Genomic DNA, 53,787 nt, shown 5'->3' with positions numbered 1-53,787 from the left:
GCGGCAGATGCTGCAGTAGCAGCGCATGAAGGGCTGCGGCGTGTGGCTCTCGACGGCGAAGCGGACGGCGCCACAGCGGCAGCCGCCTTCCAGGGTCATCGGCATCGCGGCATCTCCCGGCTCGGAACGGTCGGTCCTATCGGCAAGATGGGTGCCCCGGCCGCCGCCCGCCAGCGGCCGCGCGGCTACTCCGGCAGCCGGCGGTCGGTGCGTCCGGCCAGGCGGCCCTCGATGGCGTCCCAGATCAGGCCCGAGAGGTTGGCGGCGTCGAAGCGGTCGATCTCCTGGATGCCGGTCGGCGAGGTGACGTTGATCTCGGTCAGGTAGTCGCCGATCACGTCGATGCCGACGAAGATCAGGCCGCGCTGGCGCAGCGCCGGGCCGATCGCCGCGCAGATCTCGCGGTCGCGCGCGGTCAGCACGTCCCGCACCGCCTTGCCGCCGACGTGCATGTTGCTGCGCGCCTCGCCCTCGGCCGGGATGCGGTTGATCGCGCCGACCGCCTCGCCGTCGACCAGGATGATGCGCTTGTCGCCCTGGCGCACCGCCGGCAGGTATTTCTGCACGATGACCGGCTCGCGGAACATCTGGCTGAACAGCTCGAGCAGCGCGTTGAGGTTCTCGTCGTCCGGCTTGATGCGGAACACGCCGGCACCGCCGTTGCCGTAGAGCGGCTTGACGATCAGGTCGCCGTGCTTCCTGCGGAACTCCCGGATCTCCTCGCGGTGGCTGGTGATCAGGGTCGGCGGCATCAGGTCCGGGAAGTGCGTGACGAACAGCTTCTCGGGCGCGTTGCGGACGTTTGCCGGGTCGTTGACCACCAGGGTCGCCGGATGGACGTGCTCCAGCAGGTGGGTCGCCGTGATGTAGGCCATGTCGAAGGGCGGGTCCTGGCGCATCAGCACGACGTCGACCGTCGCCAGGTCGAGGACCTCGGGCGTGCCGAAGCTGTAGTGGTCGCCTTTGACGCGCCGGACCTCGAGCGGCCGGGCGTGGGCATAGAGCCGGCCGTCGCGGAAGGCCAGCTCGCGCGGCAGGTAGTGATAGAGGCCGTGGCCGCGCCGCGTCGCCTCGAGCGCCAGGGCGAAGGTCGAGTCGGCGTCGATGTCGATGGCCTCGATCGGGTCCATCTGGATCGCAACGGCAAGGCTCATGGCGCAGTCACCCGGCTGGTCGGTCGGAAGGCGGAAAGAGCGGTAGCACCGCCGCGCGCGGAAGCAAAGAGCGGGTACGCGGCAGGGCCTGTGCCGCTCCGGCGCAGGTGCCTAGTTGAGCCTGGCCCGCAGCCGGGCCAGCAGGGTCGCGACCTCGCCGCGCCGCGGATCGCCGGCCGCCAGCTCCAGGAAGTTGTCGAAGGCGAAGATCGCCGCCCGCAGATTGTCGAGCCGCATGTGCAGCAGCCCGGCCTCGCGCCACAGCGGCCCCTCGGCGGGGTCGAGCAGCAGCATCGACTCGACCGCCTCGAGGGCGCGTACCAGGGCGCCCTCGCGCAGCCGGCGCACCTTGATGTTGTTCTGCAGGCGCAGCAGGATCTCGCGGTTGCCGCAGGCCGCGTAGTGCTCCGGCGCCAGCTCCGCGGCCTCGCCGCGCACCGCCTTGAGCAGCTGGCGAAGGGCCTGCGGGCCCAGGGGGTCGCCGCTGCGGAAGGGGTCGAGGATCAGGCGCCGGCTGCCGCACTGCAGGCGGATCAGGAAGTGGCCCGGGAAGTTGACGCCCTCGGCCTCCCAGCCCTGGGCGCGGGCGGCATGCAGCCAGAGGATCGCGAGCGCCACGGGCAGGCCGCGGCGCCGGTCGATGACCCGCATCAGGTTGGCGTTCTGCAGGTCGTCGTAGGTCTCCTCGTCGCCGGCGTACTCGTAGCGCCCGACCAGCACCGCGCGCAGCGCTGCCGCGCGCGCCTCCAGGTCGCCGGCGCCCGCCGCCTCGCCGCCCAGGTCGGCGGTGTCGCGGGCGAGCAGCGACAGGTGATGGCTGTAGCGCTCGATCGGCTGCTGCGGCGCCTCGAGGGCGGCGAGTAGCAGGGCGGTGCCGGCCAGGTCGATCTCCCGGTCGTCCTGGCCGCCGACCCGGCGCAGGCGGCGCTCCAGCTCGTCGCGCCCGCTGGCCGGCGACCAGCTCACTTCGCCGGCTCCAGGACGTGGACGTAGGAGACGAAGCCCTGCACGTAGGCGATCTGCTTGACGTAGCGCTCGATCGTGTCGAGCTCCTGTTGCGTGCGCGCGACGCCGAGCAGGTAGACGACGCCGTTGACCACCTCGATCGAGTAGTTGACGGCCGAGACCTCGCGGTCGAACACTAGGTCGGCCTTGAGCTCGGTCGCGATCCAGCGGTCCCGGGCCGCGTCGATCAGCGAGCTGTCGTCGCGCACCCGCAGCTCGTCGATCACCTCCTTGACGCCTTCGGGCTGCCAGGCGAGGCGCACGGCCTCGACCTCGTCGGCCGGGGTCGGCACGTCGCCGGTCAGCAGCACGCGGCCCTCCTCGACCGCGAAGTTGACGTCGGCGAAGAGCTCCAGGTTCTTCTTGAAGAAGCGGTCGTTGAGGCCGGCGCGGATCGCCGCGTCGTCGACGGCGGCCGCGAAGCCCTTCTCGCTGGAGGCGGCGAGGCCGCCGGTCGCGGCGGCGCCGACGGCTGCCCCGGTCGGCGAGCAGGCGCCGGGCAGCAGGCAGCAGAGCAGGGCGAGACCGGCGAGCGGCAGGCGGGAAACGGGCATCGGCAGAGGATCGCTGTCGGACCGCGTTAGGCTGAGGCCGCAGCCTAGGCCGGTCAAGTTAACGGACCGTTCCGTGCCGCTCACGGGCGCCACGCGGCGGCGACGTGGCGCGGCAGTCGGCGCGGGCTCAGCAGCAGCGCGTCGAACCGCAGGCGGCAGGCCGCGAGCGCCGGGTGGCGCTGCAGGAAGGCCGCGGCGGCGCGCTCGATGCGCAGGCGCTGGCGCCGGCCGATCGCCTCGGCCGCCGCCGCCTGCCGGTCGCGGTGCTTGACCTCGACGAAGATGACCAGCCGGCCGCGCCGGGCGATCAGGTCGATCTCGCCCTGCGGCACCCGGAAGTCCCTGGCCAGGATGCGGTAGCCCTCGAGACGCAGCCACCAGGCCGCCCAGCGCTCGGCGCCGCGGCCGCGCGCATAGGCCGCCCGCCGCTCGGGCCGCGCCGCAGCGCCGCCGGCACCCCGCGGCCTCACCGCCCCTCGCCCGTCTCGTCCGAGTGCGCCGCCGACAGCGCGAGGGCGCGCTCGTAGACCTGGCGCCTCGGCAGGCCGGTCGCCGCGGCCACGGCGGCGACCGCATCGCGCAGGCTCGCGCCGGCCAGGGCCTCGCGCAGCCGGGCATCGAGCTCGTCCTCGGCCGGCGGCGCCGGTGCCGCCGGCGGGCCGATGACCAGGGTCACCTCGCCCTTCGGCGGACCGGCCTCGGCATAGTGCGCGGCGAGGCGTCCCAGGCTGTCGCGCCGGACCTCCTCGAAGCGCTTGGTCAGCTCGCGGGTGACCGCGGCCGGCCGCTCCGCGCCCAGCACGGCGGCCATGTCGGCGAGGCTGGCCGCCAGGCGCTTGGCCGATTCGAAGAAGATCAGCGTCGCGGGAACCGCCGCCAGCTCGGCGAGGTTGTCCCGGCGGGCCTTGGTCTTGGTGGGCAGGAAGCCGGCGAAGAGGAAGCGGTCGCTCGGCAGGCCGGCCACGGCCAGGGCGGCGAGCGGCGCCGAGGGGCCCGGCACCACGGTCGGCTCCAGCCCGGCGTCGAGCGCCGCGCGGACCAGCTTGTAGCCGGGATCGGAGACCAGCGGGCTGCCGGCGTCGGTGATCAGCGCCACGGTCTTGCCGGCTTTCATCGCTTCGATCAGTTTCGGTCTGACCCGCTCTGCGTTATGGTCGTGATAGGAAAGCAGAGGCCGATCGATCCCATGAGCGACCAGCAGCTTCCGGGTGACCCGAGTGTCCTCGCAGGCGACCAGGTCGGCGCCGCGCAGGACGGCAAGGGCGCGCCGTCCGACGTCGGCCAGATTGCCGATCGGGCCCGCGACGAGATAAAGGCGATGGCCGAGCGGGCTCGGCAGCGTCTCGACGCTCAGATTGCCGCCTCCTGTGGCGCGCTTGAACGGGCCCTGTTCAAGGGAAAAGGATCCTGATGACCCCTGATATGCGTAGGTCTGCGCCCTTCGTCGGCGGCCTCGTGCTTCTCGCCCTCGCCGCCTGTCAGAGCCCGCAGCCTACGAACGAGGCCAAGCCGGTGCAAGCGCCCGCCGCCGCGCCGACGGCGCCCGCGCCGATGCCGCGCGCCGGCCTGGTGGCACCGGACGGCAAGATCCACCTGGCCCTGCTGGTGCCGATCTCCGGCCCCGGCGAGAAAGTCGGCCGGGCCTTGCTGAACGCCAGCCAGATGGCGCTGTTCGACCTCGGCGGCACCGACCTCGCCCTCGACGTCTACGACACCCAGGGCACGCCCCAGGGCGCCTACGCGGCGCTCCAGGCGGCCAAGGCGGCGCAGTCGGCGCTGGTGCTCGGGCCGCTGTTCTCCGGCTCGGCGCAGTCGATCAAGGCCGACGCGGCCGCCTACGGCGTGCCGGTGCTCAGCTTCTCCAGCGACGAGACGGTCGCCGGCAACGGTCTCTACACCCTGGGCATCAGCCCGGCGATGCAGGTCGACCGGGTCGTCGACTTCACCGCGCGCCTCGGCGTCCACGCCTATGCGGCCCTGGTGCCGCGCTCGCCCTACGGCGACGCCGCGCTGGCGGCCTTCCAGGCCGCGGTGACGCGCAACGGCGGCAGCGTCACCAAGACCGTCGGCTACACGCCCGGCAGCACCGACCTGTCGCCCGAGGTGCGCGACCTCGCGACGGCCGCGGCCAAGGACGGCGGCCTCGCCCAGCAGCGGCGCCAGTATCTGGCGAGCGCCCAGCAGGGCGGCCAGCAGGGCGCCGAGGCGAGCGCGGCGCTGAGCGGCGGCGGCACCGGCGGCTTCGGCGCGCTGCTACTGCCGGCCGGCGGCAGCGAGCTGATCAACCTCGCCTCGCTGCTGCCCTACTACGACGTCGATCCCGAGAACGTCCAGTTCCTGGGCATGCAGAACTGGAACGACCCGGCTCTTACCAAGGAGCCGGCGCTGGTCGGTGGCTGGTTCGCCGCCCCCGATCCGCGGGCCTGGCAGGTGTTCAGCGGCCGCTACGCCTCGCTCTACGGCCAGAACCCGCCGCGCCTCGCCTCGCTCGGCTACGACGCCATGGCGGTCGCCGCGGTGGTCTCGGCCGACGCCCGCAGCGCCGGCGAGCCGGCGATCAGCCGGCAGCGCCTGGAGAACCCGGTCGGCTTCGCGGGGGTCGACGGCATCTTCCGCTTCGAGGCCGACGGCACGCTGCAGCGCGGCCTCGCGATCCTGGAGCTGGAGAAGGACGGCATCGTGGTGCGCGACCCGGCGCCCCAGTCGTTCCAGGCCGGCCAGGTCTCCCAGCTGAACTACTGAGCGGGCCACGACTGCGCGGATCGGCTCAGGCCGGCGCTTTCGCGGCCTCTGCCGCGGGGCGCTGGCCGGCCGCCAGATGGCGCAGCACGGCGTCCAGCCGGCGCCGGCCCTCGGCGGTCGCGCGCAGCCCCGCCGCATCGAGCGCCAGGTAGCCGGCCTCCTGCAGCTGCTCCAGGGTCCGGCCGGAGAACAGCGCCTCGGGCTCCGCCCCGGCCTCGCGCCGGAAGGCGGCGCGGGCGATGCCCTCGCGGGTCCTGAGGCCCATGACCAGCAGCTCGTCGAGCCGCTGCACGGGATCGAGCGGCTGGCGGGTGCGGGTCGCGTGGCCCTCGGCCTCGACCGCGGCCAGCCAGGCCTCGGGCGCCCGGTGCTGGCGGGTCGCCAGCTTCCGGCCATCGAGGGTCAGGCGGCCGTGCGCGCCGGGGCCGACCCCCAGATAGTCGTCGTAGCGCCAGTAGAGCTGGTTGTGCCGGCACTCGGCGCCGGGCCGCGCGTGGTTGGAGATCTCGTAGGCCGGCAGGCCGACGGCCTCCAGGCGCTGCTGGGTCTCGTCGAACAGGTCGGCGGCCGCCTCCTCGTCGAGCGGCTGCAGCTCGCCGCGCCGCCAGGCGCCGTGGAACGGCGTGTTCTCCTCGATCGTCAGCTGATAGAGCGACAGGTGCTCCGGGCCCTCGTCGAGCGCGCGGCCGAGCTCGTCCCGCCAGGCCTCGGCGCTCTGTCCGGGGCGCGCGTAGATCAGGTCGAAGGAGAAGCGCGGGAAGCTGCGCCGCGCCAGGGCCACGGCGGCCAGCGCCTCGGCCGCCGAGTGGCGCCGGCCGAGGAAGCGCAGCGCCGTCTCGTCGAGCGACTGGACGCCCAGGGAGACCCGGTTGACCCCGGCCTCGGCCAGCGCGGCGAAGCGGCCGGCCTCGACCGAGGTCGGGTTGGCCTCGAGGGTGATCTCCAGGTCCGGCCCGTGGGGCCAGAGCGCACGGGCGCGGTCGATCAGGGCCGCGACGGTCCCGGGATCCATCAGCGAGGGCGTGCCGCCGCCGAAGAAGATCGAGGCCAGGCGCCGCGGACCGGCTCCCGATTCGCAGGCCGCCGCCCAGTGCTCCAGCTCGCGCAGCAGCGCCGCGCGCCAGCGCGCCTGCTCGATGGTCTCGCGGACGTGGCTGTTGAAGTCGCAGTAGGGGCACTTGGACAGGCAGAACGGCCAGTGGACGTAGAGGCCGAGTCCGGATTGGCCCTCGCCCCGGCCCTCGGGACCGCGGCCCGGGGGCGGCTCAGCCATCGCTCAGGCGGTGCCTCAGCTGCGCGAAGGCGCGCGCGCGGTGGCTCATGGCGTGCTTCCGCTCCGGCGCCATCTCGCCGAAGGTCTCGCTCTCGCCTTCGGGCAGGAAGATCGGGTCGTAGCCGAAGCCGAGCGCGCCGCGCGGCGGGAAGACCAGCGTGCCGTGGACCCGCCCCTCGAAGACCTCGCAGCTGCCGTCGGGCCAGCCGAGCGCCAGGGCGCAGACGAAGTAGGCCGAGCGGTCCTCCGCCCCGGCCAGCTCCCGGCGGATCCGCTCCATGGCCAGGCCGAAGTCCTTGTCCGGGCCGGCCCAGCGCGCCGAGTAGATCCCCGGCGCGCCGCCGAGCGCCGGCACGACCAGGCCCGAGTCGTCGGCCAGGGCCGGCAGCCCGGCGCCGATCGCCGCCGCCATCGCCTTGAGCTCGGCGTTGGCCGCGAAGGTCAGCCCGGTCTCCTCCGGCTCCGGCAGGCCCAGGCTGTCGGCGCTGACCACCTGAAGGCCGACGGGCGCCAGCAGCTCGCCGATTTCCCAGACCTTGCCCGGGTTGTGGCTGGCGATGACGATGCGCTCTTCGGGGAACCTCTGCTGCATGAAGCTCGATATAGGAAAATCAGCCGCTTACGCCTAGGGCCTCGCGCTGCTTGCGGACCAGCTCTGCGATTCCGTCGGCCGCGAGCGCCATCAGCCCGTCGAGCTGGGCTCGGCTGAAGGGATCGGTCTCGGCGGTCGCCTGGATCTCGACGATGCCGCCGGAGGCGGTCATCACGAAGTTCGCGTCGGCCTCGGCCTCGCGGTCCTCGGCGTAGTCGAGGTCGAGCAGCGCGGTGCCGCGGTAGAGCCCGCAGGACACCGCCGCGACCGGCTCCGAGAGAGGCACCCGGCTGATCGCGCCGAGCCGGCGCATGTGGTCGAAGGCCTGGTAGAGCGCGACGTAGGCGCCGGTGATCGAGGCCGTGCGGGTGCCGCCGTCCGCCTGCACGACGTCGCAGTCGACGCGGATCTGCCGTTCGCCGAAGCCGCGCAGGTCGGTGACGGCCCTGAGCGAGCGGCCGATCAGCCGCTGGATCTCCAGGGTCCGCCCGGACTGCTTGCCGCGCGAGGCTTCGCGGTCGGTGCGCGTATCGGTCGAGCGCGGCAGCATGCCGTATTCGGCGGTCACCCAGCCCTTGCCGGAATTGCGCAGCCAGCCGGGCACGCCCTCGTCGATCGAGGCCGTGCAGAGCACGTGGGTGTCGCCGAAGCGGGCCAGGCAGGAGCCCTCGGCCCACTTGCTGACTCCGATTTCCAGGGTGATCGGCCGCAGCTGATCTGGGTTTCGGCCGCTCGGACGCATCGCGCTCTCCATTGCCCTGAAAATGAGCGGCGAAGCTACAGCCTTGACCGGCTTGTTGAAAGCCTGCCGAGCGTGGATTATTTGCGGACTAGCTTCGCGACCAGTCGACCCACTGGCAAGAACAGGCCATGAACGAGCTGTCTCCGACACGCTCCCGTCCCGGCGGCATCGCCGCGCTCAACGCGAGATCGCGCGAGATCCTGCGGCTGATCGTCGACGCCTACGTCGAGACCGGCGCGCCGGTCGGCTCGCGCACCCTGTCGCGCAAGATGGGCCTGGAGCTGTCGCCGGCGACGATCCGCAACGTCATGGCGGACCTCGAGGACCTGGGCCTGCTGATGGCCCCGCACACCTCGGCCGGCCGCCTGCCGACAGACCAGGGCCTGCGGCTCTACGTCCACGGCCTGCTCGAAGGCGGCAACCTGTCCCAGGACGAGCGCAGCCGCATCGACGGCCAGTGCGCCGCCTCGGGCCGCAGCCTGTCCCAGGTGCTCGAGCAGGCCAGCACCCTGCTCGCCGACCTGTCGCGCTGTGCCGGGCTGGTCGTCGCGCCGAAGCAGGACGAGGCGCTGAAGCACATCGAGTTCGTCAACCTCGGCCCGGGGCGTGCCCTGGTCGTGATGGTCACCGAGTCCGGCCAGGTCGAGAACCGCATCATCGACGTGCCGGTCGGCCTGCCGCCCTCCTCCCTGGTCGAGGCCTCCAACTTCCTGTCCTCGCGCCTGCGCGGCCGCTCGCTCAGCGAGGCGCAGAGCGAGATCGACCGGGACCTCAAGGCGCATCGCCAGGAGCTCGACGAGCTGACCCGCCGGCTGATCGAGGCCGGCCTCGCCGACTGGACCGACGGCGTCCAGGGCGGCGCGCTGATCGTGCGCGGCCAGGCGCAGCTGCTGACCGACATCCAGGCGATCGAGGACCTGGAGCGGGTCCGCCACCTCTTTGCCGCGCTCGAGGGCAAGGAGGCGCTGCTGCGCCTCTTGAGCTTGACCGAGACGGCTGCCGGCGTGCAGATCTTCATCGGCGCCGACAACGAGCTGTTCGGCCTGGCCGGCTGCTCGCTGATCATCGCGCCCTACGGCAACAGCCGTCAGCAGGTCGTCGGCGCCATCGGCGTCGTCGGCCCGACGCGGATCGACTACGCCCGCATCATCCCGATGGTCGACTACACGGCCAAGGTGATCGGCCGCCTGCTCGGCTGATCCCGCCCTGCCCTAGCGTTCTGGAGAAGCGACGGAAGCATGACCGACGACAAGAAGCCGCGCGAGCACAGCGAAGCCGCCCCGGGAGCCGACGCCCAGGCGTCAGAGGCCGCCCAGGCTGCCGAGGCCGCGGCGTCCGGCCAGCCGGGCGCCGACCCTTCCGGCGACCCGGCGACCGATCAGGCTGGCGGCGCCGCGCGCCTCGCCGAGCTCGAGGCCGAGAAGGCCGCGCTCCGCGAGCAGCTGCTGCGCACCCTGGCCGATTCCGAGAACACCCGCCGTCGGCTGCAGCGCGAGCTCGACGACAAGCTGAAGTACGCGACGGCACCGCTCGCCAAGGACCTGCTGAGCGTCGCCGACAACCTGGGCCGCGCGCTCGGCGCGGTGCCGGCCGAGGCGCGCGGCCTGGAGGCCGTGCAGGGCCTGATCTCCGGCGTCGAGATGACCGAGAAGGCGCTGCTCGAAGCCTTCGCCAAGCACGGCATCGAGCGCATCGACCCGGTCGGCCAGAAGCTCGATCCGCACCGCCACGAGGCGATGATGGAGATCCAGGATCCCTCCAAGCCGTCCGGCACGGTCGCCCAGGTGTTCGAGGCCGGCTACGAGCTGAGGGGCCGGCTGCTGCGGCCGGCGCGCGTCGCGGTCGCCAAGGGCGGGCCGGCCGCCAACGGCGGGGAGCCCGCCGAGCCCGGCTCGACGGTCGATACCAAGGCCTGATCGCCGCCGGCTTTCGTTCCGGCCGCGCACCGGAAGCCGGCCGGCCGTGGCGCGGTCAGCCCGTCCGGCGGTCGTCGTCCCGCTGGGCCAGCCGGCGGCGGCCCCACCAGCGGAAGAAGAGGTAGAGCAGGCCGCCGGCCACGCCCAGGCCGGCCCCGAGGTCGACCAGGGCCTGGTCGTGGAAGCGGTAGTGGCCGAGCAGCATCAGCACGGCGCCGGCCACGGCATCGAGCCCGAGCAGCAGCAGGATGGTGCGGTAGATCGGGTCCCTGGGCATGTCGCTCTCCTGCTGAATTCGCCGCCTCGGCGGGGCGGCGGGCCGCGGTCTGGCGCCTTGTACGCCTGCCCGCGATCCCTATATACCCGGCTTGTCGGGAAGGTTATCCCCGTGGCCTCCGGTCGCGTCCCGGAGGTCTTCCTTCAATCCCTCTAGATGGGGACCGCGGCGGCGGCGCCTGATCGGGCCGTCCACAGGTCTGCTGGAGCAAGAGAGGCAAGAAGCATGGCAAAGGTTATCGGTATCGACCTCGGCACCACGAACTCCTGCGTCGCCGTCATGGACGGCAAGGACGCGAAGGTCCTGGAGAACGCCGAGGGTGCGCGCACGACTCCCTCGATGGTCGCCGTCACCGACGACGGGGTCCTGGTCGGCCAGCCGGCGAAGCGCCAGGCGGTGACCAACCCCGAGAACACGCTCTACGCGATCAAGCGCCTGATCGGGCGGCGCTACGAGGACCCGACGGTCGAGAAGGACAAGGGCCTGGTGCCCTACCAGATCGTCAAGGGCTCGAACGGCGACGCCTGGGTCAAGGCGAAGGACAAGGACTACAGCCCGAGCCAGGTTTCGGCCTACATCCTGGGCAAGATGAAGGAGACCGCCGAGAATTATCTCGGTGAGAAGGTCGAGCAGGCGGTCATCACCGTGCCGGCCTACTTCAACGACGCCCAGCGCCAGGCGACCAAGGATGCCGGCAAGATCGCCGGCCTTGAGGTGCTGCGCATCATCAACGAGCCGACCGCGGCGGCGCTTGCCTACGGCCTGGACAAGAAGAAGAGCGGCACCATCGCGGTCTACGACCTCGGCGGCGGCACCTTCGACGTCTCGGTCCTGGAGATCGGCGACGGCGTCTTCGAGGTGAAGTCGACCAACGGCGATACCTTCCTGGGTGGCGAAGACTTCGACATGCGGGTCATCGACTACCTGGCCGACGAGTTCAAGAAGGAGCAGGGCATCGACCTGCGCAAGGACAAGCTCGCGCTGCAGCGCCTCAAGGAGGCCGCCGAGAAGGCGAAGATCGAGCTGTCGTCCTCGAGCCAGACCGAGGTCAACCTGCCCTTCATCACGGCCGACCAGTCCGGCCCGAAGCACCTCAACATCAAGCTGAGCCGGGCCAAGCTCGAGGCGCTGGTCGACGACCTGATCCAGCGCACCGTCGGCCCCTGCAAGGCGGCCCTCAAGGACGCCGGCCTCAAGCCGAACGAGATCGACGAGGTGATCCTGGTCGGCGGCATGACCCGCATGCCCAAGGTCATCGAGACGGTGAAGACCTTCTTCGGCCGCGAGCCGCACCGCGGCGTCAACCCGGACGAGGTCGTCGCGATCGGCGCCGCGATCCAGGCCGGCGTGCTGAAGGGCGAGGTCAAGGACGTCCTGCTGCTCGACGTCACCCCGCTGTCCCTGGGCATCGAGACCCTGGGCGGCGTGATGACCAAGCTGATCGAGCGCAACACGACGATCCCGACCAAGAAGTCGCAGGTCTTCTCGACCGCCGAGGACAACCAGACCGCGGTGACCATCCGGGTCTTCCAGGGCGAGCGCGAGATGGCGGCCGACAACAAGCTGCTCGGCCAGTTCGACCTGGTCGGCATCCCGACCGCGCCGCGCGGCGTGCCGCAGATCGAGGTGACCTTCGACATCGACGCCAACGGCATCGTCAACGTCGGCGCCAAGGACAAGGCGACCGGCAAGGAGCAGGCGATCCGCATCCAGGCCTCGGGCGGCCTGTCCGACGCCGACATCGAGCAGATGGTCAAGGATGCCGAGGAGCACGCAGCCGAGGACAAGAAGAAGCGCGAGCTGGTCGACGCCCGCAACCAGGCCGACGCCCTGATCCACCAGTCGGAGAAGAGCCTGGCGGAGCACGGCGACAAGATCGGCGCCGAGGACAAGTCGGCGATCGAGCAGGCCCTGGCCGACCTCAAGGCGGTCAAGGACGGCGACGACATCGAGGCGATCAAGGCCAAGACCGAGGCCTTGGCCCAGGCCTCGATGAAGCTCGGGGCCGCGATGTACGGCAGCGCCGACGAGGCCGGCGAGGAGCCGGCCGAGGGCGCCGCCGGTGCCCAGGGCTCGGCCGAGGGCTCCGACGAGAAGGTCGTCGACGCCGACTTCGAGGAAGTCGACGACGACAAGAAGGGCAAGAGCGCCTGATCCGGGTGCCACAGCCGGTGAGCGGGGCCGATTCCGATCGGCCCCGCCGCCGTTTGTCTTGTTGCCGGAGCGCCCTGCGCTCCGGTTGAGTCGGCAGCGCCCCCTCCCGGCCCCGCCACCTGACCAGCACCTTCCTGCAGCGGGTTGCCGGGCCGGCGGGCGGAGCGGTGCTGCAAGCGACAGCAAAAGGCGCTAGGTAACGGGGGCCATGGCCAAGCAGGACTACTACCAGACCCTGGGCGTCGAGCGCGGCGCCGGACTCGACGAGATCAAGCGTGCCTATCGCAAGCTCGCGATGGCGCACCATCCCGACCGCAATCCCGGCGATACCGAGTCCGAGCACAAGTTCAAGGAGATCAACGAGGCCTACGACGTCCTGAAGGACGAGAAGAAGCGCGCCCAGTACGACCGCTTCGGCCACGCCGCCTTCGACGGCATGGCCGGCGGGGCGCGGCCGGGCGCCGGCGGCTTCGACTTCACCGGCTTCGCCGACATCTTCGACGAGATGTTCGGCGAGTTCACCGGGCGCGGCGGCCGCCAGGCGGCCCAGCACGGCGCCGACCTGCGCTTCAACATGGAGATCGGCCTCGACGAGGCCTACCACGGCAAGCAGGCGCAGATCCGCGTGCCGACCAGCGTCGCCTGCGAGACCTGCAGCGGCAGCGGCGCCAAGCCGGGCACCAGCCCGAGCGCCTGCTCGACCTGCGGCGGCCGCGGCCGGGTGCGCGCCCAGCAGGGCTTCTTCACCATCGAGCGCACCTGCCCGAGCTGCCACGGCCAGGGCCGGGTCATCGAGGAGCCCTGCGAGAGCTGCGGCGGCGCCGGCCGGGTGCATCGCGAGAAGACCCTGCAGGTCAACATCCCGCCGGGCGTCGAGGACGGCACGCGCATCCGTCTCGCCGGGGAGGGCGAGGCCGGCGTGCGCGGCGCGCCGCCGGGCGACCTCTACATCTTCCTGTCGATCAAGCCGCACCGCTTCTTCCAGCGCGACGGCGCCAACCTCTACTGCCGGGTGCCGATCCCGATGACCACGGCGGCGCTCGGCGGCAACGTCGAGGTGCCGACCCTCGAGGGCAGCGGCGCCAAGGTCACCGTTCCGGCCGGCACCCAGTCGGGCACCCAGTTCCGGCTGCGCGGCAAGGGCATGCCGGTGCTGCGCTCGACCGCCACCGGCGACCTCTACATCCAGGTCTCGGTCGAGGTGCCGGTCAACCTGACCAAGCGGCAGCGCGAGCTGCTCGAGGAGTTCGCCGCCGAGTTCGGCGACGGCGAGGCGAGCCACCACCCGGAGTCCTCCGGCTTCTTCGCCCGGGTCAAGGAGTTCTTCGAGGACCTGACGGACTAGCGTCATGGCGGATCACGCCGGGTCCGTTCCGCGCCGCCCGCTCAGCCTGCCGATGCGGCTCTGGGGCCGGGCCTGCGCCCGCCTGCACCATTTCCACTGGGTCGACGAGAGCCTGGCGCGCAGCGCCCAGAGCTATTTCGGCCATACCGGCCTGCTGCTCGACCTCCACGGCTTCCGGGCCCTGCTGAACCTGCGCGGCGACAACAGCGGCTCGCCCTGGTACGAGGCCGAGAAGGCCGCCTGCCTGGCGCGCGGCGCGCCGCTGATCGACGTCACCCTGAGCTCGCGCCGGCTGCCGCACCGTGCCGCCCTGCTGGCCGTGACCGCCGCCTTCGCGACGGCGCCGCGACCGCTCCTGATGAAGTGCTCCGGCGGCGCCGATCGCACCGGCTTTGCCGCCGGCCTCTACCTGGTCGGCCGCGACGGCCTTGCCGGGCTGCCGGCGGCCCGGCGCCAGCTCTCGGCCTGGCCCTATCTGCACCTGCCGCAGCAGCACCAGAAGTGGATGCGGCCCTTCTTCGACTATCTCGAGGAGGGGCTGCGCGCCGGCGCCGGCGAGCGGACGCTCGATGCCTGGCTGGCCGAGGACTACGACCCCGGGCGCTTCGCCGACTGGCTGACCGCCCGCGGCCTGGCCGGCGGCTGGAAGCCGCCCGCCGACCTGCCCGATCCCGGAGCCTGATCCGATCGCCCTCTAGTCCTGCACCGGCAGGTACTCCGGGCGCCACTTCAGGGTCAGGTTGAAGGAGATCGAGACCCGCTCGACCTTCGCCAGGTTCGGATGCACGAAGTGGTGCAGGAAGGCCGGCCACAGCAGGATCATGCCCGGCTCCGGCCTGACCGTGTGCTCGGCCTCGATCTGCGGGTCGCCGGCGATCGCCGTCATGTTGGCCTGCGGGCGCGGGTCGTAGAAGGAGATGGCGCCCGGCCGCCGGTCCCTGCGACCGGGCAGCGGCTCGCTCTCGGCCTCGGCCGGCACCGCGACGTAGTAGGTGCCGGAGAGATAGGCGTGCGGGTGGTTGTGCAGGTCGTGGTAGTCGCCGAAGCGGTTGACGTTGGCCCAGCCGTGCAGGCTCCAGTCGACCCGGTAGCCCAGGCCGCAGCGCTTCAGGTAGTCGATCGCCGTCCTGTTGATGCAGTCGCGCAGCCAGCCGATCGCCGGATGCTCGCGGGCCAGCAGGTTGCCGGCCCGGTAGTCGGTGGTCAGGTCCGGGTTGCCGGCCTCCTCGGCGGCGACCAGCTCGCGCAGCACCTGGTTGGCCGCCGCCGCGCCCGGCAGGCGGCGCTGCAGCAGCAGCGTCGGCCAGAGCGGGAGGAAGCCCTCGGCATCGGGCCGTCGGGCGGTCATTGTGCCGGTCCCCGCAAGGAGGCGTCGGCCGCGGGGTAGCGCCACCACGAGCGCTCGCTGCCGCCGATCGGAAACATGAAGTAGATCATTCCCACCGTCGTCCAGGCACGCTCGACCACGAGACTGCCATCGACCGCGCGGTGCAGAGCTTTCCGCTCGCCCTCGTAGCCGGCGATCGGGTTTCCTCTGCCGCGGCTCATCCCGCTGTAGTCTTCGAGGACCGCCCCATCGGCGGCGCAGTCGAGCGTCTCCGCTGCTGCCGAGTAGTGGCCCTCGGCAACGGGCCGTCCCTCGCGGTAGGCCGTGACGTGGAGGCTCGGTCCCGGTTCGACCGCGATCTCGACGACATCGACCGCCGGATCCTCCCGCTCGCGGTCGGTCAGCAGCAGGCTCAGCGACGGGGCGGCCGCCCCGTCATCCCGCTCGCCGGCGTCGAGGTATCGGCCCTGGAGCCGCGAGCAGTCTTCGGACGGCCGATCGAGCGCGGTCCAGGCACTCGGGTAGTTCGGTCGGGTGCAGCCGCTCGCCGCGCCGAGCACGAGCAGCGCCGCCACGGCACGGGCGAGCAGCATCGAGTGTCTCATCCGTCTCCTGCTCCGCTGGCCGGCGTCGGACATGCTCCAGGTGATAGCGCCCCAGGGCGCCGGGTGCCAGAGCCGCGACGCTCGACATCTTCCGGCGCCTCGGCTAGCACGGGGGCCGCGCCACTGCCGCTCGGGAGATTTCTATGACCGCCACCAAGATCGCCATCCTGGGCTGCTCCGGCCGGATGGGTCGCCTGCTCGTCGAGACCGGCCGGGCCGATCCGGACTGCCGGGTTGTCGCCGGCGTCGAGGGACCGGGCAGCAAGGCGCTGGGCCAGGATCTCGGCGCGCTCGCGGGCGGCTCGCCGCTCGGCCTCGCGGTCACGGAGGACGCGCGCGCCGCCTTCGCGCTGGCCGACGTCGCGATCGACTTCACCGTGCCGGCGGCGAGCCTGGCCCACGCCGCGCTCGCGGCCGAGAGCGGCACCGCCCTGGTCATCGGCACGACCGGCCTCTCGGCCGGCCAGCTCGAGACGATCGGCGCCGCGGCGGCCCGCGCGCCGATCCTGCGCGCCGCCAACGTGAGCCTCGGCGTCACCCTGCTGCTCGCCCTCGTCGAGCAGGCCGCGGTCCGGCTGCCGGCGGCCGACTACGACATCGAGATCCTGGAGATGCACCACCGCCACAAGGTCGACGCGCCCTCGGGCACGGCGCTGGCGCTCGGCGAGGCGGCCGCCGCCGGCCGCGGGGTCTCGCTCGAGGAGGCCTCGGTCAGGGTGCGCGACGGCCACACCGGGCCGCGCGAGGCCGGCACCATCGGCTTCGCGACGCTGCGCGGCGGCGACGTCGCCGGCGACCACAGCGTGATCTTCGCCGCCGAGGGCGAGCGCCTGGAGCTCGGCCACCGCGCCTCGAACCGCGCGGTCTTCGCCAAGGGCGCGATCCGCGCGGCCAAGTGGCTGGCCGGCCGGCCGAACGGCCTCTATGCGATGAAGGACGTGCTGGGGCTCTAGGCGGCCGGCGCCGGCGGGGCCGGCTGGCGCAGCTTGGCGAGCTCGGCGCGCAGGGTCTTGGCCAGCTCCAGGCGCTCCTGGGCCGAAAGGAAGCCGCCGATGGTCAGGCTGCGGCCGTGGCTGCGCAGGCTGAGCGGGCTGTCCGGCTCCGGCGGGTCGGCGATCTCGATGCGCAGCCAGTAGGGCTGGAAGCGCCAGGTCGTCTCCTCGCCCCAGTGGTCGACCCGGCGCACGGTCAGGCGGTCCGCGGTCAGCTCGAGCCGCTCGAAGCCCTTGGCGCGCCGGTAGTTGATCTTGAAGGCGCCGTAGATCAGCAGGACCTCGGCGCCCATGAAGCCGGGCACCGGCCAGGCGCCGAGCTGGAAGAAGGTCATGCCCGCGGCGAAGGCGACGCAGGCGACGGCGCTCATCAGGATCAGGAAGCCGCGCGGGCTGAGGCTGCGATAGGGCGTCAGCAGCGCCTCGAAGACGACCGGGCGCGCCGCCTCCTCGTCGAGCTCCTGTTCCGTTGCTGCGTGGCTGGCGGATTCGATCATTGCCGGATCATATGGCCCCGCGGCGGCGCTTGATAAGACTCGGAATGCCGCGGCGGCCCCGATGGTTCCCCAGCCCGATTCCCACGGGCTGCCGCCGCCGCTAGAGTGCCGGCGCCGTCCCGCCTCCGGAGCCGCCGCCATGCCGATGACCCGCGCCGAGGTCGCCCTGTTCTTCGACCGGCTCGCCGAGCGCCTGCCCGAGCCGACGGGCGAGCTCGACTACATCAATCCCTACACCCTGCTGGTCGCGGTCGTGCTCTCGGCCCAGGCGACCGACGTCGGCGTCAACAGGGCGACCGGGCCGCTGTTCAAGGTCGCGGACACGCCGCAGAAGATGGTCGCGCTCGGCGAGGCCAGGCTGAAGGACTTCATCAAGACCATCGGCCTGTTCAACACCAAGGCGAAGAACGTCATCGCCCTGTCGGAGATCCTGATCCGCGAGCACGGCGGCGCGGTGCCGGCCGACCGCGAGGCGCTGGTCAAGCTGCCCGGCGTCGGGCGCAAGACCGCCAACGTCGTGCTCAACATCGCCTTCGGCCATCCGACGATCGCCGTCGACACCCACATCTTCCGGGTCGGCAACCGCACCGGCCTCGCGCCCGGCAAGACGGTCGAGGAGGTCGAGGCGAAGCTGGAGAAGGTCGTGCCCAGGGAGCGCAAGCGCCACGCCCACCACTGGCTGATCCTGCACGGCCGCTACGTCTGCAAGGCGCGCAAGCCGGACTGCCCGGCCTGCGTCGTCGCCGACCTCTGCCGCTTCAAGGGCAAGACGGTGGCTGCGTGATTCGTGATCCCTTGGGGAGCGGGCCGGCGCCGGGGCGGCGGAGCCGCCCGTCAACAAACCTCTCTCTCACCCGACCCCCAGCCAGATGAACAGGGCCGAGAGGGTGACGACCGAGGCGACGGTCGAGATCAGGATCACGGCGACCGAGCGCTGGATGTAGATCTCGTACTTCTGGGCCAGCACGAACATCAGGGCGCCGGTCGGCAGCGCCGCCATGATGACCGCCGAGAGCGCCCAGACGCGCGGCATGTCGAGCAGGTCGAAGGCCAGCCAGACGGCGATCGCCGGCATGACCAGCAGCTTCAGGACGGTCACCCAGCCGACCTCGCCGAGCCCGGCCGTGAAGGACTTGCCGACCATGAACAGGCCCATGGCGAAGAGCGCGCAGGGCCCCGCCGCGGCGCCGAGCAGGCCGGTGAAGGCGACGACCGGCTTGGCCAGGCCGAGCCCGGTCGTCGACCAGAGCAGGCCGGCGAAGGCCGAGACGATCAGCGGCGACCGGACCAGGCCGAGCAGGGCGTCCCGCAGGATGCGCCGCCAGCCGATGCCCGGCCGGTCGGCCTCCAGCATCACGATGCCGATGCCGACGATCACCGCGCCGTTGACCACCGTCGCGATGATCCCGGGCAGCGTGCCGGCCTTGCCGAAGGCGATCTGCAGCAGCGGGATGCCCATGTAGCCGGTGTTCGAGAAGATCGCCGACAGCGCGTGCATGGCGAGCACGCCGAAGCGGTTCGGAAAGGCGAAGGCGGCGATCGCCAGCGCCAGGGCGAAGGTCGCCAGCGCACTGCCGCCGTAGGCGATCAGGTAGGGGACGTTGAAGATCTGGTCGGTCGGGACCTGGGCCATCGAACCGAAGAACAGGGCCGGCAGGGCGCACCAGAAGACGAAGCCGTTGAGCGCCTGGCTGCTCGCCGGCCCGAGCAGGCCGAGCCGGCCGGCGCCGTAGCCGGCGGCCATGATCGCGAAGACCGGCAGGACGACGTTGACGATCGATTCCATGGGGCCGGCACTCTGGCGAGCCCTCCGCGGCCTGTCGAGCGCCGCCGCTGCAGGGCTTCCTTGCGGTCCCGCCCGCGGCCGGCGCCCTGCGGGGTTGACCCGCGACCTCCCCGCCCCCTAGTTAGCGGCGCGACAGCAACAGGAGCCCACGCCGGTGAGCCAGCAACTCGATGCCCATTCCGCGCTGATCTACACGATGGTCCTGGCCTCGGCCGCGGATTCCGAGATGACCAGCCCCGAGGTCGGCGTGATGAGCGAGATCATCAAGCTGCTGCCGGTCTTCAAGGGCTACGACCTGTCGAAGCTGAGCAGCACGGCGGCGGCCTGCGCCGAGCTCCTGGCCGACGAGAACGGCCTCGACGAGGCGCTCGACCGGATCGACCGCGGGCTGCCCGAGAAGCTGCGCGAGACCGCCTATGCGCTGGCCGTCGACGTCGTCGCGGCCGACGGCACGGCGAGCCAGGAGGAGCTGCGGCTGCTCGAGATGCTGCGCCACAAGATCGGCGTCGGCCGGCTCGAGGCGGCGGCGATCGAGCGCGGCGCCGGAGCGCGCTACCGCAAGCTCTAGGCGGCCGTTGCCCAGCGGCTGGGCAGGCTTGGCAGCAGTCGCGGAACTCTGCTGCTAACCGTATGAAATCCTTAACTTTTTCTCTTGTAGACTGGCGCTCCTTCTCGTCATGCTGACGGTGTCGAAGCATGAACCGTGGGATAGGAGGCCGTTTCGCCCATGGCGTCGCTCTCTCTGCAGATGCGTGACTGGCGGCTGACCACCGCCGAGATCCTCTACCACCTGCCCGACCACCCGAGCCTGCTGCAGTCCTACACCTGGCAGGACTACGACCTGCCCCCTGCCTTTCCCCAGCTCCGCCAGTTCCTCGATTTCTGGAGCCACAACCTGGAAGGCAAGCTGCACTCGGTGAAGATCGCCCACCTGCCGATCGTCAGTCCGGGGGCCGCACGCAAGGCCGACTGCCTGCTGACGATCCAGTAGCAGCAGCCCCGGCCGCGAAGTCGGCGCCCTGGCGGCGCGGGCCGCCGGGCGCTAAACCCGGCCGATGCTGCGCGACCGCCCCGGCCTGCTCGTCGCCCTGCTGTGCCTCGCCCAGGTCCTGGGCATGGCCGGTAACGCGACCTTTCCGGCCCTGATCCCGACCTTCCGCCTGGACTGGGGCCTCGCCAACGCCGAGGCCGGCTGGCTCGGCGGCCTCTACTACGCCGGCTACGTCGCGGCCGTCCCGCTGCTGGTCGCGATCACCGACGCCCGCGACGCCCGCGGCATCTACGTCGCCTCCAGCCTGCTCGGCAGCCTGGCCCTGGTCGCCTTCGCCTTCCTCGCCCACGACTTCTGGAGCGCGTTGCCGCTGCGCCTGCTCAGCGGCGTCGGCCTCGCCGGCACCTACATGGTCGGTCTGCGGCTGCTGAGCGACCGCCTGCCGGCCGACTGGCAGAGCCGCGGCGTCGGCTGGTACACGGCGCACTTCTCGATCGGGGCCAGCCTGTCGGTGCTGCTCGCCGGCGAGATCGCCCGGCGGCTCGGCTGGCCGGCGGCCTTCTGGATCGCCGGCCTGCTGACCGCCGCTTCGGGTTTCCTGGTGCTGCTGGTCACCCGGCCCCTGGCGACGCGGCCGAGCCGGCCGCGCCAGGGCCATCCGCTCGACCTGCGGCCGGCGCTGCGCAACCGGCCGGCGCTGGGCTACAACCTGGCCTACGCCTGCCACGTCTGGGAGCTGTTCGGCTTCCGCGCCTGGCTGGTCGCCTTCCTGGTCTTCGCCCTGGCCCTGCAGGGACGCGACGGGCTGTTCGGCGCCAGCGCGACCCAGCTCGCGACCCTGCTGCTGCTGCTCGGCATGCCCGCCTCGGTCGCCGGCAGCTACCTGGCCGAGCGCGTCGGCCGGCGCCGGCTGGTCACGCTCGTGCTCTGCGCCTCGGCGGCGCTGGCCGCCGGGCTCGGCTTCGCCGCGGCGGCGCCGGTCGGCCTGCTGCTGGTCCTGCTGGTCGCCTACAGCCTGCTGGTCATGGCCGATTCCGGCGCGCTGACCGGCGGCGCGGTGCTGCTCGCCGAGCCCGAGCGCAAGGGCGCCACCATGGCGGTCCACGCCCTGCTCGGCTTCGCCGCCGCCTTCGTCAGCCCGGTCGTCTTCGGCCAGGTCCTCGACCTCGCCGGCGGCGACCGCAGCAGCACGGCCTGGGGCCTGGCCTTCGCCGTGCTGGGCGCCGGCGCGATCGTCGGCCCGCTGTTCCTGAAGGCGCTGTCCCGACGGGCAGGCTAGATCGCGTCGCGCAGGATGTCGGCGACGAGGCCGGTCGCGGCGGCGACCAGCACGACGTCGCGGCCGACCGCGTAGTAGCGGTAGCCGTCGTGGTGCGGCAGCCTGGCCAGCAGCGGCTCGGGCAGCTGCTTCCTGGCGATGCCCGGCGGCAGCGGCTTGCCGCGCGCCAGGTTCTTGCGGATGCCGGGCGGCAGCGGCTCGGGCCTGACGTAGCCGGCCGGCAGCTCGCCGCCGAAGAAGCTCCGGATCAGCGCGGCCGTCGCGGCGGCGATGATCGCCTCGCCCCCGGCGGCGCCGCGGTCCTGGCCCCGCTCGGCGTCGTGACCCTTGTCCGGCTTGCCGGCCTGCTCGGGCTTGCCCTTGCCGTGCTCCTTGCCGCCGGCGAAGGCGGGCGACGGCACGACGGCCGAGGCCGGCAGCAGGGCGACGGCGAGCGCCGCGGCGAGAGCGACGGCGGTCAGCGATGGTCTGGACATGCTTCGGCCTCCGATGCCGGTGGCGCGCACGTGAGACGCAGAAGGTGGGGGCTGAAGATGGCGAGGCAAGGGCGCGCGTGCCTGCCCGCCCTCAGTTCAGTCGCGCGCCCGCGGGTGCGCGGCCTCGTAGACCTCGAGCAGGCGCCGGCCGTCCACGGCGGTGTAGCGCTGGGTGGTCGAGAGCGAGGCGTGGCCGAGCAGCTCCTGGATCGCCCTCAGGTCGCCGCCGGCGCCGAGCAGATGGGTCGCGAAGGAGTGGCGCAAGGCGTGCGGCGTCGCGCTTTCGGGCAGGCCGAGCCGGTCGCGCAGCAGCTGGACGCGGCGCTGCACCTCGCGCGGCGACAGGGCACCGCCGCGCTTGGCGCGGAACAGCGGCGCCTCGGCCGGCAGCGGCCAGGGGCAGGCGGCCCGGTAGGCGGCGACCGCCTCGGGAATCGCCGCAAGCAGCGGCACCCGGCGCTGCTTGCGGCCCTTGCCGAGCACGGTCAGGGCCTGCTGGCCCGGCCCCGGCGCCTCGCCAGCGCTCAGCCCCAAGGCCTCGGAGATGCGCAGCCCGGCGCCGTAGAGCAGCAGCAGCACCGCGGTGTCGCGCAGCGCGATCCAGGGCTCGTCGGCCAGCTCGCCGACCGTCTCGACCGCGTCGCGCGCGTCCGCGGCGGTCAGTGCCTTGGGCACCGGGCGGTCGAGCTTCGGCGTCCGGACCGTCGCCAGGATCGGGTTCTCCATCAGGCCGCGCCGGGCGCTCCAGCGGAAGAAGCCGCGCACCGTTGAGAGGGCACGGGCCGTCGAGCTCTTGGCCAGGCCCTGACCGGCGCGCCGGGCCAGCCAGGCGCGGAAGTCGGCCGCGCGCAGCGCCGCCAGGTCGGCGAGGCTCGGCGCGCCGCCGAGATGGCCGGCCAGGAAGGCCAGGAAGGCGTCGAAGTCGCCGGTGTAGGCGGCGAGCGTGTGCGGCGAGGCGCGCTTCTCGCTCCTGAGCCAGGCCTGCCAGTCCTCGACGGCCTGCAGCAGGTCGGGGGCCGCCGCCCGGCCGACGATGCCGCCGGCTCCGCTCCCGGCGGCCGCGCCGGCGGCTATTCGGGCAGGTCGAGCCATGCCCTGAGCTGGCTCTCCAGCACCTGGGCCAGGAAGGACAGCAGCTCGGTGCCCTGGGAGGGCTGGAAATGCCCCTCCTGGCGCGAGCCGAGGGCCAGCAGGGTCGGCGGCGTCGCGCTGGAGACCGCGAGGCGCACCAGGGCCTGGGACTGCACCAGGCCGGCCGCCGGGCCGAACAGCGTCGGGTCGCCGGGCAGCTCGGCCTCCAGCCGGATCGTCTTGCCGGGACCGAGCAGGGCCGCGACCGTGCCCTGCGGCACGCGCAGCACGCCGCGCGTGCGGACCTGGGCCGGGACGTCGGCCGAGGGCTCGACGCAGATCGTGACGGCGTCGAGGTCGAGCATCGCCGCGAGGTCGGTCGCGACCGTCTCGATCAGGTGCTCGAAGGAGCGGGCGCGCAGCAGCGCCAGGGCCGCCTGCTGGATCCGGCTCTGGACGGACTGGTTGCTGCGCAGGGTCAGCAGCAGCTCCTCGTGGCTGCGCCTCAGCTCGTCGTTCTCGCGGCGCAGGCGCTCGACCATCGCCTGCTGCAGGTCGACCACGCTGCGGCCGGCGCCGGCCAGGGCCGGACGCGCCGGCGCGTCCAGCACGTCGAGCAGCTCGGGCCGCTCGGCCAGGAACTCGGGGTGCCGGCGCAGGTAGCCCGCGACCTGATCGCCGTCGACCGCCTGGCGGGCCGGCGGTTCGCCGGGCTCGACAGGCTTCTCTTCGGCCGCTGGGTCGCGGCGGTTCTGCGTCACGGATCCCTCCTCTCCTCCCGCGACTCCGCGGATTCGCTTAGACTCTAACCCATGGTCCCCGAGGGTGAAAGCTGGCAGGGCGACGGCGCGCCCCCCGATGCAGCGCCGGCGGAAGCGGAGGCGGTTCGCCTGGCCGTCCTGCTGCCGCTGCCCCTGGCCGGTAGCTACAGCTACCTGGCGCCGGCCGCGGCAGGGCTCGGGCCGGGCGACCTGGTGCTCGTGCCGTTCGGCCGGCGCGAGCTCTGGGGCGTGGTCTGGGACCGCGAGACCGGCCCGGATGGGGCACCCTCGGCCGAGGCGGCGCTCGACACCGCCCGCCTGAAGTGGGTCGGCCGGCGCCTGCCGGCGCCGCCGCTGCCCGAGGTCTCGCGGCGCTTCGTCGACTGGGTCGCGGCCTACACCCTGGCCGCGCCGGGGGCGGTGCTGCGCATGGTCGTCTCGGTCTCCTCCGCCCTGGAGCCGCCGAAGCCGCAGCAGGCCGTCCGCCTGGTCGAGCCGGCGCCGGAGGGCCTGCGGCCGACGGCCCAGCGCCGGGCCGTGCTCGAGGCGGCGTCCGAGGGGCCCGCCCGGCCCGCCGCCGAGCTGGCCCGCGCCGCCGGCGTCACGCCGGAGGTCGTGCGCAAGCTGGTCGCGCTCGGCGCGCTGGAGACGGTCGAGCTGCCGGCGCCGCCGCCCTTCGCGCTTCCCGACTGGTCGCGCCCGGCGGTCGACTTCTCGGCGGCCCAGGCGGCCGCGGCGGAGGTCCTGCGCGGCAAGGTCGGCGCCGGCTTCTCGGCGACCCTGCTCGACGGCGTCACCGGCTCGGGCAAGACCGAGGTCTACCTGGAGGCCGTCGCCGCGGCCCTGGCGCGCGGCGAGCAGGCCCTGGTGCTGCTGCCCGAGATCGCGCTCTCGGCCCAGTGGCTGGAGCGCTTCGAGCGGCGCTTCGGGGTCGCGCCGGCCGAGTGGCACAGCGATCTCGCCCCGCCGCAGCGCCGGCGCACCTGGCGCGCCGTCGCCGAGGGCGAGGCGCGGGTCGTCGTCGGCGCGCGCTCGGCGCTCTTCCTGCCCTACCCGGCGCTCGGCGTGATCGTCGTCGACGAGGAGCACGACGGCGCCTTCAAGCAGGAGGAGGGCGTGATCTACCACGCCCGGGACATGGCCGTGGTGCGCGCCAGCCTGGGCGCGATCCCGGTCGTCCTGGCCTCGGCCACGCCTTCCCTGGAGACCCTGGTCAACGTCCAGGCCGGCAAGTACGCCGAGGTCCGCCTGCCCGATCGCCACGGCGGCGCCCTGCTGCCCGAGATCACCGCCATCGACCTCAGGGTCGAGAAGCCCGAGCGCCTGCCCGACGGCAACCCCGGCTGGCTGGCGCCGCCGCTGCGCGAAGCCCTGGCCGGGACCCTGGCGGCCGGCGAGCAGGCCCTGCTGTTCCTCAACCGCCGCGGCTACGCGCCGCTGACCCTCTGTGATGCCTGCGGCCACCGGCTGCAGTGTCCGCACTGCACCGCCTGGCTGGTCGAGCACCGCTTCCGCGGCCGGCTGTTCTGCCATCACTGCGGCTACGCCCGGCCGCTGCCCCCGGCCTGCCCCGCGTGCGGGGCCGAGGACAGCTGGCGGGCCTGCGGCCCCGGCGTCGAGCGCCTGCTCGACGAGGCGCGGCTGCTGTTCCCGGAGGCGCGCGTCGCCCTCGCCTCCTCCGACACCCTGACCGGCCCGCGCGCCGCCGCAGAGCTGGTCGAGCGCCTGCGCGACCGCGAGATCGACCTGCTGATCGGCACCCAGATCGTCGCCAAGGGCCACCACTTCCCGCACCTCACCTGCGTCGGCGTGGTCGACGCCGACCTCGGGCTCGCCGGCGGCGACCTGCGCGCGCTCGAGCGGACCTGGCAGCTGCTCCAGCAGGTCGCCGGGCGGGCCGGCCGGGACGCCCTGCCCGGCCGGGTCTTCCTGCAGAGCCACGACCCCGACCATCCGGTGATCCACGCCCTGGTCGCCGGCGACCGCGAGGGCTTCCTGGCCTACGAGACGGAGGAGCGGCGGCGCGGCAACAACCCGCCCTTCACCCGCCTCGCCGCGATCATCCTCAGCGACCCGGACCCCAGGCGGGTCGACGGCCTGGCCCGCGCGCTGGCGCGCCGGGCGCCACGCCGCGACGGGCTGGAGGTGCTCGGCCCGACCGAGGCGCCGCTCGCGGTGATCCGTGGCCGCCACCGGCGGCGTTTCCTGGTGCGCGCCCGCCGCGACCTGCCGCTGCAGCGCCTGCTGCGCGACTGGCTGGCCGAGGTCAAGGTGCCCTCGAGCGCCCGGCTGGCGGTGGATATCGACCCCTACTCATTCTTCTAAGCCAGGCGGCGCCCGCCTCGCTCCCGCGCCCCTCCTATCCCGCGAAGCGCAGCGACAGGCAGGACAGGCCGCCGTCGAGCTTGGCCGCCTCGGAGAGGTCCAGGACCGTCAGCGCGTAGCCGGCCTTGTCCAGCCGCTCGGCCGTGCGCGGGAAGCCGGCGGCGAGCAAGACCCGGTCGTTGACCCGGATCGCGTTGGCCGCCGCCTCCTCGCCCCCGGCCGTCTCGACGACCCGGTAGCCGGCGAAGCAGCCGGCGGCGGCGAGCCGCGGCGTCGCCAGCACGGCGTCGTCGCCGAGGGTCGCGCAGTCGCTCTTCAGGTGCAGCACGCCGGCCGGGGTCTCGGCGCGCCGCACCCGGTAGCCGAAGGGCGCCAGCGCCGCCGCCAGGGCCTCGATCCCGGCCGCGTCGGTGCGCGCCGAGAGGCCGACCAGCACCTCGCGGTCGGTGGTCAGGATGTCGCCGCCGTCGATCGAGGCCGTCTCGGGCAGCCCGACGACCCGGCCGAAGGCGGCCTCCAGGTCGGGCAGCAGGGCCGCGCTCTCGCCGCGCCGGCTCGGCGCGCCGGGCTTCAGCGCGACCGCGAGGCCGGGAAAGCAGAGCGCGGCGTCCTCGATGAACACGCTGTCCGGGAAGGCTTCGAGCGGCGGCAGCAGGGTGACCGCCACGCCGGCCGCCTCGAGGGCCGCCCGGTAGGCCGCGTGCTGCCGCTCGAAGAGCGTGAGATCGGGGTCTCCGAGGTCGATGGCCCGCAGCCCGCGTGCGATGGTGGCGGCGGGCCGACGGGTGATCGCCCGGGTGAAGCGGCAGGACAGTCCCGGATGGGCGTCGGTCATCGGCAGGGCTCCGCAGGAAGGCGTCCGGTCGGCTCCGCGCGGGGGCGGAGCAACCGCCAGCCTAGCAGTCTCCGACGACCCTGCGGACGGCTGTTTTCGGGGCTCTTGCCGCGCTGCAGCGCAAGCCGGCTTTTCGGCGTCCGACTCGGCTTGCAGTGGGTTGGGGGCTGTGTTACCAAGCGCCCGCCTTCGGCCAGGAGCCGCCGCGCGCGACCGTTCGCGCTGCCGCGTTCCCGCGGCCCGAGAGGCTTCATCCGACGATCCGGTGGGCGTTGCGCGGATCGGTCAGCGGACTTGAGGAGAGGCGAGGGGTTTGGCAGGCGAGGACTCACCTGTAGGCGGCCTGGCGGAGCGCTACGCGACGGCGCTGCTCGACCTGGCCGACCAGGCCAAGAAGCTCGACGCGGTCGCCGACGACCTGCGCGGGCTCAAGGGCCTGATCGAGGAGAGCGACGATCTGCGCGGCCTGCTGCGCAGCCCGCTCTACGATCGCGACGAGCAGACCAGGGCGATGGACGAGATCCTCGGCAAGGCCGGGGTCGACGACCTGACCCGGCGCTTCGTGCTGGTGGTCGCCGAGAACCGCCGCCTCTTCGCGCTGCCGCGCATGATCGACGGCTATCTCGAGGAGCTGGCGCGCCGGCGCGGCGAGGTCACGGCCAAGGTCACGGCCGCACGCAAGCTCGACAAGGACCAGCTCAAGACCCTGCAGCAGGCGATCGACAAGGTCGTCGGCGGCAAGGCGAAGATCGAAATGAAGGTTGATCCGGCGCTGCTCGGCGGTCTCGTCGTGCGGGTCGGCAGCCGTATGATCGACGGCTCTGTGAAGGGCAAGCTCGATCGTCTCCAGGTGGCGATGAAAGGGGCTCAGTGATGGACATCCGCGCGGCGGAAATCTCCGAGATCCTCAAGCAGCAGATCGAGAACTTCGGGGCCGAGGCGGATGTTGCCGAGGTTGGCCAGGTCCTGTCGGTCGGCGACGGCGTGGCCCGTGTCTACGGGCTGGACAACGTCCAGGCCGGCGAGCTGGTCGAGTTCCCGGGCGGCATCAAGGGGATGGCGCTGAACCTCGAGACCGACAACGTCGGCATCGTGCTGTTCGGCGACGACCGGGGCATCAAGGAAGGCGACACGGTCAAGCGGACCGGCTCGATCGTCGACGTGCCGGTCGGCCGGGGCCTGCTGGGCCGCGTCGTCGACGCGCTCGGCAACCCGATCGACGGCAAGGGCCCGCTCGAGAACGTCGAGCGGCGCCGCGTCGAGGTCAAGGCGCCGGGCATCATTCCGCGCAAGTCGGTGCACGAGCCGATGCAGACCGGCCTCAAGTCGATCGACTCGCTGATCCCGATCGGCCGCGGCCAGCGCGAGCTGATCATCGGCGACCGCCAGACCGGCAAGACCGCGATCGTGCTCGACACCTTCCTGAACCAGAAGCCGACCAACGACGCCGGCGACGAGAAGGCCAAGCTCTACTGCATCTACGTCGCCATCGGCCAGAAGCGCTCCTCCGTGGCGCGCTTCGTGAAGTCGCTGGAGGACCGCGGCGCCCTGGACTACTCGATCGTCGTCGCGGCGACCGCCTCGGACCCGGCGCCGCTGCAGTTCCTGGCGCCCTACGCCGGCTGCAGCATGGGCGAGTTCTTCCGCGACAACGGCATGCACGCGGTGATCTGCTACGACGACCTGTCGAAGCAGGCCGTCGCCTATCGCCAGATGTCGCTGCTGCTGCGCCGTCCGCCGGGTCGCGAGGCCTTCCCGGGCGACGTCTTCTACCTGCACAGCCGCCTGCTCGAGCGCGCGGCGAAGATGAACGACGAGCTCGGGGCCGGCTCGCTGACCGCGCTGCCGATCATCGAGACCCAGGCCGGCGACGTCTCGGCCTACATCCCGACCAACGTGATCTCGATCACCGACGGCCAGATCTTCCTGGAGACCGGCCTGTTCTATAAGGGCGTGCGCCCGGCGGTGAACGTCGGCCTGTCGGTCAGCCGCGTCGGCTCGGCGGCCCAGATCAAGGCGATGAAGAAGGTCGCCGGCTCGATCAAGCTGGAGCTCGCGCAGTTCCGCGAGATGGAAGCCTTCGCGCAGTTCTCCTCCGATCTCGATGCCGCCACCCAGCGTCTGCTGCAGCGCGGCCAGCGCCTGACCGAGCTGCTCAAGCAGCCGCAGTACAAGCCGCTGCCGGTCGAGGAGCAGGTCGTGGTGATCTACGCCGGCACCCGCGGCTATCTCGACAAGGTGCCGCTCGCCAAGGTGACCGACTTCGAGCAGAAGCTGCTCGGCGAGATGCGCGAGAAGGGTCGTCAGGTGCTCGATGCGGTCCGCAGCGAGAAGGACCTGTCGTCGGAGACCGAGGAGCGGCTGAAGGCGCTGCTCGAGGACTTCGTCAAGACCTACGTCTGAGCCATCGGCTTCGAACGCGTGACCCGGACCGAGAGGACCTGTTGAGGCGCCATGGCTGGCCTTAAGGAACTGCGCAACCGCATCGGCAGCGTCAAGAACACGCAGAAGATCACCTCTGCGATGAAGATGGTCGCTGCCGCCAAGCTGCGTCGGGCCCAGGAGCAGGCGGAGGCCTCGCGGCCCTATGCCGAGCGCATGGAGCGCATGCTCGGCTCGCTGGCGGCGGCCAACAAGAGCCAGGCCGGCGGGCCGAAGCTGCTGAGCGGCACCGGCTCCGACCAGGTCCAGCTGGTCGTGGTCGCGACCGCCGACCGTGGCCTCTGCGGCGCCTTCAACTCCTCGATCGTCCGCGAGGCGCGGCGCTTCATCGAGAGCAAGCTGGCCGACGGCAAGGAGGTCAAGATCCTCTGCGTCGGCCGCAAGGGTCGCGACCAGCTGCGCCGGATCTACGGCAACCGGATCGTCGCCACGCTGGAGGACGTCTCCAAGCCGCGGCCGTCGTTCGAGAAGGCCAACGAGATCGGCCTGCGCCTGCTCGAGATGCTGGAGGCCGGCGAGTTCGACGTCGCCACGCTGTTCTATGCCCGCTTCAAGTCGGCGATCAGCCAGATCGTCACCCGCCAGCAGCTGATCCCCTTCGCGGTCGAGGAGGTCGAGGCCGAGGCGGCGCAGGCGAGCAGCAGCCTGGTCTACGACTTCGAGCCGGAGCAGGAGGACATCCTGCGCCAGCTGCTGCCGCGCAACCTCTCGGTCCAGATCTACCGGGCCCTGCTGGAGAACGCGGCGAGCGAGCACGGCGCGCGGATGAGCGCGATGGACAACGCGACGCGCAACGCCGGCGACATGATCAAGCGCCTGACCCAGGTCTACAACCGGACCCGCCAGGCGGCGATCACCAAGGAGCTGATCGAGATCATCTCCGCCAAGGAAGCGATGTAGCGGCAGCGCCCCGCGCCGAGCCGGCGCGCGCTGCGGAAGAGTTTGACGCGAAGGAGTTCGCTTAGATGGCCAAGACGTCCGCCAAGAATCTCGTTGGCAAGATCACCCAGGTGATGGGCCCGGTCGTCGACGTGCAGTTCGACGGCGACCTGCCGGCGATCCTCAACGCCCTGGAGACGATGAACGGCGACCAGCGGCTGGTCCTCGAGGTCGCCCAGCACCTCGGCGAGAACACCGTGCGCGCCATCGCCATGGACGCCACCGAGGGTCTGGTTCGCGGCCATGAGGTGAGCGACACCGGCAGCCCGATCTCGGTTCCGGTCGGACCGGAGACCCTGGGCCGCATCATCAACGTCATCGGCGAGCCGATCGACAACCTCGGCCCGGTCGAGACCAAGCAGACCTCGCCGATCCATCGCGAGGCGCCGCCCTACGTCGACCAGTCGACCGACGCCGAGATCCTGGTCACCGGCATCAAGGTCATCGACCTGCTGGCGCCCTACGCCAAGGGCGGCAAGATCGGCCTGTTCGGCGGCGCGGGCGTCGGCAAGACGGTGCTGATCATGGAGCTGATCAACAACGTCGCGAAGACCCACGGCGGCTACTCCGTCTTCGCCGGCGTCGGCGAGCGCACCCGTGAGGGCAACGACCTCTACCACGAGATGATGGAATCGGGCGTCATCAAGACCGACGGCCCGGGCTCCAAGGCGGCGCTGGTCTATGGCCAGATGAACGAGCCGCCGGGCGCGCGCGCCCGCGTCGGCCTGACCGGCCTGACCCTGGCGGAGTACTTCCGCGACGAGGAAGGCCAGGACGTGCTGTTCTTCGTCGACAACATCTTCCGCTTCACCCAGGCGGGCTCCGAGGTGTCGGCCCTGCTCGGCCGCATTCCCTCGGCGGTGGGCTACCAGCCGACCCTGGCCACCGACATGGGCAACCTGCAGGAGCGGATCACCACGACCAAGAAGGGCTCGATCACCTCGGTGCAGGCCATCTACGTGCCGGCCGACGACCTGACCGACCCGGCCCCGGCGACCTCCTTCTCGCATCTGGACGCGACCACCGTGCTGAGCCGCCAGATCGCCGAGCTGGGCATCTATCCGGCCGTCGATCCGCTCGACTCGACCAGCCGCATCCTCGAGCCGGCCGTGGTCGGCGAGGAGCACTACAACGTGGCGCGCCGGGTCCAGGCGACCCTGCAGCAGTACAAGCAGCTGCAGGACATCATCGCGATCCTGGGCATGGACGAGCTGTCCGAGGAGGACAAGCTGACCGTCGCCCGCGCCCGCAAGATCCAGCGCTTCCTGTCGCAGCCCTTCGACGTCGCCCAGGTCTTCACCGGCTTCCCCGGCGTCCAGGTGCCGCTCGAGGAGACCATCAAGGGCTTCAAGGGCCTGGTCGAGGGCGAGTTCGACCACCTGCCCGAGGCGGCCTTCTACATGGTCGGCTCGATCGAGGAGGCCAAGGAGAAGGCCAAGAAGCTCGCCGCCGAGGCGGCCTAAGGCCGGGACAGGGGAACGGTCATGGCCGAGATGGTCGCATTCGAGCTGGTGTCGCCCGAGGAGCTGCTGATCTCCGAGGACGTCGCCATGGTCGTGGTGCCTGGCGAGGAGGGCGACTTCGGCGTCCTGCCGCGCCATGCGCCGCTGATCTCGAGCGTCCGTCCGGGCGTGATCTCGGTCTACCAGACGCGCCAGGCAGTCACCGAGCGGATCTTCGTCGCCGGCGGCTTCGCCGAGGTGACGCCGGAGCGCTGCACCGTGCTGGCCGAGCTGGCGATACCGGTCGACAAGATCGATCGCGCCGATGCCGAGCAGCGGCTGAAGGACGCACGCGAGGATCTCGCCGACGCAAAGGACGAGCTCGCCCGCAGCCTGGCGGCCCGCGAGATCGCCATCCGCGAGGCCATGATCAAGGCCTCCGAGGCCTGACGTTCAGCGCGCTTCCCTCGCGCCTCCGGCTTTCCTAAAATCCCGGACGGTCACCCGAGTCGGCGTTCCGATTCGGGGGGCGGCCGCACCCACGCAGGCGTCGTCTTGCGGGGCGCGGAACAGCAACTTACATCTGTCTTCGCGCGTTGGGGTGATGTCTCTCCGGCCTCCTGCCCGGGGCGACGGCGCGAACCGGAGAGGAAGGGGCAAGAGCAGCGATGACTCGCAAGCACTGGACTCTTGACGACATTCCCTGGGACCGGTTCGACCGCAGCAAGGTCGATGCCCAGTTGGTGAAGATCGTCAAGGCGGCGAGCCTCGTCGAGTACAACGCCGACGACTACGCCGACTACCTCTGCAACGTCTTCCTCGACGATCTGGACTTCCAGGGCGAGGCCCGGCGCTGGGCCGCCGAGGAGGTGCAGCACGGCGAGGCGCTCGGCCGCTGGGCCCAGCTGGTCGATCCGACCTGGGATTTCGAGGCGGCCGTGCGCCGCTTCCGCGACGGCTACCGGATCTCCGTCGACGCCACCGAATCGGTGCGCGGCTCGCGTGCCGGGGAGCTGGTCGCCCGCTGCATCGTCGAGGTCGGCACCTCGAGCTACTACGGCTCCCTGGGCGAGGCCTCAGAAGAGCCCGTGCTACGCGCGGTCTGCCAGCGCATCGCGGCCGACGAGCTGCGCCACTACAAGCTCTTCTACGACTACCTGAAGCGCTATCTCGACAAGGAGAACATCGGCCGGCTGCGCCGCCTGCTGATCGCGCTCGGGCGGATGCGCGAGACCGAGGACGACGAGCTGTCCTACGCCTACTACGCGGCCAACGCGCCGGCCAGCGAGGGCTACGACCGCAAGCGCTGGTCGGATGCCTACATGGGCCGCGCCTACCGGATCTACCGCCGCAAGTACGTCGACCGGGCGACCGCGATGACGCTCAAGGCCGCCGGCCTCGATCCGCAGAGCCGCCTGGCCGACTGGATGTCGCGCGGCGCCTACTGGATGATGAAGAGCCGCGCCCAGCGCCTGCCCGAGGACGACGGCGTCGCCGCCTGAGTCCGCGGCGGCCCGCCGGCGGCGCTGACGCGAACGCCGGGGTGAGGCGTGAAGGGGAGCGTCGATGGTCGCGCACCGCCAGACGTCGTTCCTCTTCGACCTCGACGGCACGCTCGTCGACAGCCTCTACCAGCACGTCCTGGCTTGGCAGGAGGCGCTCGACGCCGAGGGCATCGAGCTGTCGGTCTGGCGCATCCATCGCAAGATCGGCATGAGCGGCGGCCTGTTCACCAACATGCTGCTGCGCGAGACCGGCCTGGAGATCGATGCGGCCCGCATCGAGCGCCTGCGCCGCTGCCATGCGGCGGCCTACAACAGCCGCTCCGATCGCGTGCGGCCCCTGCCCGGCGCCCGCGCGCTGCTTGCCCACCTGAGCGACCAGGAGATTCCCTGGGGCATCGCCACCAGCGGCCGCATCGAGACGGCCGGGCCGGTTCTGGAGCGGCTCGGCGTCGACCTCGCCCGCATCCCCGTGGTGACCCGGGACAAGGTGAAGTACGCCAAGCCCGATCCCGACCTGTTCCTGGCCACGGCGGAGGCGCTCGGCGTCGAGATCGGCAGCGCCTGTGTCGTCGGCGACAGCATCTGGGACATGATGGCCGCACGCCGCGCCGGGGCGCTCGGCGTCGGCCTGCTGTCCGGCGGCTACGGCCGTGACGAGCTGGAGCGCAGCAGCGCCTACCGGGTCTACGAGGATCCGGCCGACCTGCTGCGCCACATCGACGAGGTCGGCGGCCGCTACTGAGCGGCCCCGCCGCCTTCGATCAGCGGCGCGAACTCCTCGACCAGGCGGCGGTAGAGCTCGACCTTGAAGGGCACGATGAGCTGCGGCAGCTCGCGCAGGGACGCCCAGCGCCAGGTCGTGAACTCCTGGTCCGGCCCGAAGATGTCGATCTCGCTCTCGTCGCCGAGAAAGCGCATGGCGAACCACTTCTGCTTCTGGCCCCGGAAACGGCCGCCCCACAGCTTGGGGATGAGGTCGAGCGGCAGGTCGTAGGCCAGCCAGTCCCGGCTCTCTGCGAGCAGCTCGACCGAGGTGACGCCGGTCTCCTCCTGCAGCTCGCGGTAGGCCGCCGGCAGCGGCGCCTCGCCCTGGTCGATGCCGCCCTGGGGCATCTGCCAGGCCGCGGTCTTCATGTCGGCGCGCTGGGCGACGAACACGCGGTTGCCGGGATCGAGCAGCAGGACGCCGACGCCGAGCCGATAGGGCAGGCGCTCCGCCTCGGCCCGGTCGATGCTGCCGCTCGCGGTCGGGTCGTAGCTCGGATGGCTCATCGCGCTTCCTTCTCGGGTCATTCCGGCGGCGGCTGGCGGCCGATCAGCGAGCTGATCGGCGCCAGCGCCAGGCCCTTCTCCTTGAGCCCGGCTGCCCAGGTCTCGAGCTGCCGGAAGGTCGTCGGGTAGACGTTGGCCATGGCGATGGCGACGCCCTTGGTGCGGGCCAGCCGCTCGACCTGGGCGAGCCGCGAGTCGATGGCGTTGGCCTGGACGAACTCGCCGTCGAGCGTGCGGTCGTTGTAGAGCGTCGGCACGCCGAGCTGCCGGCCGAGCTTGACCGCGACGCTGTTGTCGCTGGCGCTGTTGTCGAGAAAGATCAGCCCGCGTGCGCCGAGCGCGCTGAGCACCGGACGCAGGGCGTCGGCGTCGGCGGTGAAGCGCGAGCCCATGACGGCGGCGACGCCGACGTAGGCGCTGCCGCGCGCCAGGACCTGGCTCAGCTGGTCGAGGTTCTGCTCGGGCGTCTTCGAGACGAAGAGCGCGAAGTGTCCCGGATCGCTGTTCGGATAGCTGGTCGGCTCCATCGGCAGGTCGAGCATGACCTCGTGGCCGTTGGCGCGCGCCTGGGCCAGCCAGGTCTCGACCCCCCGGGCGTAGGGCGAGAAGGACAGCGTGATACCGGCCGGCAGGTCCTCGATCGCCTCCCGGGTCAGGCTGTCGTGGAGGCCGAGACCGGTCACCACCACGGCGATGCGCGGCACGCTGGGCGCGCCGGCGTAGGGCATCGCGAAGCGTTGCCAGGCCGGCTCCACCGGGGCCGGCGGCGGCGCCGGCTCGGGTTTCGGTATCGCGGCCTGCTGCTCGGGCCCGGCGTGCTGGCCGGCCGAGCCCTCGGTGCCGTGATCGGGCTTGGCCGGCGGTGGCGGCGCCGTGGGCGTGTGCTCAGCCTCGCTGCGCTGCGTCGGCGCGGGGCCGGCGGGCGGCTCGGTGGGCGCCTCGGCGGGTTCCGGCGCGGCGGTCGACGGCATCGCCTCGCTGGGCACCGCGCCCGCCGGTCCGGCGGGACTCTGCTCCGGCGGCTGGGGCGCCGGCACCGGCGCTTCCTCGAAGCGCGGCGGCGGCGTCACGGCCGGCTCGGGCAGACCCGCCTGGTAGCTCAGGAAGGCGTAGATCAGCGCGCCGCCGACGGCGAGCAGCAGCAGCAGCCAAGCCAGGGCGAGCGCCAGCAGGCCGCGACGACGCGGCCGCCCCGGCTGTCGGCCGCCCCGGCCGCGTCCCTTGTCCTTCACCGACGCTGCACCCACGACTGTCCGGCGGCCTCGGCGGCCGCCTCCCCCTTGCCGGTTCGCACCTGCCGGTCGCGCGGCAGGCCGTTGGCGCGGCGCCCGATCCGACAGGGCAACCTATCGGAAGCAGGCGGCCGGAGAAAGCCGGCCGCACGCCGCGCCCGGGCCGGCCGGCACGGCATGCCGGCCGCCCGGGTCGCGCGTCCCGGAACGGTCAGTTGGTGGTCCGCTGGCTGAACAGGTAGAGCCCCTTCAGCAGGTCGACCGCGCGGGCCAGCTGGTAGTCGTCGACGGCCTCGTCGGGGCTGCCGCCGGCCGTCGCGCCGGGCGCCTTGCCCGCACCGTCCTTGCCCTGGTCGCCCGGCTTGCCCTTCTCGCCCTCCTTGGGAGGCTGCGGCTTGGGCAGGGTGTCGTTGGTCAGGGCACCCGGCAGGTCGGCCTCGCGGCGCTGCGGGCCGCCCTTGATCTCCTCGAGCTTGGCACGCGCGACGTAGATGTCCGGCGTGATGCCGGTGTTCTGGATCGAGCGGCCGCTCGGCGTGTAGTAGCGCGCCGTGGTCAGCCGCATCGCCCCGTGCTGGGCCAGCGGGATGATCGTCTGGACCGAGCCCTTGCCGAAGGACTTGGTGCCCATGATGATCGCGCGCCGGTGGTCCTGCAGGGCGCCGGAGACGATCTCCGAGGCCGAGGCCGAGCCGCCGTTGATCAGCACGACCATCGGAATGCCGTCCGCGAGGTCGCCGGGCGTGGCGTTCCAGCGCTTGGTGTCGTCCTGGTGACGGCCGCGGGTCGAGACGATCTCGCCCTTGTCGAGGAAGTCGTCGGCGACCGTGATGGCCTCGTCGAGCAGGCCGCCCGGGTTGTTGCGCAGGTCGAGGATCAGGCCGTGCATCTTGTCGCCGAGCTGGCGCTTCAGCGATTCCATCGCCTGCTCGACGCCCGGCGAGGTCTGCTCGTTGAAGGTCGTGATGCGCAGGTAGCCGATGTCGTCGCCCTCGACGTGGCTGCGCACCGACTGGACCTTGATGACCGCGCGCTTCAGCGTGACGTTGAAGGGCTCCTGGTCGCCGCGCACGATGGTCAGGGTCAGGCTGCTGTCGACGGGCCCGCGCATCTTGTCGACCGCCTCGCTGAGCGACAGGCCCATCACCGGCTCGCCGTCCAGGTGGGTGATCAGGTCGCCGGCCTCGAGGCCGGCCCGGTAGGCCGGCGTGTCCTCGATCGGCGAGACCACCTTGATCACGCCGTTGTCCAGCGTGACCTCGATGCCGAGGCCGCCGAACTCGCCGCGGGTCTGGATCCGCATGTCGCCGAAGGACTCGGGATCCATGTAGCTGGAGTGCGGGTCGAGGCTGCTGAGCATGCCGCGGATCGCCGCCTCGATCAGCTTCTCGTCGCTGACCTGCTCGACGTAGTCGCTGCGCACCCGCTCGAAGACGTCACCGAACAGCTTGAGCTGCTCGTAGGTAGACTGGTTGTCTTCCGCCTGGGTCGCCGGCAGCGCCGTCAGCAGAAAGACGGCCGCGGCCGCCGGAAGAAGGAATCGCATCAGCCTCTCGCTTTGTCGTCGCCAGTTGCAAGCAGGGGCAGCGGATCGATCGGATCTCCGTCTTTCCGCAGCTCCAGATAGAGCCTCTGGTCGGGCTCCGCACCCGTGCGGAGCGTACCGACCGGTTCCCCGGCCAGGACCCACTGTCCGACAACCGCCGTCAAGCGGCCGAAGCCCGCTACCAGGGAATGATATTCGTCGCCATGTTGGATGATCAAGATAAGCCCATAGCCGCGGAAAGGCCCGGCATAAACGACGCGGCCGTCGTAAGGCGCCACCACCGTCGAGCCGGCGCGGGCCGTCAAGGTCATGCCCTGAGTCGATTCGAAGCCGCCCTGTGCCGGTTCGCCGAAGCGCCGGGAGATGCGCCCGCGCACCGGCATGACCAGCGTGTGCGGCTTGCCGTCGAATTGCCGCAGGCCGTCGGGCTTGCCGAGATCGACCGGCGGCGCGCTCGGGACCGCTGCGACCTGGGGGGCCGCCGCCGGTGACGGGGCGGCCTTGCCCGCCGCTGGCGGCGTGCTCTGGCCGCCCTGGGTCGCCTGGGCCTGCCGGGCCGCCTCGGCGCGGGCGCGTGCCTCGGCGGCGGCGGCAGCCTGCTCGGCGGCGACGCGCGCCCGGCGCGCCTCGTCCTCGCGGCGCTTGCGGTCCTCGTCGAGGCGGCGGATCAGGTCGCGCAGCGACTGCGCCTCGTCGGCCAGCTTCGCGACCTGCCGCTCGGTCGCTGTCTGGTGCGCGCCGGTCTCGGCCTCGAGGGCCTGCTTGCGCTCGACGAGGCTGTCGAGCTTCCGGCGCTCGCCGGCCAGGCGCGTCGCGGCGCTGCCCAGCTCGCGGCGCTGCCCGTCGATCTGCTGATGCAGGTCGGCCAGCGTCTCGAGGTCCTTGCGCAGCTTGGCCGCCTTGGCCTCGATCGCCGGCACCGCGACGCCCAGCAGCAGGGCGCCGCGCGCCAGATCGAGCGGCTCGCCGGGCTGGCCGAGCAGGCTCTCCGGCGGCAGCAGGGCGACGCGCTGCAGCGCCGCCAGGGTCTCGGTCAGCTGCTGGCGCTGCAGGTCGAGGCTGTGGTTGAGCCGCGCCTCCTCGGCGCGCAGGGCGGCGAGCGTGTACTCGATGGCGTCGAGGTCGCTCTCCAGGTTCTGGGCATCGCGCGCCGCGGTGATCGCCTGCTGGCGCAGGCCGGCGATCTCGTCACGCAGCGCCTGACGCTGGCGCGACAGCTCCTCGGCCCGGCTCTTCTTGCGTTCGAGCTGCTGCTGGACATCCTGCAGCTTGCTGGCCGGCGCCGCCGGCTCGTCGCCCGCCGCCTCCGCGCAATTGCAGGCAGCCGCCGCCAGACTCACGGGCAGCGCGGCCGACAGCAGAAGGCGGGACAGGCGCATCGGCGGCAGCCTAACGAAAAAGCGGTGTCGCGTCGCGTTACGCTCGCTTCATCATGCCGTGAGGAGGGGACCGCGGCGCGCGCTATTCCGCCGCGGCCTCGCCGTCGAGGAAGCGATAGGCCGTCGGGCGGCCGTCCTTCAGCTCGAACAGCATCGGCACGCCGGTCGGGATCTCGACGCCGGAGATGTCGTCCGGCGTGTTCATGCCGAGCACGACCAGCAGGGCCCGCACGGTGTTGCCGTGGGCGCCGACCAGCACCGTCTCGCCGGCCCGGAGCTTCGGCAGGATCTCGCGCTCGTAGTAGGGGCCGACCCGGGCGACGACGTCGGCCAGGCTCTCGCCGCCCGGCGGGGCGACGTCGTAGCTGCGCCGCCAGATGTGCACCTGCTCCTTGCCGTAGCGCTCGGCCGTCTCGGCCTTGTTGAGGCCGGCGAGGTCGCCGTAGTCGCGCTCGCGCAGGTCGTCGTGCCGGGTGATGATCCAGTGGCCCTCGGCGTCGCGCAGCTTCTCGTTGTCGCCGCAGGCGTCCATGGCCAGCTCGACCGTGCGGTAGGCGCGCTTCAGGGTCGAGGCGTAGAGCCGGTCGATCGGCATGCCGCGCAGCGCCCGGCCGCCCTTCCTGGCCTCGGCTTCGCCGGCCTCGGTCAAGTCGACGTCGACGAAGCCCGTGAAGCGGTTCTGGGCGTTCCAGTCGCTCTGGCCATGGCGCAGCAGCAAGAGGGCGTTCATCGCGATCGGGTCCTCCTCGGGTTCGGCGGCCCCTGTTTAGCGTCCGGATCGGCCGGAATAAAGGCCCCCGCGAACGGGCGCGGGAGGCGAAAGGTCAGGCTCGGTGGTAGGGGTGGCCGGAGAGGATCGAGTCGGCGCGGAACAGCTGCTCGGCGATCAGCACGCGCACCAGCATGTGCGGCCAGGTCATCGCGCCCAGCGACAGCCTGAGGTCGGCGCGCGCCAGCAGGGCCGGGCCGTGGCCCTCCGCCCCCCCGATCGCGAAGGCGGCGTCGCCGACGCCCTCGTCGCGCCAGCGCCCGAGGGTCTCGGCCAGAGCCTCCGACGACAGCGTCCGGCCGCCGCCGTCGAGGGCGACCAGCCGCGCCGCGGACGGGCAGGCTTCCAGCAGCAGCCCGGCCTCGCGGGCCTTGAGCGCGGCGGCGGCCAGCGGCCGCTTCTCCTCGACTTCGCGCAGGTCGAGAGGCCCGAGCGGCTGACCGCGCAGGCGCCGGGCGTAGTCGTCGTAGAGCGCGGCCATCGGCCCGCCGCGCAGGCGGCCGACCGCCAGGAGGTGAAGACGCATGCGCGCAGTCCGCGGCGCGGCCGCCGGCCGCGCCGCGCGTCCTAGGCCTGCGGGTGCGGCTGCGGCGTCGCCGGTGCCATGCCCCACATCTTCTCGAGATTGTAGAACTCACGCACTTCGGGGCGGAACAGGTGGACGACAATGTCGCCGGCGTCGATCAGCACCCAGTCGCAGCTGCGCAGGCCCTCGACCGCGACCGGCAGGCCAGTGGCCGCCTTCAGGCCCTGCTGCAGACGTGCGGCCAGGGCCGCGATCTGGCGCTGGTTGCGCCCGGTCGCGATGACCAGGGTGTCCGCGAAGCTGCTTTTCCGGGAGAGATCGATGACGACGACGTCTTCCGCCTTGCCGTCGTCCAGAATGCCGCGGGTGAGCTCGATCAGCTGCTCGGGATCGACCGCTCCGCCGCGGATGGCGCCGGCCGGCTCATAGGCGAAGAGCGGCTGGCTGTCGGCGCTGAGCGCCAGGGATTTCGTGGGTATGGCTCGCCTTCTCCTTACGATTGCGGACCGTCCACGGCGGACGGCCGACCCTATCCTCCCTCGAGGCGACGCAGGTCCGTGGCCGACAGTTTCGACAGCGGGATCGGAAGGAAGGCCCAGGCGGGGAGTGGTCGCGTTGCCAGCCCGCCTACCGCCCGTCCGACCACCCGCGCCCTGCGGAACCGCCGGGCAGCCTTGGCCGCCAACGCCCTATGAGAATAGGTGGGACGATCGAAAACCGCAATGGCGGCGGCATGAAAGATTTGTGGCCAGCGCTCCCAGCGGGCGATCTGCTGCAAGTTGTCGGCGCCCATGATCCAGACGAACTGCACACCGGGAAAATATCGGGTCAGGGCTGCCAAGGTATCGGCGGTCGCCTGGGTGCCGATCACCGACTCGATGCCGGTCACGGTAATGTCCCGATGCTTGGCGAGCTTTTCGGCGCGCGCGATGCGCGCCGCGTGGGGCGCCATGCCGGCGCTCGGCTTGAGCGGGTTCTGCGGGCTGACCAGCCACCAGAGGCCATCGAGGCCAAGCCGCTGCAGGGCCAGCAGGCTGATGTGGCGATGGCCGGCGTGGGCCGGGTTGAAGGAGCCGCCGAGCAGGCCGATGCGCTGGCCCGGCCGCGGCAGCCGGCTGCCGAGGGCCGCCGCGAGCCGGCGGCGTGCGACCAGGGGCCGGCCGCCGTGACGCAGTGCCAGCCGGCCGGGCCGCGGCGGCGCGCCTTCGGCCGGCCTCGAGCCAGGGGAGCCGATCAAGGACGCGTCTGTCCGCTGCCGCGCACGAGGTACTTGTAGCTGGTCAGCTGCTCGGCGCCGACCGGCCCGCGGGCATGCAGCCGGCCGGTCGCGATACCGATCTCGGCGCCCATGCCGAACTCGCCGCCGTCGGCGAACTGGGTCGAGGCGTTGTGCAGCACGATCGCCGAATCGACCTCGGCGAGGAAGCGCTCGGCCGCTGCCGCATCCTCGGTGACGATGCAGTCGGTGTGATGCGAGCCGTGGCGGGCGATGTGGGCCAGCGCCTCGTCGAGCCCCTCGACGGTCCTGATCGAGAGGATCGGCGCCAGGTACTCGGTGTCCCAGTCGGCGTCGGTCGCCGGCACGACTCGGGAGTCGAGCGCCTGCACGGCGGCGTCGCCGCGCAGCTCGCAGCCGCCGGCGGCGAGATCCGCCAGGATCGGCGGCAGCAGGCGGGCGGCGACCGTGCGGTCGACCAGCAGGGTCTCGGTGGCGCCGCAGATGCCGACCCGGCGCAGCTTGGCGTTGACCGCGATGGCGCGGGCCTTCTCCGGGTCCGCGGCGGCGTGCAGGTAGGTGTGGACGAGGCCGTCGAGGTGGGCCAGCACCGGCACCCGGCTCTCGTTCATGACCCGCTCGATCAGGCCGCGGCCGCCGCGCGGCACGATCACGTCGAGGTACTGGTGCAGGCGCAGCAGGTGGCCGACGGCGGCCCGGTCGGTGGTCTCGGGTCGCTGGATCGCGGCCTCGGGCAGGCCGGCCTCGGCGAGCCCGCGCTGCAGGCAGGCCAGGATCGCGCCCGAGGAGTGGAAGGATTCGGAGCCGCCGCGCAGGATCGCGGCATTGCCGGCCTTGAGGCAGAGGCCGCCGGCGTCGGCGGTCACGTTGGGCCGGCTCTCGTAGATGATGCCGATGACCCCGAGCGGGACCGAGACCCGGGCGATCCGCAGGCCGCTCGGCTGCTGCCACTCGGCCAGGGTGCGGCCGACCGGATCGGGCAGGGCGGCGATCTGCTCCAGGCCGGCGGCCATGGCCTCGACGCGCGCCGGGGTCAGCTCCAGGCGGTCGAGCAGGGCGCCGGTCATGCCCCTGGCCCGCGCCGCCTCCATGTCCCGGCCGTTGGCCCGCAGGATCATTCCCGCATCGGAACGGATCGCGGCGGCGGCGGCCAGCAGGGCCCGGTTCTTCTGCTCCGCCGGCGTCCTGGCCAGCACCGTGGCCGCGGCGCGGGCGCGGCGGCCCAGCTCGGTGATCTGGCTCTCGAGGTCCGGGGCGAGGTCGGCCTCCCGGTCCCGGATCTCCTGCTTCAGCGCGGCGTCGGCGGTCATCGCTTGCCTGCCTCTCGTCTCAGCTCAACACCAGGTCGTCGCGGTGGATCAGCTCCTCGCGGCCACGGTAGCCGAGGAGCGTTTCGATGTCCCGGCTCTTGTGGCCGGCGATCCGGGCGGCGTCCTCGGCCGAATAGGCCGACAGGCCGCGCGCCAGCTCGCGCCCCTCGGGGCTCAGCACGCGCACCGGGTCGCCGCGCTCGAAGCGCCCCTCGACGGCGGTGACGCCGGCCGGCAGCAGCGACTTGCCGGCGGCCAGGGCGCGGGCCGCGCCGGCGTCGACGGTCAGGCTGCCGCAGGGCATCAGCGCGCCGGCGATCCAGCGCTTGCGCGCCTGGCGCGGCTCGATCTGGGCCAGGAACCAGGTCGCCTTGCCGCCGCGGGTCAGGGCCTCCAGGGCGTGCGGCGGCCGGCCGTTGGCGATCGCCATGCTGCAGCCGGCCGAGAGCGCGATGCGCGCGGCGGCCAGCTTGGTGACCATGCCGCCGGAGGAGTAGCCGGTCGGCGCCGCGCCGGCCATCGCCTCGATCTCCGGGGTCAGCGCCTCGACCAGCGGCAGGTGCCGGGCCGCCGGGTCGCGGCGCGGGTCGGCGGTGTAGAGGCCGTCGATGTCGGACAGCAGGACCAGGGCGTCGGCATCGATCATCGCCGCGACGCGCGCCGCCAGCCGGTCGTTGTCGCCGAAGCGGATCTCGGCGGTCGCGACCGTGTCGTTCTCGTTGATCACCGGCAGGGCGCCGTGCCTCAGCAGGGTCGCCAGCGTGCTGCGGGCGTTGAGGTGGCGGCGCCGCTCCTCGGTGTCGCCGAGGGTCAGCAGGACCTGGGCGACGGTGATGCCATGTGGCGCCAGGGCCTCCTCGTAGGCGTGGGCCAGGCGGATCTGCCCGACCGCGGCGGCGGCCTGCTTCTCCTCCAGCTTCGGGGCGCCGCGGGTCAGGCCGAGGTGGCGCCGGCCGACGGCGATCGCGCCCGAGGACACGACGACGACCTCGCGGCCGGAGCCGCGCAGGGCCGCGATGTCGGCGGCCAGGGCCTCGAGCCAGGAGCGGCGGACCCGGCCGGCCTCGTCGACCAGCAGCGCCGAGCCGATCTTGACGACCAGGCGCCGGGCCCGCTCCAGCGGCAGGCTGTGCCCGGGGACCGTATCGGAAGCGCTGTCGGGCGCCATCGCCGCAACCTCCCGCCGCCTCAGGGCCGCCAGGCGGCCGGCTCGATCCCGGCGCGCCGCTCCTCGGCCTCGGTTTCGGCCTCGCGGTCGGCCTGGATCGCCTGCCAGAGCGCGCGCAGCAGCTCCCGCACGCCCTGGCCGGTCGCCCCGGAGATCGCGAAGGGCCGGCGCCCGCAGGCGGCTTGCAGGGCGGCCAGGCGCTCGGCCTGCTCGGCCTCGTCCAGGGCGTCGATCTTGTTGAGCGCGACCAGCTCGGTCTTGCCGGCCAGCACGGCACCGTAGGCCTCGAGCTCGTGGCGCACCGTGCGGTAGGCGGCCCCCGGGTCCTCCTGGGTGCCGTCGACCAGGTGCAGCAGGGCGCCGCAGCGCTCGACGTGGCCGAGGAAGCGGTCGCCCAGCCCGGCGCCCTCGTGGGCGCCCTCGATCAGGCCGGGGATGTCGGCGATCACGAACTCGCGCTCGTCCAGCCCGACGACGCCGAGGTTCGGGTGCAGGGTCGTGAAGGGATAGTCGGCGATCTTCGGCCGGGCGCGGCTGACCGCGGCCAGGAAGGTCGACTTGCCGGCGTTCGGCAGGCCGACCAGGCCGGCGTCGGCGATCAGCTTGAGGCGCAGCCAGACCCAGAGCTCCTCGCCCGGCCAGCCGGGGTCCGCGCGCCGGGGCGCGCGGTTGGTCGAGGTCTTGTAGTGGGCGTTGCCGAAGCCGCCGTCGCCGCCGCGCGCCAGGACGATGCGCTGGCCGACCTCGGTCAGGTCCGCCAGCGCCGTCTCCTTGTCCTCGGCCAGCACCACGGTGCCGACCGGCACGCGGATCACCAGATCCTCGCCGGCGCCGCCGCTGCGGTCGCGGCCGGCGCCGCTGCCGCCGGTCTGGGCCTTGAAGTGCTGGCGATAGCGGAAGTCGATCAGGGTGTTCAGGCCCTCGACCGCCTCGACGACGACGTGGCCGCCGCGCCCGCCGTTGCCGCCGTCCGGGCCGCCGTACTCGATGAACTTCTCGCGCCGGAACGAGCAGGCGCCGGGGCCGCCGTCGCCGCTCTTCAGGAAGATCTTGGCTTCGTCGAGGAACTTCATGGGTCGGGGCCGCGGGCAAGAAAAAAGGGGGACTGGCGCGCCAATCCCCCGTTTCTCGAAAAGCTAGGGTATCGGGCGCGCGCTACTCGGCAGCCTCCGGCTGCGGCGCCGCGGGGGCATGGGGGGCGACCGACACGAAGGTCTTGCCGCCGGCGCGCTTCGAGAAGCTCACCTGACCCTCGACCAGGGCGAAGATCGTGTGGTCCTTGCCCAGGCCGACGTTGCTGCCCGGATGCCACTTCGTGCCGCGCTGGCGCACGATGATGTTGCCGGGGACGACCTGCTCGCCGCCGAACTTCTTGACGCCGAGGCGCCGGCCCGCGGAGTCGCGCCCGTTGCGCGAGCTGCCGCCTGCTTTCTTGTGAGCCATGGATCTGCTCCCTTTCCCGCCGGAACCGCTCGCTCAGCCGGCCGTGATGCCGGTGATGCGCACCTTCGTCAGGTCCTGACGATGGCCCATCTTGCGACGGTGGTGCTTGCGGCGGGTCTTCTTGAAGATGGTCAGCCGCTCGCCGCGCACCGGACCGACCAGCTCGGCGGTGACGCTGGCGCCCGAAAGGGTCGGGCTGCCGACGCTGAGGCCGGACTCGCCGGACACCATCAGCACCTGGTCGAAGGTGACGGTATTGCCTGCTTCACCAGGCAGACGCTCGACAGTCAGCACATCGTCCTGCTTGACGCGGTACTGCTTGCCGCCGGTCTTGATGACTGCGTACATCGGTTCCGAACTCGCACGGCATGTAAAACGGTTGCGCGGGCCCCAAGGCCCGCACGGGAGGGCGCACTATACGGAGCGGCGAACGGCTGTCAACGGCTTTGGCGGAGTCCCGCGGCCGCCGGCCCGGAACCGGGCTTCCGGCGGCCGGTGCCCCGGTCGGCGGCCGGCAGTGTACCATTCTCTGCCACACGCGCTCAGCGGATTGACAGCCCGGCCCGGAGCGGGGCCAATGGCCGCCGTTGACGGTCCGCTCATCACCGGCTCATTACCCAGCCGTCGGCAGCCGCGAAGTCCCGGAGAGTCCGTGCGCGATATCGTCGTAGCCTTTGCCGTTGCCGGCTTCATGCAACTCTGCGGATTTGCCACCGGCGTGCTGGCTGCGCGTCTGTTGCTGCCGGCCGGCCGCGGCGAGCTGGCCGCGGTGCTGCTCTGGTGCGGCCTGATCGCCTCGATCTCGGCGATCAGCCTGGACCAGGCGCTGGTCTACCGGATGGCCCGGCAGCGCGGCCACGAGCGGCGGCTGACCGTACTGGCCCTGCTGATCAGCCAGCCGCTGGCGCTGCTCGCGATCCTGGCCGGCTGGGTGCTGCTGCCGCGCCTGCTGTCCGGCGTCTCGGGCTCGACGCTGGATGCCGCCTGGGTCGTGCTGCTGTTCACCCCGCTCGGTCACATCGCGATGATCCTCCAGGGCGCCCAGCAGGGTCGCCTGCGGCTGATCGAGTGGAACCTGATCCGCGCGCTGCAGCCGGCCGGCTATCTGCTCGGCATCGGCGTCACCGTGCTGCTGTTCGGCGCCAACGTCACCGGCTTCGTGGCGGCCTTCCTGTTCGGCCAGGTTCTGGTGCTGATCGCCCTGCTGTGGCGGGCGCCGAAGTCCATCGGCGGCGGCGACGCCAAGCCGGTGGCGAGCGACCTCAAGCCGCTGCTCGGCTATGCCGTCGGCGTCCACTCCGCCGGCCTGGTCGGCACCGCCAACCAGTTCCTCGGCCGCGCGGTGATCGCGCTGCATCTGCCGGCCGCGGAGCTCGGCCTGTTCGCCGTCGCCGGCGCGATGAACGGCGCCGTCGGCATCATCGCCCAGACGCTGTCGCGGCTCGCCTTCCCGAAGATCGCCAATGCCGACGACGACGTGCAGCGCAGCCTGATCTTCGCGCGCTACTTCAAGCTCAACGTGGTGATCAGCGGCGGCGCGACCGCGCTCGGCGTGGTGCTGGCGCCCTGGTTCGTGCCGCTGGTCTTCGGCCAGGCCTTCGCCGAGGCCGTGCCGGCGACCCAGATCCTGCTGGTCGCCGGGCTGATGGCCGGGACCCGCCAGATGGCGACGGCCGGCCTGCGCGCGCACGGCGACAACGTCTCGACCCTGGGCTCGGAGTCGCTGAACCTCGCGCTGCAGGTCGCCTGCCTGGCCGTGCTGCTGCCGCTGCTCGGCATCGTCGGCGCGGCGGTCGCCGTGGTCGCCGGCGAGGGCGCCGGCCTGCTCTACATGATGCGCACCGCCTGGCGCCGGCTCGGCCTGTCGGTCTCGGCGCTGTCGGTGCCGACCGCCGACGACTTCGCGGTGCTGGCCAGGCTGCTGCGCGATCTGCTCGCGCGGCGGCGCTGAGCCGGCCGGACGGGACGGCCGTCGGGCGGCGTTTTCCGGGGCTTGCCGGGCTTCTTGCCTTGGGCTAGTGTCCGCGCCCTTCGACCCCGGCGGAGGGGTGCCGGAGTGGTCGATCGGGCTCGACTCGAAATCGAGTGTGCCTTCTGGGTACCGTGGGTTCGAATCCCACCCCCTCCGCCATCCTGCCCAAATCATGTTTCCGGCGAACCCTTTCCGGCGAACCCGCGGAAGTGGCCGCCGCTGACCACCCGAACGCCGCCGATACCCGCCGCTTCCAGGCGCCGCGCCGGCGTGCCTGCCGGGCGGGCAGGGCCCGGCTTTGACCGGCCGTAGCTTCTCGCCCTAGAGTCGGATCCGACAGGAGTGCTGAGCATGGCCGGAGGCTGGGCGCGCGACGGCGCGGTGAACGAGCAGATCGAGGCCTCGATCGCGGAGGAGCTGGAGCGCCTGCGGGCGACGCGGGCCGCAGGGGGGCCGGGCCTGACCCACTGCGCGGAGTGCGAGGAGCCGATTCCCGAGGCGCGCCGTAAGGCGATCCCGGGCGTTCGGCTCTGCATCGACTGCCAGGGCGAGCGCGACGCGCAGGCTGCTGCGCGGGGCGGCATCAACCGTCGCGGCTCGAAGGACAGCCAGTTGAAGTGACGCGCGGCGGCGCCTCCCGTCCACGCCGGGCCGGCCGGCGGGCATTGCCGGCGATGCCGTTCGCCCCGACCTTCGCCCCGACCTTCGCCGCCGTGCCTCTTCCTTTCCCGCCCTGGGGCCGGCTGCGCCGCGTCTCGCCCGCCGCGGCCTTCTATCCAGATGTAACAGAGAGATCGACCACGATCCGGGAGAAATCTCTCGGCCTGGCCGCGACGCTCGCCGCCGCTATCGCGTCGGATGGGCCGCCGCACGGTTGCGGCAGGCCGCCAAGACGCTGCCGACCAGCCTCCTGACCGCCGCGTTCAGCCAGCCGGCCCAGGAGGAATCCAGGAAGACGAAGGGAATGCAGACGAGGCCCGAGGCGAGGAGCGTCGCCGCCAGCGTCAGCAGGCCGACCGCGGGATCCGGAGCTCCGGCCGCCGACAGCTGCACATAGACGAAGCTCGATGCCGACAGGATGACCGGTGCGTGGACCAGATAGAGCGGAAAGGAAAGCATGCCCAGGAGCGCTGCGAGCCGGCCGGACAGATGCCCGGCCAGTGCGCGATTGCCCAGCAGCGCGATCATGAAGGACAGCGACGCCAGGGTATTGACGACCCAATTCGCGAAGGAGAGTCCCAGCGCTCCGCCGATCAGCAGCGCCATGGTCGGCGCGGCCGAAATCTCCAGCGCGGTCTTCCTGTTCGCCCAGAGGAAGGCGAGATAGGAACCGGCGAAGAACGGCACCAGGGGCGGAAAGAAGACCAGGAATGCAATGACGAGGCCGCCATGGGCGACGGCAGCAAGAAGGCCTCTGCGCGCCTTGAACAAGCCGGTCAAGGCCACGATCAGAAAAGCGACCATGCTTCCGTAGAACTCGGGACCCATCGTCCACAGGTTCGAGTTGTAATAGAAATCGTAGGGCCTCAGGAACACGACCAGCGACTGCCGGAGGGCGTCCGGAAGGGAGGGCTCGAAGCTCAGCGGGAAGTGAGCGTTGCCGAAGCTCTGGAGCCACGCCGACCGGTTGAGGCTCGCGGCCAGCGCGTACTGGTCCCCCGTGAACCGGAGCACCAGGAACCCGAGGATCACGCTTGCGCCGACCGGCACGGCCAGTCTCGGCAGCCGCTTCACGATCGAGGAAAGCAGCGCCTCGAGTGAGAAGCCTTGATGGAGCTTGACGGTCAGGACAAAGCCGGAAAGCACGAAAAAGAAGGCGACGACGCCCTCGCCGTTCATGAAGAGATACAGCGGCGTGAACTTCAGCCCTCCGCTCGAGACGGGCGCTTTGACGGAAGGGTAAAAGGCCAGGAAGAAATGATGAAGGATGACGATGACGGAGGCCACGCCGCGCGCGCACTCGAGATAGGCCAGTCGTCGACGGCTGACAGGCAAATGGTCCTGTATCATTTCTCAATATGATCAAAGGCTTGGCGGTTCGAACCCATAGTGAGTGGGGTCATCGGTCCGGTCAACGGGATTGAGGGAGCCGTCCGGCGGCGGAACGACGCCGTCGCGGTCGTCGCCATCGAGCGCGGCCCGGTCTTTCCGACGCCTCGCCGATCGGTGGCCGGAAATCACTCGGCGGCCAGCGCCGCCGCTTCCGCCACCGCGCCGCCTTCCATCGTCGCCTGGGCCCGACGGGCGACCATGGCATGGACCTGCCAGAGGATTCGCTCGAACTGCGAGAAGGCCGCCAGCATGCCCGTCGCCAGCTCCGGCCGGACCGTGTCGCCCCCGTCGCCGACATAGGCCTCGCGAACGCCGCGCAGCACCGGTCCGCGCTCGCCGCTGAGCGCGATGGCCGTGGCGAGGCTCTCCGCGTCGGCCTCGGGCGCCAGGGCGTCGGCGCAGGACTGCAGCGCCGCGTGCAGCGCGTGGGCCAGGAGCTCGCCGAGCGCCCGGCCGCGCTCGTCGGCGGCGAGCTGGCCGAGGGTCCCGGCGAAGCGGTCGACGTCGGCGAGCAGGCCGGCGAGGTGGTCCTGGTCGTCGAGCTGGCCGTAGAGGCGACCGTACTGGCGGGCGGTCAGCGGCCGGCCGCCGAGGTCCTCCAGGAAGCCCGCGGTCGCGCGCAGCACCTGGCGCGGCGCGGCTGTGCTCTTCGGCGCAGCCATGATCCCGCCCCCGGTTCCGCCCCCGCCCCCGGTTCCGCCCCTGCCCTGCGGACCGTCGTCGACCAGGGGGTCCAGCAGGCCGGCGACGGCCTGGAAGACGCGATGCTGCTCGCGGGCCAGGAGGTCCATCGCCAGGTCCGGATCCTCGAGGGCGAAGTCGCCGATGAAGGCCGGCCGGGCCGCGTCCTCGTCGGGGGTGCGCGGCCAGAGCCGCGCCAGCAGCGCCGCCGCGGGCCGCAGCAGCGGCAGCAGGGTCAGCGCGGTGACGCAGTTGAACAGCAGGTAGATCCAGGCGACGTCCTGCGCGGGCCGCGGGCTGATCCACTCGAGCAGCGACAGGACCAGCGGCCAGCGGGTGGCCAGCTCGACGAAGAACAGCGGCAGGAAGATCAGGCAGCCGACGGCCTTGAAGGCGACCTGGAAGGAGGCGAGCTGGCGGGCCTCGCCGCGCAGCTTCCAGGACAGCAGCAGCGTCTTGAGGCCGGCGCCGAAGTTCGCGCCGAAGGTCACGACGACCGCCGTCTCGAAGCCCAGCAGCCCGGTCACGGTCAGCGACATCGCGAGCACCGAGATGGCGATCGACGACTGCACCGCGACGGTCAGCGCCGCGCCGATCAGGAAGGCCGGCAGGTAGGAGCCGGCCGTCGCCTCGATCGCGCTGCGCACCAGGTCGGTCTCGGCGAGCGGCGCCATGCCGGTCTTGATGAAGTCGAGGCCGACGAACAGCAGCGCGGCGCCGAACAGGGCCCAGAGCACGGTGTGCCAGTTCTGCAGACGGTGCAGGGAGACGGCGATGCCGATCAGGCCGACCAGCAGCAGCACCGCTGGCCCGACGTCGAGCGAGACGATGAACAGCAGGGTGCTGATGCCGACGTTGCAGCCGAGGATGATCGGCAGGCCGCGCGCGACGTCGATGGTGCGGGCGACGATCAGGCCGACGACGATGAAGGTGACGACCGTCGTGTTCTGGGTCGCCGCCCCGGCCAGCACGCCCCAGAGGAAGCCCTGCCAGGGCGTCGCCGTCCAGGCCGCGACGGCGCGCTGGAACCGCCGGCTGGTCAGGCTGCGCAGGTTGCCCGACAGCAGCTCCATGCCGGCAAAGAACAGGCCGAGCCCGGCGATGGCCTGTGCCCAGACGAGAATCATGACCGAGCGGCCCCAGGGGGGAGATCAGCGCGCCTCAAGAGCGAAGGACCCCTGCTGTCTTCCGGTTTTCGCGCGCCGCCGACCGATCGGCGCGGCCCGCCGCGGGAACGCGACCTTTCGCGCCGCGGCGAAAAGACCGCATCGGGAGGAGTGGCGCAAGGAAAATGGCCGGATGCGGCCGCGCCGCTCCGCGATTGCCGTGCGGCCGCGCCCGGCGGACACTGTCGGCGCGAAGCCCAGAGGGAAGCCTCGAGACCCGCCGAGAGCGAGCGCCGCCATGCCGAGCCGTCCTCTTCCCGCCGACCGGCTGGCCGACCTGCTGGCCTCCGACCGCGGCCTTTCCGAGGCGGAGGCCGCGGAGCGGCGCGCCCGCTTCGGCAGCAACGACATCCTGGAGGCCCCGCCCGGCGGCTGGCGCGACCTGCTCCGCGACACCGCGCGCGATCCGATGATCTGGTTCCTGGTCGGCGTCGCGCTGCTGTTCGCCCTGCTCGGCGACTATGTCGAGGCGGCGGTCCTGGCGGCCGCCCTGCTGCCGCTCGCCGGCATGGACGCCTATCTGCACCGGCGCACCCGGGCCTCGACCGAAGGGTTGGCGAGCCGGCTCGCCGCCAGCGCGACGGTGCGGCGCGACGGCGGCTTCCGGGTCGTGCCGGCCCGGGAGCTGGTGCCGGGGGACCTCGTCGAGGTGGCGCCGGCCGAGGCCTTCCCGGCCGACGGCCTCGTCGTCTCCGGCGCGGGGCTGCAGGTCGACGAATCGAGCCTGACCGGCGAGGCGGCCCCGATGCGCAAGCGGCCCCTGCCGGCCGAGGCCGGGCTCCCCGGCGAGGCTGCGGCGGCCCATTGGGGCTTCGCCGGCACCCGGCTGCTGGCCGGCCGTGCGACGCTGCGCGTCGCCTACACGGGCGGCAGCACGCTCTACGGCGAGATCGTCCGCTCGGCGCTCGCCGGCAGCCATGCGCGCACGCCGCTGCAGCAGGCGATCGGCCGGCTGGTCACGGTCATGCTGGCCGCGGCCCTGGCCTTCTGCACCCTGCTCGCGGCGATCCGCCTGGTCCAGGGCCACGGCCTCGTCGACGCGCTGATCAGCGCCGTCACCCTGGGGGTTGCGGCCCTGCCCGAGGAGTTTCCGGTGGTCTTCACCGTCTTCCTCGGAGTCGGCGTCTATCGCCTGGCACGGCGCCAGGCGCTGGTCCGCCGCGCCGTCGCCGTCGAGAACGTCGGCCGGGTCACCTGCATCTGCTCCGACAAGACCGGCACCCTGACCGAGGGCCGCCTGGAGCTGTCCCATGCCGTGCCGGCCGAGGACCTGACGGTGGAGCGCCTGGTCGGCCTCGCCGCGCTGGCGGCGCGCGCCGACAGCGGCGATCCGCTCGACGCCGCGCTGCTCGCGACGGCGTCGCCGGGCGTCGCGGCGCAGCGGCTCGCCGGCTTCGCCTTCACCGAGCAGCGGCGCCGCGAGACCGCCGTCCTGCGCCTGCCCGACGGCACGTGCCTCGCGGTCGTCAAGGGCGCGCCAGAGACGGTGTTCGAGCGCTGCGCCGACCCGCCGGCGGCGCTCGCGGCCTGGCGGGAGCGGGTGACCGCCTACGCGACCACCGGGCACAAGGTCATCGCCTGCGCGAGCCGGCCGCTCCGCGCCGGCGAACCGGCGGAGGCCGAGCCCGAAGCCGGCTACCGCCTGGCCGGCCTGCTGGCCTTCGAGGACCGGCTGCGCGAGGGCGTGCGGGAGGCGGTGGACGACTGCCGTCGGGCCGGCATCCGCGTGGTCATGGTGACCGGCGACCATCCGGCGACGGCCGAGGCGATCGCCCGCGAGATCGGCCTGGGCGGCGATCGCCCGACGGTGGTCGGGGCCGACGCGTTCGACGCCGCCGCGTTCGACGCCGCCACGCTCGACGCCGCCGGGGGTGCGCCGGCCGGCGCCCTGCTGGCGGCGGCCGACGTCGTCGCCCGAGCCGCTCCGGCGCAGAAGCTGGCGCTGGTGCAGGCGCTGCAGCGGGCCGGCGAGATCGTCGCGGTGACCGGGGACGGGGTCAACGACGTGCCGGCACTGCAGGCCGCCGACATCGGCATCGCGATGGGCGAGCGCGGCACCCAGAGCGCGCGCGAGGTCGCGGCGATCGTGCTGCTCGACGACAACTTCCGCACCATCGTCCGGGCTGTCGCCGAGGGCCGCCAGCTGTTCCTGAACCTGCAGCTGTCCTTCGCCTACCTGCTGCTGATCCATATCCCGCTGGTGCTCAGCGCGGCGCTGGTGCCGCTGATCGGCCATCCGCTGCTCTACCTGCCGATCCACATCGTCTGGCTGGAGCTGATCATCCACCCGACCGCGATGCTGGTGTTCCAGCAGCGGCCCGGGTCCGGCCGGCTGCTGCCGACCGCGCGCCAGCGCCGGCCGCGCTTCTTCGGCCCGGCGACCTGGCTCGCCCTCGGCCTCGGCGGCCTGGCGCTGGCGCTGATCGTGACGTTCGGCTTCGAGCGGGCGCTGGGACCGGCGCAGGACGTCGGCCATGCCCGGGCGATGGCGCTCGGCGCGCTGATCGCGGCGGGCGCGGCCGTCACCGTCGTGCTCGGCGGCCCCGCTACCAGGATCGCCGCGATCGTGGTATCGGCGAGCCTCGCGAGCCTCGGGCTGCTGGTCCAGGTGCCGGCGCTGGCCCGGCTGGTGCATCTCAGCCCGCTGCATCTGGCGGACTGGGGGCTCGCGGCCGCGGCCGCCGTGGTCGCGGGCCTGGCGGCGCTGGCCGTCGCCGCCTGCCTGCGGCGGTCGCTGTGAGCGCGGCGGCGGCAGGCGCCGGAGGGCGGGGCTCGGAGGGAGGGGGCGGCATGTACAGGTCCATCATCGTTCCGGTCGACATCGCGCAGCCGAGCAGCTGGCGCTTCGCCCTGCCCCAGGCGCTGGCGCTCGCCGAGCCCGGCGGCGCGCGGGTTGCCCTGGTCACCGTCGTGCGCGAGCTGAAGGCGATGTTCGAGGGCGTCTACTTTCCCTTCCAGCTGGAGCAGCTGGCCGGTGACGCGGAGCGCAAGCTCGCGGCGATCGCCG

57 protein-coding genes and 1 tRNA gene (2 of these 58 only partly in view) are annotated in these 53,787 nt (G+C 72.4%); 25 read left to right on the top strand and 33 right to left on the bottom strand.

Annotation, left to right across the window (positions count from 1 at the left end; genetic code table 11):
- From B9O00_RS07585 to rsmI, 6 genes are all read right to left on the bottom strand, one after another.
- Positions 1-105 carry the 5' end (the start) of a GFA family protein gene (locus tag B9O00_RS07585; RefSeq protein ID WP_085121861.1) on the bottom strand. It extends 396 nt beyond the left edge of the window, so 105 of the gene's 501 nt are visible here — the first part of the coding sequence; it begins with the start codon at positions 103-105; its stop codon lies beyond the left edge, outside the window.
- An 80-nt stretch (positions 106-185) separates the two neighbouring features.
- On the bottom strand, positions 186-1,154 hold the full coding sequence (gene gshB, locus B9O00_RS07580) for a glutathione synthase (protein WP_085121860.1): 969 nt from the start codon (positions 1,152-1,154) through the stop codon (positions 186-188).
- A gap of 111 nt (positions 1,155-1,265) precedes the next feature.
- Positions 1,266-2,120: a SirB1 family protein gene (locus tag B9O00_RS07575; protein WP_218822788.1), complete on the bottom strand. Its 855-nt coding sequence runs from the start codon at positions 2,118-2,120 to the stop codon at positions 1,266-1,268.
- Positions 2,117-2,713 (bottom strand): BON domain-containing protein, encoded by a 597-nt coding sequence (locus B9O00_RS07570; RefSeq protein ID WP_085121859.1) that lies wholly within the window; start codon positions 2,711-2,713, stop codon positions 2,117-2,119. The genes B9O00_RS07575 and B9O00_RS07570 overlap by 4 nt, the downstream gene beginning before the upstream one ends.
- A gap of 80 nt (positions 2,714-2,793) precedes the next feature.
- Entirely contained in the window at positions 2,794-3,183 is a 390-nt protein-coding gene (locus B9O00_RS07565; RefSeq protein ID WP_085121858.1) for a YraN family protein, read from the bottom strand.
- Positions 3,180-3,998, bottom strand: a complete 819-nt coding sequence (gene rsmI, locus B9O00_RS07560) for a 16S rRNA (cytidine(1402)-2'-O)-methyltransferase (protein ID WP_322111239.1) — start codon at positions 3,996-3,998, stop codon at positions 3,180-3,182. The genes B9O00_RS07565 and rsmI overlap by 4 nt, the downstream gene beginning before the upstream one ends.
- Between rsmI and B9O00_RS34120 the strand changes: the two genes are divergently transcribed.
- Positions 3,900-4,124, top strand: coding sequence for a hypothetical protein (locus B9O00_RS34120; RefSeq protein WP_322111167.1), 225 nt, complete (start codon positions 3,900-3,902; stop codon positions 4,122-4,124). The genes rsmI and B9O00_RS34120 overlap by 99 nt on opposite strands.
- Positions 4,125-4,225: 101 nt before the next feature.
- Positions 4,226-5,455, top strand: a complete 1,230-nt coding sequence (locus B9O00_RS07555; RefSeq protein ID WP_159460139.1) for a penicillin-binding protein activator — start codon at positions 4,226-4,228, stop codon at positions 5,453-5,455.
- A 25-nt stretch (positions 5,456-5,480) separates the two neighbouring features.
- Here B9O00_RS07555 and hemW read toward each other — a convergent pair whose 3' ends face one another.
- Genes hemW through rph form a run of 3 tightly spaced genes read right to left on the bottom strand, consistent with a single transcriptional unit; the run spans position 5,481 to position 8,062 of the window.
- Positions 5,481-6,728 (bottom strand): radical SAM family heme chaperone HemW, encoded by a 1,248-nt coding sequence (gene hemW, locus B9O00_RS07550; protein WP_085121855.1) that lies wholly within the window; start codon positions 6,726-6,728, stop codon positions 5,481-5,483.
- The gene (rdgB, locus tag B9O00_RS07545; RefSeq protein WP_085121854.1) at positions 6,721-7,320 is read right to left on the bottom strand and encodes an RdgB/HAM1 family non-canonical purine NTP pyrophosphatase; all 600 of its coding nucleotides are present in this window, start codon (positions 7,318-7,320) and stop codon (positions 6,721-6,723) included. Before rdgB ends, hemW begins: the two co-directional genes overlap by 8 nt.
- Positions 7,321-7,339: 19 nt before the next feature.
- Entirely contained in the window at positions 7,340-8,062 is a 723-nt protein-coding gene (gene rph / locus B9O00_RS07540) for a ribonuclease PH (protein WP_085121853.1), read from the bottom strand.
- A gap of 128 nt (positions 8,063-8,190) precedes the next feature.
- On the opposite strand from rph, the gene hrcA reads away from it, so the two are divergent.
- Together hrcA and grpE are read left to right on the top strand one after the other, a co-directional pair.
- Positions 8,191-9,261 carry a heat-inducible transcriptional repressor HrcA gene (hrcA, locus tag B9O00_RS07535; RefSeq protein ID WP_085121852.1) on the top strand — a complete coding sequence of 357 codons (1,071 nt, stop codon included), beginning with the start codon at positions 8,191-8,193 and terminating at the stop codon, positions 9,259-9,261.
- Positions 9,262-9,300: 39 nt separating this feature from the next.
- A complete protein-coding gene (grpE, locus tag B9O00_RS07530) occupies positions 9,301-9,978 on the top strand; it encodes a nucleotide exchange factor GrpE (protein ID WP_085121851.1) in 678 nt (225 codons plus the stop codon).
- A 55-nt stretch (positions 9,979-10,033) separates the two neighbouring features.
- On the opposite strand, the gene B9O00_RS07525 is transcribed toward grpE, so the two are convergent.
- Entirely contained in the window at positions 10,034-10,255 is a 222-nt protein-coding gene (locus B9O00_RS07525) for a hypothetical protein (RefSeq protein ID WP_085121850.1), read from the bottom strand.
- 225 nt (positions 10,256-10,480) lie between these two features.
- On the opposite strand from B9O00_RS07525, the gene dnaK reads away from it, so the two are divergent.
- From dnaK to B9O00_RS07510, 3 genes are all read left to right on the top strand, one after another.
- On the top strand, positions 10,481-12,409 hold the full coding sequence (gene dnaK, locus B9O00_RS07520; protein ID WP_085121849.1) for a molecular chaperone DnaK: 1,929 nt from the start codon (positions 10,481-10,483) through the stop codon (positions 12,407-12,409).
- Positions 12,410-12,617: 208 nt separating this feature from the next.
- Positions 12,618-13,754, top strand: a complete 1,137-nt coding sequence (gene dnaJ, locus B9O00_RS07515) for a molecular chaperone DnaJ (RefSeq protein WP_085121848.1) — start codon at positions 12,618-12,620, stop codon at positions 13,752-13,754.
- 4 nt (positions 13,755-13,758) lie between these two features.
- A complete protein-coding gene (locus B9O00_RS07510; RefSeq protein WP_085121847.1) occupies positions 13,759-14,436 on the top strand; it encodes a protein-tyrosine phosphatase family protein in 678 nt (225 codons plus the stop codon).
- 12 nt (positions 14,437-14,448) lie between these two features.
- Here the strand turns inward: B9O00_RS07510 and B9O00_RS07505 are convergent, their stop codons facing one another.
- Together B9O00_RS07505 and B9O00_RS07500 are read right to left on the bottom strand one after the other, a co-directional pair.
- Positions 14,449-15,102, bottom strand: a complete 654-nt coding sequence (locus B9O00_RS07505; protein WP_085121846.1) for a TIGR02466 family protein — start codon at positions 15,100-15,102, stop codon at positions 14,449-14,451.
- Positions 15,099-15,674 (bottom strand): hypothetical protein, encoded by a 576-nt coding sequence (locus B9O00_RS07500; protein WP_089229562.1) that lies wholly within the window; start codon positions 15,672-15,674, stop codon positions 15,099-15,101. Before B9O00_RS07500 ends, B9O00_RS07505 begins: the two co-directional genes overlap by 4 nt.
- Positions 15,675-15,829: 155 nt before the next feature.
- Between B9O00_RS07500 and dapB the strand changes: the two genes are divergently transcribed.
- Entirely contained in the window at positions 15,830-16,639 is an 810-nt protein-coding gene (dapB, locus tag B9O00_RS07495; protein ID WP_085121844.1) for a 4-hydroxy-tetrahydrodipicolinate reductase, read from the top strand.
- On the opposite strand, the gene B9O00_RS07490 is transcribed toward dapB, so the two are convergent.
- Complete coding sequence (locus B9O00_RS07490; protein WP_085121843.1) at positions 16,636-17,175, bottom strand: DUF2244 domain-containing protein; 540 nt, start codon at positions 17,173-17,175, stop codon at positions 16,636-16,638. The genes dapB and B9O00_RS07490 overlap by 4 nt on opposite strands.
- Positions 17,176-17,320: 145 nt before the next feature.
- Here B9O00_RS07490 and nth point away from each other — a divergent pair, with 145 nt between their 5' ends.
- Positions 17,321-17,959, top strand: coding sequence for an endonuclease III (gene nth, locus B9O00_RS07485; protein ID WP_085122015.1), 639 nt, complete (start codon positions 17,321-17,323; stop codon positions 17,957-17,959).
- Positions 17,960-18,025: 66 nt separating this feature from the next.
- Here nth and B9O00_RS07480 read toward each other — a convergent pair whose 3' ends face one another.
- On the bottom strand, positions 18,026-18,961 hold the full coding sequence (locus tag B9O00_RS07480; RefSeq protein WP_085121842.1) for an AEC family transporter: 936 nt from the start codon (positions 18,959-18,961) through the stop codon (positions 18,026-18,028).
- Positions 18,962-19,115: 154 nt separating this feature from the next.
- On the opposite strand from B9O00_RS07480, the gene B9O00_RS07475 reads away from it, so the two are divergent.
- From B9O00_RS07475 to B9O00_RS07465, 3 genes are all read left to right on the top strand, one after another.
- Positions 19,116-19,529, top strand: coding sequence for a tellurite resistance TerB family protein (locus B9O00_RS07475; RefSeq protein WP_085121841.1), 414 nt, complete (start codon positions 19,116-19,118; stop codon positions 19,527-19,529).
- Positions 19,530-19,688: 159 nt separating this feature from the next.
- Entirely contained in the window at positions 19,689-19,952 is a 264-nt protein-coding gene (locus B9O00_RS07470) for a Usg family protein (RefSeq protein ID WP_085121840.1), read from the top strand.
- Between the two features lie 64 nt (positions 19,953-20,016).
- Positions 20,017-21,231, top strand: a complete 1,215-nt coding sequence (locus B9O00_RS07465; protein ID WP_085121839.1) for an MFS transporter — start codon at positions 20,017-20,019, stop codon at positions 21,229-21,231.
- Here the strand turns inward: B9O00_RS07465 and B9O00_RS33445 are convergent.
- From B9O00_RS33445 to B9O00_RS07450, 3 genes are all read right to left on the bottom strand, one after another.
- The gene (locus tag B9O00_RS33445) at positions 21,228-21,707 is read right to left on the bottom strand and encodes an anti-virulence regulator CigR family protein (protein WP_085121838.1); all 480 of its coding nucleotides are present in this window, start codon (positions 21,705-21,707) and stop codon (positions 21,228-21,230) included. The two genes, B9O00_RS07465 and B9O00_RS33445, sit on opposite strands and share 4 nt — an antisense overlap.
- A gap of 96 nt (positions 21,708-21,803) precedes the next feature.
- Positions 21,804-22,799 carry a tyrosine recombinase XerC gene (locus tag B9O00_RS07455; protein WP_085121837.1) on the bottom strand — a complete coding sequence of 332 codons (996 nt, stop codon included), beginning with the start codon at positions 22,797-22,799 and terminating at the stop codon, positions 21,804-21,806.
- Positions 22,778-23,539 carry a DUF484 family protein gene (locus B9O00_RS07450; RefSeq protein WP_159460138.1) on the bottom strand — a complete coding sequence of 254 codons (762 nt, stop codon included), beginning with the start codon at positions 23,537-23,539 and terminating at the stop codon, positions 22,778-22,780. Before B9O00_RS07450 ends, B9O00_RS07455 begins: the two co-directional genes overlap by 22 nt.
- 51 nt (positions 23,540-23,590) lie before the next feature.
- Here B9O00_RS07450 and B9O00_RS07445 point away from each other — a divergent pair, with 51 nt between their 5' ends.
- Entirely contained in the window at positions 23,591-25,864 is a 2,274-nt protein-coding gene (locus B9O00_RS07445) for a primosomal protein N' (RefSeq protein ID WP_085121836.1), read from the top strand.
- Between the two features lie 34 nt (positions 25,865-25,898).
- On the opposite strand, the gene B9O00_RS07440 is transcribed toward B9O00_RS07445, so the two are convergent.
- Positions 25,899-26,699 carry an arginine deiminase family protein gene (locus B9O00_RS07440; protein WP_085121835.1) on the bottom strand — a complete coding sequence of 267 codons (801 nt, stop codon included), beginning with the start codon at positions 26,697-26,699 and terminating at the stop codon, positions 25,899-25,901.
- A 313-nt stretch (positions 26,700-27,012) separates the two neighbouring features.
- Here B9O00_RS07440 and B9O00_RS07435 point away from each other — a divergent pair, with 313 nt between their 5' ends.
- The 7 genes from B9O00_RS07435 to B9O00_RS07405 all read left to right on the top strand — a co-directional run bounded on the left by B9O00_RS07435 (position 27,013) and on the right by B9O00_RS07405 (position 33,769).
- On the top strand, positions 27,013-27,573 hold the full coding sequence (locus tag B9O00_RS07435; protein WP_085121834.1) for a F0F1 ATP synthase subunit delta: 561 nt from the start codon (positions 27,013-27,015) through the stop codon (positions 27,571-27,573).
- A complete protein-coding gene (gene atpA / locus B9O00_RS07430) occupies positions 27,573-29,102 on the top strand; it encodes a F0F1 ATP synthase subunit alpha (protein ID WP_085121833.1) in 1,530 nt (509 codons plus the stop codon). Before B9O00_RS07435 ends, atpA begins: the two co-directional genes overlap by 1 nt.
- Before the next feature lie 51 nt (positions 29,103-29,153).
- On the top strand, positions 29,154-30,041 hold the full coding sequence (locus B9O00_RS07425; protein WP_085121832.1) for a F0F1 ATP synthase subunit gamma: 888 nt from the start codon (positions 29,154-29,156) through the stop codon (positions 30,039-30,041).
- 65 nt (positions 30,042-30,106) lie between these two features.
- Positions 30,107-31,543, top strand: coding sequence for a F0F1 ATP synthase subunit beta (gene atpD / locus B9O00_RS07420; protein ID WP_085121831.1), 1,437 nt, complete (start codon positions 30,107-30,109; stop codon positions 31,541-31,543).
- Positions 31,544-31,564: 21 nt separating this feature from the next.
- Positions 31,565-31,972: a F0F1 ATP synthase subunit epsilon gene (locus B9O00_RS07415; protein WP_085121830.1), complete on the top strand. Its 408-nt coding sequence runs from the start codon at positions 31,565-31,567 to the stop codon at positions 31,970-31,972.
- A gap of 218 nt (positions 31,973-32,190) precedes the next feature.
- Positions 32,191-33,024 (top strand): acyl-ACP desaturase, encoded by an 834-nt coding sequence (locus tag B9O00_RS07410; protein WP_085121829.1) that lies wholly within the window; start codon positions 32,191-32,193, stop codon positions 33,022-33,024.
- 64 nt (positions 33,025-33,088) lie between these two features.
- Complete coding sequence (locus B9O00_RS07405; RefSeq protein ID WP_085121828.1) at positions 33,089-33,769, top strand: HAD family hydrolase; 681 nt, start codon at positions 33,089-33,091, stop codon at positions 33,767-33,769.
- Here B9O00_RS07405 and B9O00_RS07400 read toward each other — a convergent pair.
- From B9O00_RS07400 to rplU, 13 genes are all read right to left on the bottom strand, one after another.
- A complete protein-coding gene (locus tag B9O00_RS07400; RefSeq protein WP_085121827.1) occupies positions 33,763-34,299 on the bottom strand; it encodes an RNA pyrophosphohydrolase in 537 nt (178 codons plus the stop codon). The two genes, B9O00_RS07405 and B9O00_RS07400, sit on opposite strands and share 7 nt — an antisense overlap.
- Before the next feature lie 17 nt (positions 34,300-34,316).
- Entirely contained in the window at positions 34,317-35,531 is a 1,215-nt protein-coding gene (locus B9O00_RS07395; protein WP_085121826.1) for a divergent polysaccharide deacetylase family protein, read from the bottom strand.
- 211 nt (positions 35,532-35,742) lie between these two features.
- Positions 35,743-37,077 (bottom strand): S41 family peptidase, encoded by a 1,335-nt coding sequence (locus B9O00_RS07390; RefSeq protein WP_085121825.1) that lies wholly within the window; start codon positions 37,075-37,077, stop codon positions 35,743-35,745.
- The gene (locus B9O00_RS07385; protein ID WP_085121824.1) at positions 37,077-38,456 is read right to left on the bottom strand and encodes a murein hydrolase activator EnvC family protein; all 1,380 of its coding nucleotides are present in this window, start codon (positions 38,454-38,456) and stop codon (positions 37,077-37,079) included. The genes B9O00_RS07390 and B9O00_RS07385 overlap by 1 nt, the downstream gene beginning before the upstream one ends.
- An 82-nt stretch (positions 38,457-38,538) precedes the next feature.
- Positions 38,539-39,186, bottom strand: a complete 648-nt coding sequence (locus B9O00_RS07380) for a 2,3-bisphosphoglycerate-dependent phosphoglycerate mutase (protein WP_085121823.1) — start codon at positions 39,184-39,186, stop codon at positions 38,539-38,541.
- 94 nt (positions 39,187-39,280) lie between these two features.
- Positions 39,281-39,751 carry a 23S rRNA (pseudouridine(1915)-N(3))-methyltransferase RlmH gene (gene rlmH / locus B9O00_RS07375; protein ID WP_085121822.1) on the bottom strand — a complete coding sequence of 157 codons (471 nt, stop codon included), beginning with the start codon at positions 39,749-39,751 and terminating at the stop codon, positions 39,281-39,283.
- A gap of 41 nt (positions 39,752-39,792) precedes the next feature.
- Positions 39,793-40,128: a ribosome silencing factor gene (rsfS, locus tag B9O00_RS07370; RefSeq protein WP_322111238.1), complete on the bottom strand. Its 336-nt coding sequence runs from the start codon at positions 40,126-40,128 to the stop codon at positions 39,793-39,795.
- A 152-nt stretch (positions 40,129-40,280) separates the two neighbouring features.
- The gene (locus B9O00_RS07365; protein ID WP_235017060.1) at positions 40,281-40,988 is read right to left on the bottom strand and encodes a nicotinate-nucleotide adenylyltransferase; all 708 of its coding nucleotides are present in this window, start codon (positions 40,986-40,988) and stop codon (positions 40,281-40,283) included.
- Positions 40,985-42,298 carry a glutamate-5-semialdehyde dehydrogenase gene (locus B9O00_RS07360; protein ID WP_085121820.1) on the bottom strand — a complete coding sequence of 438 codons (1,314 nt, stop codon included), beginning with the start codon at positions 42,296-42,298 and terminating at the stop codon, positions 40,985-40,987. Before B9O00_RS07360 ends, B9O00_RS07365 begins: the two co-directional genes overlap by 4 nt.
- A gap of 19 nt (positions 42,299-42,317) precedes the next feature.
- Complete coding sequence (gene proB / locus B9O00_RS07355; protein WP_085121819.1) at positions 42,318-43,466, bottom strand: glutamate 5-kinase; 1,149 nt, start codon at positions 43,464-43,466, stop codon at positions 42,318-42,320.
- Between the two features lie 20 nt (positions 43,467-43,486).
- On the bottom strand, positions 43,487-44,539 hold the full coding sequence (obgE, locus tag B9O00_RS07350) for a GTPase ObgE (protein ID WP_085121818.1): 1,053 nt from the start codon (positions 44,537-44,539) through the stop codon (positions 43,487-43,489).
- A gap of 82 nt (positions 44,540-44,621) precedes the next feature.
- Complete coding sequence (gene rpmA / locus B9O00_RS07345) at positions 44,622-44,909, bottom strand: 50S ribosomal protein L27 (protein ID WP_085121817.1); 288 nt, start codon at positions 44,907-44,909, stop codon at positions 44,622-44,624.
- Between the two features lie 33 nt (positions 44,910-44,942).
- Complete coding sequence (rplU, locus tag B9O00_RS07340; RefSeq protein WP_085121816.1) at positions 44,943-45,257, bottom strand: 50S ribosomal protein L21; 315 nt, start codon at positions 45,255-45,257, stop codon at positions 44,943-44,945.
- Here rplU and B9O00_RS07335 point away from each other — a divergent pair.
- The 3 genes from B9O00_RS07335 to B9O00_RS07325 all read left to right on the top strand — a co-directional run bounded on the left by B9O00_RS07335 (position 45,244) and on the right by B9O00_RS07325 (position 47,502).
- Positions 45,244-46,860, top strand: a complete 1,617-nt coding sequence (locus tag B9O00_RS07335) for an oligosaccharide flippase family protein (protein ID WP_085121815.1) — start codon at positions 45,244-45,246, stop codon at positions 46,858-46,860. The genes rplU and B9O00_RS07335 overlap by 14 nt on opposite strands.
- Positions 46,861-46,951: 91 nt before the next feature.
- Positions 46,952-47,040, top strand: a tRNA-Ser gene (locus B9O00_RS07330).
- A gap of 192 nt (positions 47,041-47,232) precedes the next feature.
- Entirely contained in the window at positions 47,233-47,502 is a 270-nt protein-coding gene (locus B9O00_RS07325; RefSeq protein WP_085121814.1) for a DksA/TraR family C4-type zinc finger protein, read from the top strand.
- Positions 47,503-47,727: 225 nt separating this feature from the next.
- Here B9O00_RS07325 and B9O00_RS07320 read toward each other — a convergent pair whose 3' ends face one another.
- Positions 47,728-48,891 carry an acyltransferase family protein gene (locus B9O00_RS07320; protein WP_085121813.1) on the bottom strand — a complete coding sequence of 388 codons (1,164 nt, stop codon included), beginning with the start codon at positions 48,889-48,891 and terminating at the stop codon, positions 47,728-47,730.
- Positions 48,892-49,058: 167 nt separating this feature from the next.
- On the bottom strand, positions 49,059-50,741 hold the full coding sequence (locus B9O00_RS07315; protein WP_085121812.1) for a Na/Pi cotransporter family protein: 1,683 nt from the start codon (positions 50,739-50,741) through the stop codon (positions 49,059-49,061).
- 277 nt (positions 50,742-51,018) lie between these two features.
- Here B9O00_RS07315 and B9O00_RS07310 point away from each other — a divergent pair, with 277 nt between their 5' ends.
- Together B9O00_RS07310 and B9O00_RS07305 are read left to right on the top strand one after the other, a co-directional pair.
- On the top strand, positions 51,019-53,520 hold the full coding sequence (locus B9O00_RS07310) for a cation-translocating P-type ATPase (RefSeq protein ID WP_085121811.1): 2,502 nt from the start codon (positions 51,019-51,021) through the stop codon (positions 53,518-53,520).
- Positions 53,521-53,570: 50 nt separating this feature from the next.
- Positions 53,571-53,787: the 5' end (the start) of a universal stress protein gene (locus tag B9O00_RS07305; RefSeq protein ID WP_085121810.1), read on the top strand. It continues 251 nt past the right edge of the window; only the first 217 of its 468 coding nucleotides appear in the window; the start codon lies at positions 53,571-53,573; its stop codon lies beyond the right edge, outside the window.

It is taken from the genome of Tistlia consotensis USBA 355 (assembly GCF_900177295.1).
GTDB classification, from domain to species: Bacteria; Pseudomonadota; Alphaproteobacteria; order Kiloniellales; family DSM-21159; genus Tistlia; species Tistlia consotensis.
Note: the sequence above shows the minus strand (reverse complement) of the source record. Positions and strands in the feature narration are given on the sequence as shown.

What these genes read in the sequence shown, in the direction of transcription:
- gshB (WP_085121860.1), bottom strand. Translation starts at nt 1,154, where the DNA reads ATGAGCCTTGCCGTTGCGATCCAGATGGACCCGATCGAGGCCATCGAC.
- B9O00_RS07570 (WP_085121859.1), bottom strand. Translation starts at nt 2,713, where the DNA reads ATGCCCGTTTCCCGCCTGCCGCTCGCCGGTCTCGCCCTGCTCTGCTGC.
- B9O00_RS34120 (WP_322111167.1), top strand. Translation starts at nt 3,900, where the DNA reads ATGAGCGACCAGCAGCTTCCGGGTGACCCGAGTGTCCTCGCAGGCGAC.
- hemW (WP_085121855.1), bottom strand. Translation starts at nt 6,728, where the DNA reads ATGGCTGAGCCGCCCCCGGGCCGCGGTCCCGAGGGCCGGGGCGAGGGC.
- rdgB (WP_085121854.1), bottom strand. Translation starts at nt 7,320, where the DNA reads ATGCAGCAGAGGTTCCCCGAAGAGCGCATCGTCATCGCCAGCCACAAC.
- rph (WP_085121853.1), bottom strand. Translation starts at nt 8,062, where the DNA reads ATGCGTCCGAGCGGCCGAAACCCAGATCAGCTGCGGCCGATCACCCTG.
- hrcA (WP_085121852.1), top strand. Translation starts at nt 8,191, where the DNA reads ATGAACGAGCTGTCTCCGACACGCTCCCGTCCCGGCGGCATCGCCGCG.
- grpE (WP_085121851.1), top strand. Translation starts at nt 9,301, where the DNA reads ATGACCGACGACAAGAAGCCGCGCGAGCACAGCGAAGCCGCCCCGGGA.
- B9O00_RS07525 (WP_085121850.1), bottom strand. Translation starts at nt 10,255, where the DNA reads ATGCCCAGGGACCCGATCTACCGCACCATCCTGCTGCTGCTCGGGCTC.
- dnaK (WP_085121849.1), top strand. Translation starts at nt 10,481, where the DNA reads ATGGCAAAGGTTATCGGTATCGACCTCGGCACCACGAACTCCTGCGTC.
- dnaJ (WP_085121848.1), top strand. Translation starts at nt 12,618, where the DNA reads ATGGCCAAGCAGGACTACTACCAGACCCTGGGCGTCGAGCGCGGCGCC.
- B9O00_RS07510 (WP_085121847.1), top strand. Translation starts at nt 13,759, where the DNA reads ATGGCGGATCACGCCGGGTCCGTTCCGCGCCGCCCGCTCAGCCTGCCG.
- B9O00_RS07505 (WP_085121846.1), bottom strand. Translation starts at nt 15,102, where the DNA reads ATGACCGCCCGACGGCCCGATGCCGAGGGCTTCCTCCCGCTCTGGCCG.
- B9O00_RS07500 (WP_089229562.1), bottom strand. Translation starts at nt 15,674, where the DNA reads ATGCTGCTCGCCCGTGCCGTGGCGGCGCTGCTCGTGCTCGGCGCGGCG.
- dapB (WP_085121844.1), top strand. Translation starts at nt 15,830, where the DNA reads ATGACCGCCACCAAGATCGCCATCCTGGGCTGCTCCGGCCGGATGGGT.
- B9O00_RS07490 (WP_085121843.1), bottom strand. Translation starts at nt 17,175, where the DNA reads ATGATCGAATCCGCCAGCCACGCAGCAACGGAACAGGAGCTCGACGAG.
- nth (WP_085122015.1), top strand. Translation starts at nt 17,321, where the DNA reads ATGACCCGCGCCGAGGTCGCCCTGTTCTTCGACCGGCTCGCCGAGCGC.
- B9O00_RS07480 (WP_085121842.1), bottom strand. Translation starts at nt 18,961, where the DNA reads ATGGAATCGATCGTCAACGTCGTCCTGCCGGTCTTCGCGATCATGGCC.
- B9O00_RS07470 (WP_085121840.1), top strand. Translation starts at nt 19,689, where the DNA reads ATGGCGTCGCTCTCTCTGCAGATGCGTGACTGGCGGCTGACCACCGCC.
- B9O00_RS07465 (WP_085121839.1), top strand. Translation starts at nt 20,017, where the DNA reads ATGCTGCGCGACCGCCCCGGCCTGCTCGTCGCCCTGCTGTGCCTCGCC.
- B9O00_RS33445 (WP_085121838.1), bottom strand. Translation starts at nt 21,707, where the DNA reads ATGTCCAGACCATCGCTGACCGCCGTCGCTCTCGCCGCGGCGCTCGCC.
- B9O00_RS07455 (WP_085121837.1), bottom strand. Translation starts at nt 22,799, where the DNA reads ATGGCTCGACCTGCCCGAATAGCCGCCGGCGCGGCCGCCGGGAGCGGA.
- B9O00_RS07445 (WP_085121836.1), top strand. Translation starts at nt 23,591, where the DNA reads ATGGTCCCCGAGGGTGAAAGCTGGCAGGGCGACGGCGCGCCCCCCGAT.
- B9O00_RS07440 (WP_085121835.1), bottom strand. Translation starts at nt 26,699, where the DNA reads ATGACCGACGCCCATCCGGGACTGTCCTGCCGCTTCACCCGGGCGATC.
- atpA (WP_085121833.1), top strand. Translation starts at nt 27,573, where the DNA reads ATGGACATCCGCGCGGCGGAAATCTCCGAGATCCTCAAGCAGCAGATC.
- B9O00_RS07425 (WP_085121832.1), top strand. Translation starts at nt 29,154, where the DNA reads ATGGCTGGCCTTAAGGAACTGCGCAACCGCATCGGCAGCGTCAAGAAC.
- atpD (WP_085121831.1), top strand. Translation starts at nt 30,107, where the DNA reads ATGGCCAAGACGTCCGCCAAGAATCTCGTTGGCAAGATCACCCAGGTG.
- B9O00_RS07415 (WP_085121830.1), top strand. Translation starts at nt 31,565, where the DNA reads ATGGCCGAGATGGTCGCATTCGAGCTGGTGTCGCCCGAGGAGCTGCTG.
- B9O00_RS07410 (WP_085121829.1), top strand. Translation starts at nt 32,191, where the DNA reads ATGACTCGCAAGCACTGGACTCTTGACGACATTCCCTGGGACCGGTTC.
- B9O00_RS07405 (WP_085121828.1), top strand. Translation starts at nt 33,089, where the DNA reads ATGGTCGCGCACCGCCAGACGTCGTTCCTCTTCGACCTCGACGGCACG.
- B9O00_RS07400 (WP_085121827.1), bottom strand. Translation starts at nt 34,299, where the DNA reads ATGAGCCATCCGAGCTACGACCCGACCGCGAGCGGCAGCATCGACCGG.
- B9O00_RS07390 (WP_085121825.1), bottom strand. Translation starts at nt 37,077, where the DNA reads ATGCGATTCCTTCTTCCGGCGGCCGCGGCCGTCTTTCTGCTGACGGCG.
- B9O00_RS07385 (WP_085121824.1), bottom strand. Translation starts at nt 38,456, where the DNA reads ATGCGCCTGTCCCGCCTTCTGCTGTCGGCCGCGCTGCCCGTGAGTCTG.
- B9O00_RS07380 (WP_085121823.1), bottom strand. Translation starts at nt 39,186, where the DNA reads ATGAACGCCCTCTTGCTGCTGCGCCATGGCCAGAGCGACTGGAACGCC.
- rlmH (WP_085121822.1), bottom strand. Translation starts at nt 39,751, where the DNA reads ATGCGTCTTCACCTCCTGGCGGTCGGCCGCCTGCGCGGCGGGCCGATG.
- B9O00_RS07360 (WP_085121820.1), bottom strand. Translation starts at nt 42,298, where the DNA reads ATGACCGCCGACGCCGCGCTGAAGCAGGAGATCCGGGACCGGGAGGCC.
- proB (WP_085121819.1), bottom strand. Translation starts at nt 43,466, where the DNA reads ATGGCGCCCGACAGCGCTTCCGATACGGTCCCCGGGCACAGCCTGCCG.
- obgE (WP_085121818.1), bottom strand. Translation starts at nt 44,539, where the DNA reads ATGAAGTTCCTCGACGAAGCCAAGATCTTCCTGAAGAGCGGCGACGGC.
- rpmA (WP_085121817.1), bottom strand. Translation starts at nt 44,909, where the DNA reads ATGGCTCACAAGAAAGCAGGCGGCAGCTCGCGCAACGGGCGCGACTCC.
- B9O00_RS07335 (WP_085121815.1), top strand. Translation starts at nt 45,244, where the DNA reads ATGACTGCGTACATCGGTTCCGAACTCGCACGGCATGTAAAACGGTTG.
- rplU (WP_085121816.1), bottom strand. Translation starts at nt 45,257, where the DNA reads ATGTACGCAGTCATCAAGACCGGCGGCAAGCAGTACCGCGTCAAGCAG.
- B9O00_RS07325 (WP_085121814.1), top strand. Translation starts at nt 47,233, where the DNA reads ATGGCCGGAGGCTGGGCGCGCGACGGCGCGGTGAACGAGCAGATCGAG.
- B9O00_RS07320 (WP_085121813.1), bottom strand. Translation starts at nt 48,891, where the DNA reads ATGATACAGGACCATTTGCCTGTCAGCCGTCGACGACTGGCCTATCTC.
- B9O00_RS07315 (WP_085121812.1), bottom strand. Translation starts at nt 50,741, where the DNA reads ATGATTCTCGTCTGGGCACAGGCCATCGCCGGGCTCGGCCTGTTCTTT.
- B9O00_RS07310 (WP_085121811.1), top strand. Translation starts at nt 51,019, where the DNA reads ATGCCGAGCCGTCCTCTTCCCGCCGACCGGCTGGCCGACCTGCTGGCC.